The sequence below is a fragment of the Ramlibacter humi genome (genome assembly GCF_004681975.1).
GTDB lineage: Bacteria > Pseudomonadota > Gammaproteobacteria > Burkholderiales > Burkholderiaceae_C > Ramlibacter > Ramlibacter humi.
On the sequence record NZ_SMLK01000002.1, the window covers coordinates 56666 to 114336 of the forward strand.

24 protein-coding genes and 1 riboswitch (2 of these 25 running past the window's edge) are annotated in these 57671 nt (G+C 68.2%); of the genes, 9 read left to right on the plus strand and 15 right to left on the minus strand.

Annotation, left to right across the window (positions count from 1 at the left end; all coding sequences use genetic code 11):
- Nucleotides 1-1147, plus strand: partial view of an NHL repeat-containing protein gene (locus EZ216_RS07795; RefSeq protein ID WP_135249191.1) — the 3' portion only. It extends 512 nt beyond the left edge of the window; only the last 1147 of its 1659 coding nucleotides appear in the window; its start codon lies beyond the left edge, outside the window; its stop codon occupies nt 1145-1147.
- A 77-nt stretch (nt 1148-1224) separates the two neighbouring features.
- On the opposite strand, the gene ribB is transcribed toward EZ216_RS07795, so the two are convergent.
- The gene (gene ribB, locus EZ216_RS07800; RefSeq protein ID WP_135249192.1) at nt 1225-1887 is read right to left on the minus strand and encodes a 3,4-dihydroxy-2-butanone-4-phosphate synthase; all 663 of its coding nucleotides are present in this window, start codon (nt 1885-1887) and stop codon (nt 1225-1227) included.
- A 112-nt stretch (nt 1888-1999) separates the two neighbouring features.
- Nucleotides 2000-2156, minus strand: a riboswitch (FMN riboswitch).
- A 49-nt stretch (nt 2157-2205) separates the two neighbouring features.
- Between ribB and EZ216_RS07805 the strand changes: the two genes are divergently transcribed.
- On the plus strand, nt 2206-3153 hold the full coding sequence (locus tag EZ216_RS07805; RefSeq protein ID WP_239024313.1) for a DMT family transporter: 948 nt from the start codon (nt 2206-2208) through the stop codon (nt 3151-3153).
- Here the strand turns inward: EZ216_RS07805 and EZ216_RS07810 are convergent, their stop codons facing one another.
- The 3 genes from EZ216_RS07810 to gspF are packed head-to-tail and all read right to left on the minus strand — an operon-like array spanning nt 3154 to nt 7084.
- Nucleotides 3154-4917 (minus strand): ABC transporter ATP-binding protein/permease, encoded by a 1764-nt coding sequence (locus EZ216_RS07810; RefSeq protein ID WP_135249193.1) that lies wholly within the window; start codon nt 4915-4917, stop codon nt 3154-3156.
- A 48-nt stretch (nt 4918-4965) separates the two neighbouring features.
- Entirely contained in the window at nt 4966-5868 is a 903-nt protein-coding gene (locus EZ216_RS07815) for a 5'-nucleotidase (RefSeq protein WP_135249194.1), read from the minus strand.
- 1 nt (nt 5869) lies between these two features.
- On the minus strand, nt 5870-7084 hold the full coding sequence (gene gspF, locus EZ216_RS07820; RefSeq protein ID WP_135249195.1) for a type II secretion system inner membrane protein GspF: 1215 nt from the start codon (nt 7082-7084) through the stop codon (nt 5870-5872).
- Between the two features lie 234 nt (nt 7085-7318).
- Here gspF and EZ216_RS07825 point away from each other — a divergent pair, with 234 nt between their 5' ends.
- The 5 genes from EZ216_RS07825 (at nt 7319) to EZ216_RS07845 (ending at nt 44061) form a co-directional block, all read left to right on the plus strand.
- Nucleotides 7319-37624, plus strand: coding sequence for a tandem-95 repeat protein (locus tag EZ216_RS07825; protein WP_135249196.1), 30306 nt, complete (start codon nt 7319-7321; stop codon nt 37622-37624).
- A gap of 85 nt (nt 37625-37709) precedes the next feature.
- The gene (locus tag EZ216_RS07830) at nt 37710-39653 is read left to right on the plus strand and encodes a TolC family protein (protein WP_135249197.1); all 1944 of its coding nucleotides are present in this window, start codon (nt 37710-37712) and stop codon (nt 39651-39653) included.
- A gap of 5 nt (nt 39654-39658) precedes the next feature.
- A complete protein-coding gene (locus tag EZ216_RS07835) occupies nt 39659-40546 on the plus strand; it encodes an efflux RND transporter periplasmic adaptor subunit (RefSeq protein WP_135249198.1) in 888 nt (295 codons plus the stop codon).
- Nucleotides 40547-40552: 6 nt separating this feature from the next.
- Entirely contained in the window at nt 40553-41878 is a 1326-nt protein-coding gene (locus EZ216_RS07840; RefSeq protein ID WP_135249199.1) for an efflux RND transporter periplasmic adaptor subunit, read from the plus strand.
- Nucleotides 41878-44061: a site-2 protease family protein gene (locus tag EZ216_RS07845; protein ID WP_135249200.1), complete on the plus strand. Its 2184-nt coding sequence runs from the start codon at nt 41878-41880 to the stop codon at nt 44059-44061. The genes EZ216_RS07840 and EZ216_RS07845 overlap by 1 nt, the downstream gene beginning before the upstream one ends.
- Before the next feature lie 126 nt (nt 44062-44187).
- On the opposite strand, the gene EZ216_RS07850 is transcribed toward EZ216_RS07845, so the two are convergent.
- The gene (locus EZ216_RS07850) at nt 44188-45807 is read right to left on the minus strand and encodes an AMP-binding protein (RefSeq protein WP_135249201.1); all 1620 of its coding nucleotides are present in this window, start codon (nt 45805-45807) and stop codon (nt 44188-44190) included.
- Nucleotides 45808-45824: 17 nt separating this feature from the next.
- Entirely contained in the window at nt 45825-46304 is a 480-nt protein-coding gene (locus EZ216_RS07855) for a MarR family winged helix-turn-helix transcriptional regulator (protein WP_135249202.1), read from the minus strand.
- A 154-nt stretch (nt 46305-46458) separates the two neighbouring features.
- Between EZ216_RS07855 and EZ216_RS07860 the strand changes: the two genes are divergently transcribed.
- Nucleotides 46459-47724: a class I SAM-dependent methyltransferase gene (locus tag EZ216_RS07860; protein ID WP_135249203.1), complete on the plus strand. Its 1266-nt coding sequence runs from the start codon at nt 46459-46461 to the stop codon at nt 47722-47724.
- Nucleotides 47724-48047 (plus strand): DUF1840 domain-containing protein, encoded by a 324-nt coding sequence (locus EZ216_RS07865; protein WP_135249204.1) that lies wholly within the window; start codon nt 47724-47726, stop codon nt 48045-48047. Before EZ216_RS07860 ends, EZ216_RS07865 begins: the two co-directional genes overlap by 1 nt.
- Before the next feature lie 106 nt (nt 48048-48153).
- On the opposite strand, the gene EZ216_RS07870 is transcribed toward EZ216_RS07865, so the two are convergent.
- The 9 genes from EZ216_RS07870 to EZ216_RS07910 form a co-directional block, all read right to left on the minus strand.
- Nucleotides 48154-49146, minus strand: a complete 993-nt coding sequence (locus tag EZ216_RS07870) for a Bug family tripartite tricarboxylate transporter substrate binding protein (protein WP_135249205.1) — start codon at nt 49144-49146, stop codon at nt 48154-48156.
- A 98-nt stretch (nt 49147-49244) separates the two neighbouring features.
- Nucleotides 49245-50228, minus strand: a complete 984-nt coding sequence (locus EZ216_RS07875) for a tripartite tricarboxylate transporter substrate-binding protein (RefSeq protein ID WP_135249206.1) — start codon at nt 50226-50228, stop codon at nt 49245-49247.
- Nucleotides 50229-50333: 105 nt separating this feature from the next.
- On the minus strand, nt 50334-51581 hold the full coding sequence (locus EZ216_RS07880) for a phenylacetate--CoA ligase family protein (RefSeq protein ID WP_135249207.1): 1248 nt from the start codon (nt 51579-51581) through the stop codon (nt 50334-50336).
- Nucleotides 51582-51597: 16 nt separating this feature from the next.
- Complete coding sequence (locus EZ216_RS07885) at nt 51598-52431, minus strand: ABC transporter ATP-binding protein (RefSeq protein ID WP_135249208.1); 834 nt, start codon at nt 52429-52431, stop codon at nt 51598-51600.
- 96 nt (nt 52432-52527) lie between these two features.
- Complete coding sequence (locus tag EZ216_RS07890) at nt 52528-53847, minus strand: ABC transporter substrate-binding protein (protein WP_135249209.1); 1320 nt, start codon at nt 53845-53847, stop codon at nt 52528-52530.
- 94 nt (nt 53848-53941) lie between these two features.
- A complete protein-coding gene (locus EZ216_RS07895; protein ID WP_135249210.1) occupies nt 53942-55018 on the minus strand; it encodes a branched-chain amino acid ABC transporter permease in 1077 nt (358 codons plus the stop codon).
- Nucleotides 55019-55109: 91 nt separating this feature from the next.
- Nucleotides 55110-56039, minus strand: a complete 930-nt coding sequence (locus tag EZ216_RS07900) for a branched-chain amino acid ABC transporter permease (protein ID WP_135249211.1) — start codon at nt 56037-56039, stop codon at nt 55110-55112.
- Between the two features lie 120 nt (nt 56040-56159).
- Nucleotides 56160-56996, minus strand: coding sequence for an ABC transporter ATP-binding protein (locus EZ216_RS07905; protein WP_135249770.1), 837 nt, complete (start codon nt 56994-56996; stop codon nt 56160-56162).
- A gap of 5 nt (nt 56997-57001) precedes the next feature.
- Nucleotides 57002-57671 carry the end of an AMP-dependent synthetase/ligase gene (locus EZ216_RS07910; protein WP_135249212.1) on the minus strand. It continues 1277 nt past the right edge of the window, so the window shows 670 of its 1947 coding nt (coding positions 1278-1947); its start codon lies off the right edge, out of view — the gene reads right to left on this strand; its stop codon occupies nt 57002-57004.

The following is a 57671-nucleotide window of genomic DNA, read 5'->3' on the forward strand; positions in this document are numbered from 1 at the left end:
GCCGGCGGTCGCCGCGATCGGCCAGGCGAATCTCACGTCCCGAATTCCGAACAGCGGCACCATTGGCTCAGTGGTGGCGGGGGGGATGAACACCCCCTACGGCAACGTCGCTATCGCACCCGACGGCAAGGTGTTCATCTCCGACTACAACAACAACCGGGTGCTGGGATTCAATTCGCTTCCCACGGCCAGCGGCGCGAACGCGGACATCGTGCTGGGCCAGCCGGACTTCGTCACCGGCACCTACCCGGGCGCGCCGACGCGCTCCGTCATTGGAAGCCCGCAGGGTGCGGCCATCGGTGCCGGCAAGATGGCCGTCGTCGACTATGCATATAGCCGCGTCCTGATCTACAACGCGGTACCCACCGCTTCCGGCGCGCTTCCCGACGTCGTGGTGGGCGCTTCCGGCTTCACTACCTCGGCCCCCGGCTGCGGCGCCGCGAAGCTGAATCTGCCTTACGCCGTGTTCATCACGCAGGACGGGCGCCTGCTCGTGGCCGACAGCGGCAACAACCGGGTGCTGATCTGGAACAGCGTTCCCACGACGAATGGCGCATCCCCGGATCTGGTGCTCGGGCAAGGCAGCTTGACGACATGCGCGCGCAACGACGACGACCAGAACGCCGCGCCGGATGTGCAGCCTAGCGCGCGGACCTTCGACGACCCGCAGGGCATCTGGACGGATGGCACCCGCCTGGCGATCATCGACCGCCAGAACAACCGCGTGCTGATCTGGAAAACGTTCCCGACGTCCAACTTCCAGCCCGCCGACATCGTCCTGGGCCACTCGTCCTTCAACCTGAACCAGCCCAACGATGGCAACCCCCTGCCCAGCGCACAGACCCTGGACCACCCGAGTGCAGGCATCCACTCCAACGGCGTGCAGTTCGCCGTCGCGGACGACAGCAACAACCGCGTCCTGATCTGGAACACTTTCCCCACCAGGAACTTCCAGCCTGCCGATGTGGTCCTGGGGCAAGGTGCCTTCGACATGGCCACGAAGAACGACGACAACCAGGACAGGACCAACGACCTGGCCGCCACGGCGCGGACGATGTCCACGCCCATCGGCGTGCGGTTCTACAAGGACAAGCTGCTCGTCACGGATCTCGACAACAACCGCGTGCTGGTCATCCCGTCACGGTAAATGCGCATGTCCCGGCCCCTCCCTGCGAGGGCCGGGATCGAGATCGATCGCCTTGATGAAGGTGCGGCCCCGGTCTTTCAGAGTGGGACGCGCTGCAGGCGCCGGTACTCGGTGATCGCTTCGACGGTGGTGCACAGCAGGCCGTGCGCCTTCGCGAAAGCCGCCACCTGCTCGCCGCGCGCCATGCTGCCGTCCGGGTTCATCAACTCGCACAGCACACCGGCGGGCTGAAGGCCGGACAGCCGCGCGAGGTCCACGGTGGCTTCGGTGTGCCCCTGGCGCTCCAGCACGCCGCCGGATCTGGCGACGAGCGGAAACACGTGGCCGGGCGAGACGATCTCGCTGCGCTCCAGCGTCGAGCGCAGCGCGCACTGGATGGTCTGCACGCGGTCGGCGGCGGAGACGCCCGTGGTCACGCCGTGCGAAGCCTCGATCGACTGCGTGAACGCGGTCGCGTGCTTCGAGCGGTTGACTTCGACCATTGGCCGCAGCTTCAGCTCGCTGGCCTTGGCGGGCAGCATGCAAAGGCACACGATGCCGCTGCCTTCGCGGATCATCAGCGCCATCACTTCCGGCGTGATGAGCTCGGCGGCGCAGATGAGGTCCGCTTCGTTCTCGCGGTCCGCGTCGTCCAGCACCAGCACGGGACGGCCGGCGCGGAAGGCATCCAGCACCTGCGGGATGGATGCCAGTTCGATGGTGGCGTGCGGGGACGCCGTGGGGGAGGGGGTGTCGATCATGAAACGCTCCTGTCGGTGGACGAACAAAAACGCTCCAAGGCTGCTGCGGAATGCGGCCGCTTCACTTGCACGCGAAGCGGCACGCGCCGCACCCGCTGCTTGCGCAGCGCGCGCGGATCTTCTTCCATCCGGACTGTGACCGTCGGCCCCGGCATCTGACCGGGTCTGCTGACCCCGCTGCGATCTTTCGACCGCACCGGGCGCTCGCGGGCTCGCGGCTTGCGCCGCCTACCGCCGGTGGGGAATTTCGCCCCGCCCTGAAGACCCGCCGAATGTAGCAAGCCGCGCGATCTATAGTTGCCGCCATGGAGACACGCGATGCCGGTTGATTTCGGGACCGGCCCTTGGCGGCGGCACCGGTGGGTGCGGCACGCCGCCATCGCGCAGCGCCGCGCGGGCAGGTTGCCGCCGGGAATGCGCGCACTGATGTGGTCGCTGACGTCGGGCCTGCTGTTCGTGCTGCTCAACGGCCTGATGCGCGAGCTTTCCTTGCAGCTCGCGCCGTTCGAGACACAGTTCCTGCGCTACCTGGCCGGCATCTGCGTGATGGCGCCCCTCGTGCTTCGCGGCGGCTGGCGCGCCTTCATCCCCAAGACCATCGGCGGCCAGTTCACGCGCGGCGCGGTGCACACGGCGGGCCTGTGCCTCTGGTTCATCGCCATCCCGCACATCTCGCTGGCGGACACGACGGCCATCGGCTTCACCACGCCCATCTTCATCATGGTGGGCGCGGTGCTGGTGTTCAAGGAACCCATGCGCTGGGAACGCTGGACCGCCGCGCTGGTCGGCTTCGGCGGCGTGCTCATCGTGGTGGGGCCGCAGTTGACGGGTTCGAGCGGCTACTACGCGCTGGTGATGCTCGCGTCGTCGCCGGTGTTCGCGGCGTCGTTCCTCATCACCAAGGGCCTCACGCGCTACGAACGGGCCGAGGTCATCGTCGTGTGGCAGGCCATCACCGTCACCGCGTGCAGCCTGCCGTTCGCGCTGCTCGACTGGAAATGGCCGAGCGCGGGGCAGTGGCTGCTGTTCGTCTGCTGCGGCATCCTGGGCAGCTCGGGGCACTACTGCCTGACGCGTTCGTTCAGCATCGCCGACATCTCGGCCACGCAGTCGGTGAAGTTCCTCGACCTGGTGTGGGCCACATTGCTGGGCTGGCTGGCCTTCGGCGATCTGCCCGGCTTCTGGACGCTGGTGGGCGGCTCGGTGATCTGCGCTTCCACCGTGTGGATCGCCCGGCGCGAGGCGCGCGGCCGCGCGCCGGGCTGATCAGGCGGCGCGCACTTCGTACGCCGCGCCGCCGCCGGTGCGCGGTTCGCGCGGTTCGAACTCCCAGCGGCGGTCGTGGAAGGCTTCCAGCGACGGCCGGTGGGCGATGGACACGAGCCCGCCCTGCCGAGCGTCGATGCGCTCCTTCAACCGCCGGTAGAGCACTTCCTCGGCCTGCGGATCGAGCGCCGAAGTCGCTTCGTCCGCCAGCACCCAGCGCGGCTGCTTGAGGAACACGCGTGCCAGCGCCAGCCGCTGGCGTTCGCCGCCGGAGAGCTTCTGGCTCCACGCGTCTTCGTCATCCAGCCGCGACTTCAGTTGCGGCAACAGCGCGTCGTCCAGCGCCTGGCGCAATGCATCGTCGGAGTAGCGCGCGGCCGGTTCCGGGTAGGCCAGCGCGTTGCGCAGCGGCCCGTCCGGAAAGTAAGGCTGCTGCGGGATCGCCATCGCGTCCGCGGGCGCCGTGATGCGGCCCGATGCGAACGGCCAGATGCCACCGATGGCGCGCAGCAGAGTCGATTTGCCGCTGCCGGAAGGGCCTTTCACCAGCACGTGCTCACCCGGCGCGGCCCGCAGGTTCAGGCCCTCGGCGAGGATCGCACCGTTGGGCAGCCGGAGTCCCAGGCCCTCCGTCGCCAGCGCTTCGCCTTCCGCGGAGACCGTCTCGCCCGTGCCGCGCTCCTGCGCCGACAGGCTTTCCTCGAAGCTGGTCAGGCGATCCGCCGTCGCGCGCCAGGTGGCGAACGAGCTGTAGTTGTCCACCAGCCAGGCCAGCGAGTCCTGCACGCTGCCGAAAGCCGACGAAATCTGCATCAGCTCGCCCAGCTGGATGGCGCCGCTGAAGAAGCGCGGCGCCGCGACCAGGAACGGGAACACCACCGCCGCCTGCCCGAAGAACGTGGTGAACCACGTCAGGTTCTTTTGCGCACGGATCAGGCGCAGGTAGTTCGCCAGCACGTGCGAGAACCGCAGATCCAGGTGCGCGCGCTCCACGCCCTGGCCGCGGTCCAGCGCGATGGCTTCGCTGTATTCGCGCACCCGCACCATGTGGTGCCGGAAGTCGGCTTCCAGCCGCTGCTGCGCGAAGTTCAGGCCGATCTGCGGCCGGCCGATGAAGTGCGTGATGACGCTGCCGGCGATGCAGTACACCACCGCGGCCCACACCATGAAGCCGGGGATGTGGAAGCTGGTGCCGCCGACGCTGAAATCGAACGCGCCGCTCAGGCTCCACAGGATGCCCACGAAGCTGACCAGCGTGACCACCGAATTCAGCAGGCCCATGCTCAGCGACACGCTGTACGTGGTGAACAGGTTGAAGTCTTCCTGGATGCGCTGGTCGGGGTTGTCCGGCGTCGCGCCGGAAGCGGCGGCGAAGCGCGAGATCTCCAGCCGGTAGAACGCGTTGCCGTGCAGCCAGCGCTGCAGGTAGTGCCGCGTCATCCACGCGCGCCAGCGCATCTCCAGCAGCTGGGTCAGGTAGAAGCGGTAGACCGCGACGATGATGTACGCGAACGCCAGGTAGGTGAAGCGCCCCAGCTGTTCCCAGAACACCGGCTGGTTCTTCGCCTGCAGCGCGTCGTAGAACACGCGGTTCCACTCGTTCAGCTGCACCAGCAGGTACACCGCCGCGAGGTTCAGCACGATGATGGCGGCCAGCAGGCCGCGCGCCCGCCAGCGTTCGTCGGAATTGAAGTAGGGCTTGGCCAGCGCCCAGATGCGGCGCGTGGTGGCGGCGAACGCCGCGAATCGGGAGGTGGAGGCCATGGGCTTCGCTTGGAAAGGATGCGGGGCATCCTAGCGAAGCAGCCTGACTTATGCGCCCTGGTTGGTGATGCCGCCGGACACGTGGCCCGCGGGCACGTGCTGCGCGGCGTGCGCCACGTGCCGCGTCTGGTCGTCGAAGAAAAAGTCGGGTTCGAACTCGCGCAGGAACTCGCCCTTGGGCAGGCCGCCCAGGAACATCGCCTCGTCCACGTGGATGTTCCAGTGCATCAGCGTGCGGATGGCCCGCTCGTGCGCCGGCGCGCTGCGCGCCGTCACCAGCGCGGTGCGGATCTTCATCGCCGGCGTGCCGCTGGCCTGCAGGCGGTGCAGCGCCACCAGGAACGGCTTGAACGGGCCTTCGGGCAGCGGCTGCAGCACGTTGTCCGATTCGTGCTGCTGGAAGGCGTCGAGGCCGCGGTCCTGGAACACGCGCTCGGCCTGGTCGGAAAACAGCACGGCGTCGCCGTCGAAGGCGATGCGCACTTCGTTGGGGTAGTTGGCGCCGGCCTGCACCGACTCCGTCAGCACGCGCGCGGCGGGGAAGCCGGCGGCCAGCGCTTCCTTCACGTCTTCGGCATTGGCCGAAAGGAAGAGCTTGGCCTGCAGCGGCTTGAGGTAGCGGAACGGCGAACGGCCCTGCGTGAACACGCCGCGCTCCAGCTTGATCTCGTTGGCCTTGCCGGAGCGGAAGATGCGCATGCCCGACACCGGATCGTTGCGCGAGAGGATGACCACCTCCACGCGCTGCGCCTGGGCATCGTTGAAGGCCAGCAGCTTCTTCATGAGGGAGAACGCGATGCCCGGCCGGGCGGGCTGGTCCAGCCGCTGCAGCTGCAGCGCCATGTAGGCCTGCGCATCGCCGCTTTCGAAGATGCGGTTCTCTTCCTCGAAGTTGAAAAGGGCGCGCGACGAGATCGCGACCACCAGCTTGTCGTCGGCGAACACGCTCACCTCAGCGCACCCACTGGTTGAGCTGGATGATGGGCAGCAGCACCGCCAGCACGATGAGCATGACGACCATGCCCATGGTGACGATGAGCAGCGGCTCCAGCACGGTGGCCAGCTGGATGGCGCGGCGCTGGACTTCGCTGCCCAGCTGGTTGGCCGCGCGCTGCAGCATCACCGGCAGCTGGCCGGTCTGTTCGCCCAGCCGGGCGAACATGGACAGCAGGCCCGGGAAGCGCTTTTTCTGTGCCAGGGCGGACGCGAGCGGGGCGCCTTCGCGCACCAGCACCAGCGCATCCATGGCATCGGCGCGCATGGCCCGGTTGTTGAGGGTTTCGGCGGCGGCTTGCAGGGCCTTCAGGATGGGGACGCCCGCCCCGGTCAGCATGGCCAGCGTATTGCCGAACTGGGCACTGTTGTATCCGCGCGATAAGCGGCCCAAAACCGGTATGCCTAGCCAACTTGCGTCGAATTTCTCACGAAAGGCTTCATTCCTCAGGGCGCCGCGTAGGACAAGTCCCACGACCAGCAGGGTGCCCAGCATCATCCAGCCCCAAGAGCGGAAGAAGGCACTCAAAGCCAGCATGGCCGTGGTCAGGAAGGGGAGCGAACGCTTGGTGCCCGCGAAGACGTTCGCCACCTGAGGAACCACATAGGTCACCAGGAACACGACGATCGCCAAGGCGACCACCGTGACGATGGCCGGATACAGCGCCGCTCCAGTCAGCTTCGACTTCAACGCCTGGCGATTTTCAAGGTCGTCCGCCAAGCGTTCCAGCACCATGCCCAGGTGGCCACTCTGCTCTCCTGCGCTGACGACGGCGATGTAGATGTCCGAAAACTCGCGAGGAAAGTGCGCCAGCGCCGCAGCGAAGGTCGAGCCTGCGTTCACCTCCGCCCGCAAGGCCGCCACCAGGTTGCGCTCCGGCTCCGAGGGGGCCTCTTCCGCCAATGCAGTGAGCGCCCGCTCAAGCTGCAAACCCGATCCCACCAAGCCCGCGAGCTGTCTCGTCCACACCGTCAGCTGCGTGCTGTTGAACACGCGCCGGGTCCAGCGCCGAGGCCCTGCGCCTGCGCGGCTGTCCCCCAGCACCTGCACTTGCAGCGGCACCAGCTGCTGGCCGCGCAGCTGGCTGCGCGCCGACTTGGCCGAGTCGGCCTCGACGACGCCCTTGCGGGTGGCGCCGCCGGCGTCCAGGGCCTCAAACGAATACGCAGGCATCAGTTCATCCGATCGGTTTTGTCAGCCGTATTCAAGAAACTGCCGGGCTCGGCCGTATTCAAAGATGAGCAGGGCAAATCCCGGTAACCGTGCGCGGTGGCAGGCATTTGTATCGAAATGTTGCCACTGGTTGCAGTCGGTTGCAGAATCTGGGGCGGGGATCGGCCGGTCCCCTGAAGGAGTTTAAGCATGTCGAGGAAGGTGCCGAGGAGTCGTCGGAGCCGCCTATTGGCATTGGAGCCGCGTGTCCTGTTCGACGGGGCACTGGCTGCGGATGTCGCGTCCAAACCGCAGGACGCGTCCGCCATCGCCGATGCCGTTGCAGCCGCCGCCGCAGCGGCCCAAGCCGCCGAAGCCGCCCGCACGGCTGAAAAGACCGAAGCCGCCGCCGCGGCCGCGGCGCCCGCCGTCGCCCCGGCAGCCGAGAAGGCCGCCGAGAAGCCCGCCGACGTTTCGCAAGCCGCCGCGCCCGCGGCGCGCCACGAAGTCATCTTCGTCGACTCCACCGTGCCCGACTACCAGGTCATCCTGGAGTCCATCCGCAATCCGTCTGCCCGGGTCGTCGTGCTGAACCCCGCCCAGGACGGCCTGCAGCAGATCGCCGACGCGCTGAAGGGCGAGACCAACCTCGACGCGGTGCACATCATCAGCCACGGCCAGGCCGGCACGCTGATCCTGGGCGGTGTCTCGTACACCGCCGACACCATCGCCCAGTTGCAGCCCCAGCTGGAAGCCATCGGCCAGTCGCTGACGGCCGACGGCGACCTGCTGCTGTACGGCTGCGACATCGGCGCCGGCAGCGCCGGCGAACGCTTCGTGCAGGAAGTCGCCGCCCTGACCGGCGCCGACGTCGCGGCCAGCGACAACAGCACCGGCCACCAGGACTACAAGGCCGACTGGGTGCTGGAAAAGCACACGGGCTCCATCGAAGCCGACATCGCCATCACCGATGCCGGCCAGGCGGCGTTCCACAGCGTGCTGGCGCTGCGCACGCTGGACTTCGACGCGGTGGGCACGTGGCCCACGGGCTCGCTCTCCAACAGCTACACGGTCGACGGCTATCCCGTCACGATCAGCCTGAACGCGGCCGCCTTCGGCGATCCGACGCTGTCCAACAGCTACACGGGCGGCCTGAGCCCCGCGCAGAACGCCCTGCAGTTCACTGTCGGCTCCACGGGTTCGAACACGATCACGATCAACTTCTCGGGGCAGCCGGGCGGCGGGGTCAGCAACGTCGGCTTCTCGCTCTTCGACGTCGACAACTCGGAAACGGCCGTCTTCTCCGCCAAGCTGAAGGACGGCACGACGATCTCGCCGACGCAGGTGGCCACCAGCGCGTACAACCGGATCAGCGCGGGTACCCCCGGCACCGGCACCAGCGTCACCGTTTCCGGCCGCGGCGCGGGCAACGACGCCACCGCGACTTCGTCGAGCGGCAACCTGTACGTGTACTTCAACGTGAACGACATCCAGTCGATCTCGTTCACGTACACCGGCACGGCCAACACGACGCTGGTGACGCTGCATGACATCACGTTCATGGGCACGCAGCTGAACCCGCCCATCCTGGACCTGGACGCCAGCAGCGCCACGCCGGCCATCGTGGGCGACACGTTCACCACCCAGAGTTACACCAACGCCAGCACCGGCGCCATCCCGTGGGCCACGGGATGGGTCGAAACCGACACCGCCGCCGGCGGCGCGGGCGCGACCGCCGGCAACGTGCAGGTCGGCGACCGCGACCCGACCGCGGCGGTGAACTACGCGCTGCGCCTGAACAACTCGAGCACGCCGGATCACTACACCGGCGCCAGCCGCCAGGTCGATCTGTCGGCGTATTCGAACTCGGTCCTGACCTTCAACCTCATCAACACGGGTGTCGCCGCCACCGACTCCGTGGTGCTGGAGATTTCGCGCAATGGCGGCGCCAACTACACGCTGCTGAAGACGTACACCGGCAGCATCGCGACGCTCTCGGCGCAGACTGTCGACATCTCGGGCTACGAGTCGAGCAACACCGTCATCCGGTTCCGTGTGTCCGGCTCCACCAGCTACAACGGCGCAGCGGCGTACTTCTACGTCGACGACCTCCAGGTGAGCGCCCAGCCCACCGGCTCGTCCAACTCGTACACCGAAGGCGACAACACCGGCGTGCTGATCGCCGCGACCGCCAACTCGCTGATCACCGACCCCGACACCACCAACATGGGCAGCGGCCGCGTGGTGGTGCGCAACTTCGCCGCGGGCGACATGCTGACGTGGGACGCCGCCGTGGCGGCGGCCGGCGGCATCACCGCGGCCTACGACTCCGCCACCGGCGTGCTGACGCTGACGGGCGTGGCTTCCAAGCCGGCGTACCAGAACCTGATCAACACGATCCGGTACCACAACAACGGAGACGACCCCACCGTCGTTGGCTCCCGTGGCACCGTGACCGTCGGCGCGACGCTGGTCGACTCGGGCGGCACCGAAGGCAACGAGGCGCGCAGCCTGATCGCGCTGACGGCGTTCAACGACCCGCCGGTGAACACCGTGCCGGCCGCGCAGACGATCAACGAGGACACCCCGCTGGTGTTCTCCACCGCCAACGGCAACCGCATCGGCGTCAACGACCCGGACGCGGCCACGGTCCAGGTCCAGCTGACCGTGACCAACGGCACCCTCACCCTGTCGGGTACGACGGGGCTGACGTTCAACGCCGGCGCCAACGGCACGTCCACGATGACGATCACCGGCACGCAGGCGAGCATCAACGCGGCGCTTGCCGGCATGTCCTACTCGCCGACGCTGAACTACAACGGCGGCGCGACGCTCACCATCTTCACCAGCGACCTCGGCGCCAGCGGCAGCGGCGGCACGCTGACCGACACGGACACGGTCGCCATCACCGTTCTGCCGGTGGACGATGCGCCGACGGGCACCAACACCACGGTCGCTACCAACGAGGACACCAGCTACGTCTTCACCGTCGCGAACTTCGGCTATTCGGACGTCGAATCCGACCCGATGACGGGCGTGCTGATCAACACGCTGCCGGGCGGGGGCGCGCTGCTGCTCAACGGCGTGGCCGTGACGGCCGGGCAGGTCATCGCGATCGGCGACATCACCGCGGGCAACCTCCAGTTCACCCCCGCGGCGGACGCCAACGGCAACAACTACGGCAACTTCACCTTCAAGGTCCAGAACGCCAACGCCACCGACCTCACCGCCCGCACGATGACGGTGAACGTGGCGGCGGTGAACGACGCGCCGGTCAACGGCGTGCCGGGCGCGCAGTCGACCGTTGCCAACGCGCCGATCACGTTCTCGGCCGCCAACGGCAACCTGATCAGCATCAGCGACGTCGATGCGGGTACCAGCACCGTCCAGGTGGCGCTGTCGGTGGATGCGGGCGTGCTCACGCTCTCGGGCACCACCGGACTGACCATCACGGCCGGCGCGAACAACAGCGCCGCGGTGACCGTGCGGGGCACCATCACTGCGATCAACGCCGCGCTGGCCGGCCTGCAGTACACGCCGGCCACCACCGGCACGCGCACGATCACCATCGTCACCAGTGACCTGGGAAACACGGGCAGCGGCGGCACCCTGACGGACACCGACACCATTTCGGTTTCCGTCCTCTCGAACAACGTCCTGGACCTGAACTCGACGTACACGCCGGTCCCGGGTGCGCCGACCACCGCGACGACCAACCTGCTGACCGCCGCGAGCAGCACGATGAACGCCACCGCCGCAGGCGCGGCGCCCTCGGGCTGGACCGAGGCAGCCGGCGCGGCAGAGGGGGGCGCGCAGGCCACCGGCGACACGCGTTACGTGTGGGGCGCCAACAGCAGCGGCGTCGAAAGCTCGCGCCTGGAGCAGGCGATCACGGTCCCCGCAACCAGTACCAGCACCACGTACTCGTCCGACGGCAACCAGCTTACCCAGGTCACCACGGTGACGACGAACGCGATCACCTCGATCAGCTTCGACATCGCCTGGGACAACAACACCAACGGCCGCAACAATACGCTCACGGTCTACTACAACAACGTCCTGCTGGCGACGTTCACGACCGGAACCAGCAATACCACCGGAACGTGGACGCTGGCGGCCGGCGTCACTGCCGGCAACACGCTGCCGACCACGGGTGTGGGCAACGCCACCACCGGCACGTTGCAGAACGTCGTGCTCAACCTGGGCACGCCGACCAGTGCGAGCGGCACCCTGTCGTTCCGGCGCGGCCACGGCACCACCAACAACGCCAGCGCCGACCGCATCGCCATCGACAACGTGGTGGTGGGCAACACGGCCACCAGCGTCGCCACGACGACCGTCGTCGACCTGAAGGACAACGGCTGGAGCGCCACGTACACCGAGAACGGCACCCCGGTGCCGATCGCGGACACCGACAGCTCGGTCTACAGCGTCGCCTCGGCCAACCTGACCGGCGCGACCATCACGCTGACCAATGCCCAGACGGGCGACCGCCTGCTGGTCGGCGGCTCCGCCGGCGCCAGCGGAACGCTCAACGGCATCGGCTGGACCCGGTCCGGCAACACCATCACCTTGTCCGGCACCGCCAGCAAGCAGGTGTACGCGGACACCATCGAGCAGATCGCGTTCGAGAACACGACCGACGATCCGTCGACCACGCAGCGCGTCATCACGGTGCAGGTGACGGACGGCACCACGCCGTCGAACGTCGCCACCACCACCATCGACGTGACGGCGGTGAACGATGCGCCGACGCTGACGGCCACCGCCGCCAACCCGGCGTTCACGGAAGCCGCCGGCTCCGCGCAGGCGGCCGCCGTCAGCGTGTTCAGCGGGGTCTCGGCGGGCACGGTCGAAGCGGGCCAGAGCATCGACTCGTTCGTCTTCACTGTGTCGGGCCTGCAGAACGGCGTGGACGAGAAGGTGACGATCGACGGAACGCAGTTCTCGCTGACGGACCTGACGTCGGGCACGACCGGCACCAATGCCATGTCGTACTCCGTGTCGGTCAGCGGCGGCGTGGCGACGGTGACGATCGGCAAGGCGGGCGGGGTGGGCACGGCCGTCGTGAACGGGCTGATCAACGGGATCCGGTACCAGAACACGAACATCGATGCGCCCCTGGCGGGCAACAGGGTGTTCACGCTGACGTCGATCAAGGACACGGGCGGCACGGCCAACAGCGGGGTCGATACCAAGGCGGTGTCGATCGCCTCGACGGTGACGGTGGTGTCGGTGAACGATGCGCCGACGCTGACCGCAACGGGCGCCAATCCGGCGTTCCAGGAAGGCGCCGGTACGACGCAAGGCGCCGCGGTGACGGTATTCAGCGGCGCCTCGGTCTCGGCGATCGAAGCGGCGCAGTCCATCATCGGCCTGAAGTTCACGGTGTCCGGCCTGGCCGACGCGGCGAACGAGAAGGTGACGGTCGACGGCACGACGTTCTCGTTGACCAACGGCGCAACGGGCACGACCACGAACAATGGCATGACCTACACGGTCAGCGTGACGGGCTCGACGGCCACGGTGACGCTGACGAAGGCGGCCGGCGTGTCCACGACGAACGTGGCGGCGTTGGTCAACGGCATCCAATACCAGAACACGAGCGTGGATGACCCGACGTCGGGCACGCGCACGTTCACGCTGACGTCCATCCAGGATTCCGGCGGCATTGCCAACAGCGGTGCCGACACGACGGCGCTGTCGATCGCTTCCAACGTGACGGTGACGGCCGTCAACGATGCGCCGACGCTGACCGCGACGGGGGCGAATCCGGCGTTCCAGGAAGGCAGCGGCACGACGCAAGGAGCTGCCGTCAACGTGTTCAGCGGCGCCTCGGTCTCCGCGATCGAGTCTGCGCAGTCGATCATCGGCCTGACCTTCACGGTGTCGGGGTTGGCCGACGCGGCGAACGAGAAGGTGACGGTCGACGGCACGACGTTCGCGCTGACGAACTCGACCACCGGTACCACCGCTACGAACGGCCTGACCTACACCGTCACCGTGACGGGCTCCACCGCCACGGTGACGCTGACCAAGGCGGCTGGCGTTTCGACGGCCAACATGCAGACGCTGGTCAACGGGATCCAGTACCAGAACACGAGCGTGAATGACCCGACGGCGGGCACGCGCACGTTCACGCTGACGTCCGTCCAGGACTCCGGCGGCATCGCCAACAGCGGCGCCGACACGACGGCGCTGTCCATCGCGTCCAACGTGACGGTAACTGCCGTCAACGATGCGCCGACGCTGACCGCTACCGGCGCCAACCCGGCGTTCCAGGAAGGCAGCGGCACGACGCAAGGCGCCGCGGTCACGGTGTTCAACAGCGCCGTGATCAACACGATCGAGGCAAACCAGTCGATCATCGGATTGAAGTTCACGGTGTCCGGGCTGGTGGACGGGGCCAGCGAGACCGCGACGGTCGACGGCACGACGTTCTCGCTGATCAACGGCGCGAGCGGCACGACGGCCACGAACGGCATGACCTATACGGTCAGCGTGACGGGTTCCACCGCGACGGTGACGCTGACGAAGGCGGCCGGCGTTTCGACGGCCAACGTGCAGACGCTGGTCAACGGAATCCAGTACCAGAACACGAGCGTGAACGACCCGACAGCGGGCACGCGCACGTTCACGCTGACGTCCATTCAGGACTCGGGCGGCATCGCCAACAGCGGTGCCGACACGACGGCACTGTCGATCGCCTCCAACGTGACGGTGACCGCCGTCAACGATGCGCCGACGCTGACGGCGACGGGTGCGAACCCCGCGTTCCAGGAGGGGGCGGGCACGACCCAGGGCGCCGCGGTGACGGTGTTCAGCGGCGCCTCGGTTTCGGCGATCGAGTCTGCACAGTCGATCATCGGGCTGACGTTCACGGTGTCTGGCTTGGCCGACGCCGCGAATGAAAAGGTGACTGTCGATGGCACGACGTTCTCGCTGACGAATGGCGCGACCGGCACGACGGCCACGAATGGCATGACCTACACGGTCAGCGTGGCCGGTTCCACCGCGACGGTGACCCTGACGAAGGCGGCTGGCGTTTCGACGGCCAACGTGCAGACGCTGGTCAACGGCATCCAGTACCAGAACACGAGCGTGAATGACCCGACGGCGGGCACGCGCACGTTCACCCTCACACAGGTCAAGGACAGTGGCGGCGTCGCCAACAGCGGCGTCGATACGACGGCGCTGTCGATCGGCTCGAACGTCACCGTGACGCCGGTGAACGACGCGCCGACCCTCACGGCCACGGGCGCGAACCCCACGTTCCAGGAGGGAACCGGTACGACGCAAGGCGTCGCGGTGACGGTGTTCAGCGGCGCCTCGATTTCGGCGATCGAGTCCGCGCAGTCGATCATTGGCTTGACGTTCACGGTGTCCGGCCTCGCCGACGCGGCCAACGAGAAGGTCACTGTCGATGGAACGACGTTCTCGCTGACCAACGGCGCGACCGGCACGACGGCCACGAACGGCATGACCTACACGGTCAGTGTGACCGGTTCCACGGCCACGGTGACGCTGGCGAAAGCGGCGGGCGTGGCCACGGCCAACGTGCAAACGCTGGTCAACGGCATCCAGTACCAGAACACGAGCGTGAACGACCCGACCGCGGGTACGCGCACGTTCACGCTGACATCGATTCAGGACTCGGGCGGTATCGCGAACAGCGGTGCCGATACGACGGCGCTGTCGATCGGCTCGAACGTCACGGTCACGCCGGTGAACGATGCCCCGACGCTGACCGCGACGGGGGCGAATCCGGCGTTCCAGGAAGGGGCGGGCACGACCCAGGGCGCTGCGGTGACGGTGTTCAGCGGCGCCTTGATTTCGGCGATCGAAGCGGCGCAGTCCATCATGGGGCTGACGTTCACGGTGTCCGGCCTGGCCGACGCGGCGAACGAGAAGGTGACGGTCGACGGTACGACGTTCTCGCTGACCAACGGCGCAACGGGCACGACCACGACCAACGGCATGACCTACACGGTCAGCGTGACCGGTTCCACGGCCACGGTGACGCTGGCGAAAGCGGCGGGCGTGGCCACGGCCAACGTGCAAACGCTGGTCAACGGGATCCAATACCAGAACACGAGCGTGAACGACCCGACGTCGGGTATGCGCACGTTCACGCTGACGTCCATCCAGGATTCGGGCGGCATTGCCAACAGCGGTGCGGACACGACAGCGCTGGCCATCGCTTCCAACGTGACGGTGACTGCCGTCAACGATGCGCCAACGCTGACCGCGACGGGCGCGAACCCGGCGTTCCAGGAAGGCGCTGGTACGACGCAAGGAGCGGCCGTCAACGTGTTCAGTGGCGCCTCGGTCTCCGCGATCGAGTCTGCACAGTCGATCATCGGGCTGGCCTTCACGGTGTCCGGCTTGGCCGATGCCGCGAATGAGAAGGTGACGGTCGACGGCACGACGTTCTCGTTGACCAACGGCGCAACGGGCACGACTGCGGCGAACGGCATGACCTACACGGTCAGCGTGACGGGTTCCACTGCGACGGTGACGCTGACGAAGGCTGCCGGCGTTTCGACGGCCAACGTGCAGACGCTGGTCAACGGCATCCAGTACCAGAACACGAGCGTGAACGACCCGACAGCGGGCACGCGCACGTTCACGCTGACGTCCATTCAGGACTCGGGCGGCATCGCCAACAGCGGTGCCGATACGACGGCACTGTCGATCGCTTCCAACGTGACGGTGACTGCCGTCAACGATGCGCCAACGCTGACCGCGACGGGCGCGAACCCAACGTTCCAGGAAGGTGCTGGTACGACGCAAGGAGCGGCCGTCAATGTGTTCAGTGGCGCCTCGGTCTCCGCGATCGAGTCTGCGCAGTCGATCATTGGCCTGACCTTCACGGTGTCCGGCCTGGCCGACGCCGCGAACGAAAAGGTGACGGTTGACGGCACGACGTTCGCGCTGAGCAATGGCGCGAGCGGAACGACGGCCACGAATGGCATGAGCTACTCGGTCAGTGTCGCCAGTGGCGTGGCCACGGTGACGCTGACGAAGGCGGCCGGCGTTTCGACGGCCAACGTGCAAACGCTGGTCAACGGCATCCAGTACCAGAACACGAGCGTGAACGATCCGACGGCGGGCACGCGCACGTTCACGCTGACGTCCATCCAGGACTCCGGCGGCATCGCGAACAGCGGTGCCGACACGACGGCACTGTCGATCGCGTCCAACGTGACGGTGACTGCCGTCAACGATGCGCCAACGCTGACCGCGACGGGTGCGAACCCAACGTTCCAGGAAGGTGCTGGTACGACGCAAGGAGCGGCCGTCAACGTGTTCAGTGGTGCCTCGGTCTCCACGATCGAGTCTGCACAGTCGATCATTGGCCTGACCTTCACGGTGTCCGGCCTGGCCGACGCCGCAAACGAAAAGGTGACGGTTGACGGCACGACGTTCGCGCTGACCAATGGCGCGAGCGGAACGACGGCCACGAATGGCATGAGCTACTCGGTCAGTGTCGTCAGTGGCGTGGCCACGGTGACGCTGACGAAGGCTGCCGGCGTGTCCACGACGAACGTGGCGGCGCTGGTCAACGGGATCCAATACCAGAACACGAGCGTGAATGACCCGACGGCGGGCACGCGCACGTTCACGCTGACGTCCGTCCAGGACTCGGGCGGCATTGCGAACAGTGGTGCGGACACGACGGCGCTGTCCATCGCCTCCAACGTGACGGTGACCGCCGTCAACGATGCCCCGACGCTGACCGCGACGGGGGCGAACCCGGCGTTCCAGGAGGGAGCGGGCACGACCCAGGGCGTTGCGGTGACGGTGTTCAGCGGCGCCTCGGTCTCGGCGATCGAGTCTGCACAGTCGATCATCGGGCTGACTTTCACGGTATCCGGTCTGGCCGATGCCGCGAATGAAAAGGTGACGGTCGACGGCACGACGTTCTCGCTGACCAACGGCGCAACGGGCACGACTGCGGCGAACGGCATGACCTACACGGTCAGCGTGACAGGCTCCACCGCGACGGTGACCCTGATCAAGGCGGCCGGAGTCTCGACAGCCAACATCGCGGGGCTGGTCAACGCGATCCAGTACCAGAACACGAGTGTGAACGACCCGACCGCGGGCACGCGCACGTTCACGCTGACGTCCATTCAGGACTCGGGCGGCATCGCGAACAGCGGTGCAGACACGACGGCGTTGTCCATCGCCTCCAACGTGACGGTGATCGCCGTCAACGATGCCCCGACGCTGACCGCGACGGGGGCGAACCCGGCGTTCCAGGAAGGGGCGGGCACGACCCAGGGCGCTGCGGTGACGGTATTCAGCGGCGCCTCGGTCTCGGCGATCGAAGCGGCGCAGTCCATCATCGGGCTGACTTTCACGGTATCCGGCCTGGCCGACGCGGCCAACGAGAAGGTGACCGTCGACGGCACCACGTTCTCGCTGACCAACTCGACGACCGGCACGACGGCGACGAACGGCATGACCTACACGGTCAGCGTGACGGGTTCTACCGCGACGGTGACGCTGACGAAGGCGGCCGGCGTTTCGATGGCCAACGTGCAGACGCTGGTCAACGGCATCCAATACCAGAACACGAGCGTGAACGACCCGACGGCGGGCACGCGCACGTTCACCCTCACACAGGTCAAGGACAGTGGTGGCGTCGCCAACGGCGGCGCCGATACGACGGCACTGTCGATCGGCTCGAACGTCACGGTGACGCCGGTGAACGACGCGCCGACGCTGACCGCGACGGGGGTGGATCCGACGTTCACCGAAGGCGCCGGCCCGGCGCAGGGCGCGGCGGTGACGGTGTTCAGCGGCGCCTCGGTCTCCGCGATCGAGGCAGCGCAGTCGATCATCGGCCTGAAGTTCACGGTGTCCGGCCTCGCCGATGCGGCCAACGAGAGGGTGACCGTCGACGGTACGGCTTTCTCGCTGACCAATGGCGCGACCGGCACCACTGCCACGAACGGCATGACCTACACGGTCACCGTGACCGGTTCCACGGCCACGGTGACGCTGACGAAGGCGGCTGGCGTTTCGACGGCCAACGTGCAAACGCTGGTCAACGGCATCCAGTACCAGAACACCAACGTCGACAACCCGACTGCGGGCAGCCGCGTGTTCACGCTGGCATCGATCCAGGACAGCGGCGGCATCGCCAACAGCGGCGCGGACACCCAGGCGCTGTCCATCGCCTCCACCGTCACCGTCATCCCCGTCAACGACGCGCCCACCATCGCCGGCGTCGATGGCGGCACCTACATCGACACGGCGGCCGACGACATGTTCACGGCCCACTCCGGCACGCTGGTGGGCGCCGACGTGGACAGCAGCTCGCTGACCTACGGCATCCAGGGCGGCACGGACAACGGCACCACGGTCACCTACGCGGGCGCCTACGGCACGCTGGTGGTCACCAAGGCCTCAGGCGCCTGGACCTACACGCCGAACGATGCCGCCATCGAAGCGCGCAAGACCAATGCGTCCGACGTGTTCACGGTGACCGTGAGCGACGGCGCGCTCACCGGCACCTCGTCGCTGACGGTCAACATCACCGGCACCAACGACACGCCTGGCATCAGCGTCAGCGTGCCCACGGCCACGCTGACCGACACCGCGGCGAACGACCTCTTCACCGACATCACGGGCACCGTGAGCGGCGCGGACCGCGACAACCCGGAGACGCTGACCTACTCGCTGGTCGGCGCCACGGCCGACGCGCAAGTCGTCAACAGCGTGGCTTACACGCACAAGGTGGTCGACACCTACGGAACGCTGTGGTTCAACAGCTCCACGCTGGCCTACCGCTTCGTGGCCGACGCCGCGGCGATCAACGCGCTGGGCAGCAACCCGCCCGCCTCGCAGTTCACGTTCCGGGTCACCGACGGCTCGCTCGCCACGGCCGATGCCACCTTCACGGTGAACATCACTGCCGCCGACGACACGCCCACGGTGGCTGCGGTCGCGGCGGGCACCTATGTCGACACGGCGGCCGACGACACGTTCGCCGTGCGCGGCGGCGTACTGGCCGGCACCGACGCCGAAAGCGGCACGCTGGAGTACGGCGTCGCCGGCGGCACGGACGACGGCACCACGGTCACGCTGGTGGGCGCCTACGGCACCCTGGTGGTGACCAAGGCCAGCGGGGTCTGGGTCTACACGCCCAACGACACCGCGATCGAAGCCGTCAAGGGCCCGGCCACGGACGTCTTCACGGTCACGGTCAGCGACGGCAACAGCAGCTCGAGCAATTCGCTGACGGTGAACATCGCGGGCGCGAACGACACGCCCACGGTCAGCGCCAGCACGACCACGGCCACGCTGAACGACACGGCCGCGGACGACTCCTTCAGCGCGGTGACGGGCACGCTGAGCGGCTCCGACCGCGACAGCCCCGAGACGCTGACCTACTCGGTGGACGGCGCGGTGGCCGATGCGCAGAGCATCGGCGGCGTGCCTTACACGCACCGGGTGGACAACCCGTACGGCACGCTCTGGTTCAACGACACCACGCTGGACTACGTGTTCGTCCCGGACTCGGCGGCCATCAACGCGCTGGCGGCCAACGCGCCCAACCAGGTGTTCACGTTCCGCGTGACCGACGGCACGGTGGATGCCACCGACACGCTGACGATCAGCATCACCGGCACCAACGACACGCCGCTGGCCGCCAACGACACCGTCGGCACCGTGGCGGACACCCCCGTGGTGGTCAACGTGCTGGCCAACGACTCGGATGCCGAGACCAGCCTGGCGATCACGCAGGTCAATGGGCAGAACCTCGCGGTCGGCGGCACGATCAACGTGTCGCACGGCACGGTCACCCGCAATGCCGACGGCACGCTGACCTTCGCGCCGACCTTCGGCTACAGCGGCACCACGACGTTCAGCTACAGCGTCACGGACGGCACCGGCGGCAACGCCACGGCCACGGTGACGGTGGTGGTGGCGGACGACATTACCGCGCCGGTGGTGGGCGCCAGTCAGGACTACAGCTACGCCGAGAACCAGTCGGCCGGCGCCACGCTGGCCACCGTCACGGCCACCGACAACCGCGCGGTCACCGGCTTCCGCTTCTCCAACGGCGGCCCGGTCAGCGACGACGGCTACTTCCGCATCGACGCCGCCGGCCACATCTCGCTGACGACGGCGGGCGCCGCGGTGTTCTCCGCGGCCAACGACTTCGAGACGCTGCCCAACGCCTTCAGCCTGCAGGTGCAGGCGGGCGACGCGGCCGGCAACTGGTCCGCTTCGGCCACGGTGGTGCTGCACGTCACCGACGTGGACGACACAGCCCCGGTGGTCGACCCCGGCCAGAGCTTCAGCTACGCCGAGAATCGCAGCGCCGGCCAGGTGGTGGGCACCGCCGCCGCCACCGACGCGGTGGGCGTCACCGGCTGGCGCTTCGCGGCCAACAACAGCACGACCAGCGCGGACGGCTACTACCAGATCGCCGCCAACGGCCAGATCACGCTCACGGCACTGGGCGCCGCCGCCGGTGCGGCGACGAACGACTACGAGATCGCGCCCAACAGCTTCAGCTACGCGCTGCAGGCGCGCGACGCGGCGGGCAACTGGTCGGACAGCGTGAACGTGACGCTGAACGTCACGAACCTGAACGACAACGCGCCGGCCGGTTCCGGCACGGCCATCACGACTGCCGAGGACACGCCCAGGACCGGCACGCTGCCGGCGGCGACCGACGCCGACGGCGACCCGCTGACCTACGGCCTGGGCACTCCCGCCGCGCACGGCACGGTGACGGTCAACCCGGACGGCACGTACACGTACACGCCGAACGCCGACTACAACGGCCCGGACACCTTCACCTACACGGTGAGCGACGGCACGTTCACCAGCACCTACACGGTGACGGTGGGCGTGACGTCGGTGAACGACGCGCCGGTGGGCAGCGACATCAGCATCACGACGGACGAGGACACACCTTTCAGCGGCAACCTGCCCGCGGCCACCGACGTGGACGGCGATATCCTGACGTACGGCGTGGGCACAAACCCCTCGCACGGCGTGGTGACGCTCGATCCCACGACGCGCGCGTACACCTACACGCCCGACGCCAACTTCCACGGCAGCGACAGCTTCACCTACACGGTGAGCGACGGCACCGTCACCCGCAGCTACACGGTCACGGTCGGCGTGACGTCGGTGAACGACCTGCCTGTGGTGTCGAGCGGCACGATCACGGTCGACGAGGAAAGCACGGGCACCAGCCTGGGCCTGTCCGCGCCGACGGATGCCGATGGCGACACGCTGGTGATCACGGTCACCGGCCTGCCCACGGCCGGCACCGTCAAGCGACCCGACGGGACGGTGGTCACCAACGGCATGACGCTGACGGCCGGCCAGCTGCAGGGCCTGGTGTACGACGCCCCGGCCGAGCAATCGGGCACGGGCAGCTTCGGCTTCACCTACACGGTCTTCGACGGCACGGCGACGGTCGCCGGCTCGGTGGCGATCACGGTCAACCCGGTGAACGACGCGCCGGTGGGCGCGGACGGCACGGGCGCGACCGACGAAGACACGCCGCTGAACGGCACGCTGCCGGTGGCCATGGACGTGGACAGCCCGACGCTGACGTACGCGCTGGGCACCGGCGCCGGCCACGGCACCGTCACGGTCAACCCGGACGGCACGTACACCTACACGCCCGCGGCGGACTACCACGGCTCCGACAGCTTCACCTACACGGTGACCGACGGTTCCATCGTCCGGACCTACACGGTGACGCTCACGATCGCTTCGGTGAACGACGCGCCGGTGGTGTCCAGCGGTTCCATCACGGTCGCCGAAGAAAGCGCGGGCACCCTGTTCAACCTGGCGGCGCCGACCGACGCGGACAACGACGCGCTGGTCATCACGGTCACGGGCGTGCCCGCGGCCGGCACCGTGAAGCGCTCCGACGGCACCTTGGTCACCAACGGCACGGTCCTGACGATCGCGCAGCTGCAAGGCCTGCAGTACGACGCCCCTGCCGACCAGACGGGCACGGGCCACTACGCCTTCACCTACAGCGTCTTCGACGGCACGGCCACGGTCAGCGGCTCGGTGGCCATCACGGTGACGCCGGTGAACGACGCACCGGTGGCCTCGGATGCCAGCGCCACCACGGCCGAAGACACGCCGCTGAGCGGTAGCCTGCCGGCCGCCACGGACCCGGACGGCCCGTCGCTGACGTACAGCCTGGGCGCGAACGCCGCGCACGGCAACGTGGTGGTGAACGCCGACGGCACCTACGTCTACACGCCTGCGGCCGACTACAACGGCACCGACAGCTTCACGTACACGGTGAGCGACGGCGCGCTGTCGAACACCTACACGGTCAGCCTTACGGTGCTGCCGGTGAACGATGCCCCGGTGGCATCCAACACCACGGCCACGACGGCCGAGGACACGCCGCTGAGCAGCACGCTGCCGGCCGCCACCGACGTGGACGGCGATACCGTGACGTACGGCCTGGGCACCGGCGCCAACCACGGCACGGTGGTGGTGAACGCCGACGGCACGTACACGTACACGCCCGCGGCCAACTACAACGGGCCCGACAGCTTCACCTACACCGTGACCGACGGCACGGTGACGATGGCCTATACGGTCTCGCTGACCGTCACACCGGTGAACGACGCGCCGGTGGGTTCGGGCACGAGCATCACGACTGACGAGGACACGCCGTTCGCCGGCACGCTGCCGGTGGCGACCGATGCCGACGGCGACGCGCTGACCTACAACCTGGGCTCCGCCGCCTCGCACGGCAGTGTGGTGGTGAACGCGGACGGCACGTACACGTACTCGCCGGCCGCGGACTACCACGGCAGCGACAGCTTCACGTACACGGTGAGCGACGGCACGCTGTCGAACACGTACACGGTGTCGGTGAACGTCACGTCGGTGAACGACGCGCCGGTGGTGGACAGCAAGTCCATCGCGGTCGATGAGGAAAGCACCGGCACGCAGTTCAGCCTGTCAGCTCCCACGGACGTGGACGGCGACACGCTGGTCATCACGGTGACGGGCATTCCCGCGGTTGGCCAGGTCAAGCGCGCCGACGGCACGGTGATCACCAACGGCACGGTGCTGACGATCGCGCAACTGCAAGGCCTGGTCTATGACGCACCGACCGAACTGGCGAGCGCGACCAACTACACCTTCACCTACGACGTCTACGACGGCACGACGACCACCACCGGCACGGTGACGATCGCGGTGAATCCGGTGAACGATGCGCCGACGGGTGCCGACGCGAACGTCACGGTGGCCGAAGATGGGACGCTGAACGGAGCGCTCACGACTGCGGCCGACGTGGACACGCTCACGGCCAGCCTGAGCTACGTGCTGGGCACGGGCCCCATGCACGGTTCGCTGGCTTTCAACGCGGACGGCACGTACACGTACAAGCCGACCGCCGACTACAACGGCGCCGACAGCTTCACGTACACCGTCTCCGACGGTTCGCTGACGAGCGCGACGTACACGGTGTCGATCACCGTCAACCCGGTGAACGACGCGCCGACGGCCTCGAACGACACGGTCTCGACGAACGAAGACACGGTCTACAGCGGAACGCTGCCGACCGCTACGGACATTGATTCTCCTGCGGCGAGCTTGACGTACAGCCTGGGCACCAACGCCAACCACGGCGCAGTGGTGGTGAATGCCGACGGCACATACACGTACACGCCTGCGGCCAACTACAACGGGGCCGACAGTTTCACGTACACCGTCAGCGACGGTTCGCTGAGCAACACGTACACGGTGTCGATCACCATCAACGCGGTGAACGACGCCCCGACGGGCGCGAACGTCAGCATCAGCACGAACGAAGACACGGCGTACAGCGGTGCATTGACGACTGCGGCTGATATCGACAGCCCGGCCGCCAGCCTGAGCTACGTCCAGGGGACCGGGCCGGCACACGGGTCGCTCGCGTTCAACGCTGACGGCACGTACACCTACACGCCTGCGGTCGACTACAACGGCGCCGACAGCTTCACCTACACGGTGAGCGATGGCACGGACAGCAGCGCCGTCTACACCGTGTCGATCAACGTCACGCCGGTGAACGACGCGCCGGTGGTGGACAGCAAGTCCATCACCGTGGCCGAGGAAAGCACCGGCACGCTGTTCAATCTGGCCGCTCCTACGGACGTGGAGAACGACACGCTGGTCATCACGGTGACGGGCGTTCCGCTGGCCGGCACGGTCAAGCGTGCGGACGGCACGGTGATCACCAACGGCACGGTGCTGACGATCTCCCAGCTGCAGGGCCTGGTTTACGACGCGCCCGCCGACCAGCTGGGCACGGGCAGCTACAGCTTCACCTACGACGTCTTCGACGGCCACGCCACCACCAGCGGTTCGGTGGCCATCACCGTCACGCCGGTGAACGACGCGCCGGTGGGCGCCAACGTCACGACGTCCACCGCCGAGGACACGCCGCTGGCCGGTCAGTTCACCGCGACCGACGTCGACGGCCCTTCGCTGACCTTCGGCCTGGGCTCGGCCGCGTCGCACGGCACGGCCGTGGTGAACGCCGACGGCACGTACACGTACACGCCGAACGCCGACTACAACGGCAGCGACAGCTTCACCTACACGGTCACGGACGGCATCGCCACGCGCACCTACACGGTCGTGGTCGCGGTGACGCCGGTGAACGACGCGCCGGTGGGCGCGAACAGCAGCGTGTCGACCAACGAGGACACACCGGTGGGCGGCACGCTGACGGCGATGGACGTCGATGGCGACACGCTGACGTACAGCCTGGCGAGCGGTCCTTCGCACGGCACGGTGGTCGTGAACGCCGCCGGCACGTACACGTACACGCCGGCGGCCGACTACAACGGCAGCGACAGCTTCACGTACACGGTGACGGACGGTGTGGCGCCGCAGACATACACGGTGTCGATCAACGTGGTGCCGGTGAATGACGCGCCGGTGGCCAGCAACACGAGCATCACGACGGCGGAAGACACCGCGTTCAGCGGCAGCCTGCCGGTGGCGACGGACCCGGACGGCCCGTCGCTGACGTACAGCCTGGGGTCGAACGCCACACATGGCAGCGTGGTGGTGAATGCGGACGGCACGTACACGTACTCGCCGGCCGCCGATTACCACGGCAGCGACAGCTTCACGTACACGGTGAGCGACGGCACGCTGTCGAACACGTACACGGTGTCGGTGAACATCACGTCGGTGAACGATGCGCCTGTCGCGGACTCCAAGACGGTTTCGGTCAACGAAGAAAGCACCGGCAACGCATTCAGCCTGTCAGCTCCCACGGACATCGACGGCGACACGCTGGTGATCACGGTGACCGGGCTTCCGGCTGCAGGTACGGTCAAGCGGGCTGACGGTGCGGTGGTCGCGAACGGCACGGTGCTGACGATCGCGCAACTGCAGGGGTTGGTGTACGACGCGCCGGCGGAGATCGCCAGCGGGGGTAACTATCTGTTCACGTACGACGTGTACGACGGCACGACGACCACGACGGGCACGGTGACGATCGCCGTGAACCCGGTGAACGATGCCCCGACGGGTGCCGACGTGAACGTCACGGTGGCTGAGGACGGCACGCTGAACGGAGCGCTCACGACCGCGGCCGACGTGGACACGCCCACGGCCAGCCTGAGCTACGTGCTGGGCACGGGCCCGACGCATGGTTCGCTGGCGTTCAACGCGGACGGCACGTACACGTACAAGCCGGCAGCAGACTACAACGGCGCCGACAGCTTCACGTACACAGTGAGCGACGGGGCCGCCAGCAGCGTGACGTACACGGTGTCGATCAACGTGACGCCGGTGAACGACGCGCCGGTGGCCGCGAACGACACGGTCACGACCGACGAAGACACGGCCTACATCGGCACGCTGCCCGCGGTTACGGACATCGACAGCCCTGCAGCCAGCTTGACGTACAGCCTGGGCACTAACGCCAGCCACGGCACGGTGGTGGTGAACGCCGACGGCAGCTACGTCTACACGCCTGCGGCCAACTACAACGGTGCCGACAGTTTCACGTACACGGTGAGCGACGGCTCGGCATCCAACACCTACACCGTGTCGATCACGGTGGACCCGGTGAACGATGCCCCGACGGGTGCGAACGTGAGCGTCTCGGTCAACGAAGACGCGACGCTGTCGGGCACGCTGCCCGGCACCGACGTGGACAACGCGCCGGCCAGCCTGACGTACGGCATGGTCACGAACACCTCGCACGGCACGGTGGTGGTGAACGCCAACGGCACGTACACCTACACGCCGAACGCCGACTACAACGGAGGCGACAGCTTCACGTACACGGTCTCGGATGGTTCTCTGACGAGCGCGACGTACACGGTGTTGATCACGGTCGACCCGGTGAACGACGCCCCGGTGGGCGGCAACAGCAGCACCACGACGGACGAAGACACGCCGGTGAGCGGCACGCTGACGGCGACCGACGTCGACGGCGAAACCCTGAGCTTCAGCCTGGCCACCGGCGCCTCGCATGGCGCGGTGGTCGTGAACGCCGACGGCACATACACCTACACGCCGGCCGCCAACTACAACGGCACCGACAGCTTCACGTACATCGTCACCGACGGCACCGCGCCGCAGACCTACACGGTCTCCATCGTCGTGAACCCGGTGAACGATGCGCCCACAGGCGCGAACGTCAGCGTCAGCACCAACGAGGACACGGTGCTGAACGGCGCGCTGACGACTGCGGCGGACATCGACAGCCCGGCGGCCAGCCTGAGCTACACGCTGGCCAGCGGCACGTCCCATGGCACGCTGGTGTTCAACGCCGACGGGACGTACACCTACACCCCGGGGGCGGACTACCACGGTGGCGACAGCTTCACCTACCGCGTGACCGACGGCTCGGCCACCAGCGGGTTGTACACCGTGTCGATCACGGTCGCATCGGTGAACGATGCGCCTGTCGCGGACTCCAAGACGGTTTCGGTCAACGAAGAAAGCACCGGCAACGCATTCAGCCTGTCAGCTCCCACGGACGTGGATGGCGACACGCTGGTCATCACGGTGACGGGCATTCCCGCGGTTGGCCAGGTCAAGCGTTCGGACGGCACGGTGATCACCAACGGCACGGTGCTGACGATCGCGCAGCTGCAGGGGTTGGTGTACGACGCGCCGGCGGAGATCGCCAGCGCGGGTAACTATCTGTTCACCTACGACGTCTACGACGGCACGACAACGACCACCGGCACGGTGACGATCGCGGTGAACCCGGTGAACGACGCGCCGACGGGTGCTGACGTGAATGTGTCTGTGGCTGAAGACGGCACGCTGAACGGAGCGCTCACGACCGCGGCCGACGTGGACACGCCGGCGGCCAGCCTGAGCTACGTGCTGGGCACGGGTCCCACGCACGGTTCGCTGGCGCTCAACGCGGACGGCACATACACGTACAGGCCGGCAGCAGACTACAACGGTGCCGACAGCTTCACATACACCGTCTTTGACGGCAGCGCCAGCAGCGTGACGTACACGGTGTCGATCAACGTGACGCCGGTGAACGACGCGCCGGTGGCTTCGAACGACGCGGTCACGACCGACGAAGACACGGCCTACACCGGCACGCTGCCTGCGGTCACGGACATCGACAGCCCGGCAGCCAGCCTGACGTACAGCCTGGGCGCCAACGCCAGCCACGGCACGGTGGTGGTGAACGCCGACGGCACGTACACATACACGCCTTCTGCCAACTACAACGGCGCCGACAGCTTCACGTACACCGTCAGCGACGGTTCGCTGAGCAACACCTACACGATCTCGATCACCATCAACGCGGTGAACGACGCCCCGACGGGCGCGAACGTGAACGTGTCCGTGAACGAAGACGCGACGCTGGCCGGTACGCTTCCGGGCACCGACGTGGAAACGCCCGCGTCCGGCCTGACGTACAGCCTGGGCACCGGCACGACGCACGGCACGCTGACGTTCAATGCCGACGGCACGTACAGCTATGCTCCGGCCGCCGACTACAACGGCAGCGACAGCTTTACGTACACCGTCTCCGACGGTTCGCTGACGAGCGCGACGTACACGGTGTCGATCACCGTCAATCCGGTGAACGACGCGCCGACGGCTTCGAACGACACGGTCTCGACGAACGAAGACACGGCCTACAGCGGAACGCTGCCGACCGCTACGGACATTGACTCGCCTGCGGCGAGCTTGACGTACAGCCTGAGCACCAACGCCAGCCACGGCGCAGTGGTGGTGAACGCCGACGGCACGTACACGTACACGCCTGCGGCCAACTACAACGGCGCCGACAGCTTCACGTATACCGTCAGCGACGGTTCGCTGAGCAACACGTACACGGTGTCGATCACCGTCAACGCGGTGAACGACGCCCCGACGGGCGCGAACGTCAGCGTCAGCACGAACGAAGACACGGCGTACAGCGGCGCTTTGACGACCGCGGCGGACATCGACAGTCCGGCGGCCAGCCTGAGCTACGTGCTGGGCACCGGCCCGGCGCACGGCACCCTGACGTTCAACGCTGACGGCACGTACATCTACACGCCGGGGGCCGACTACAACGGCGCCGACAGCTTCACCTACACGGTGAGCGATGGCACGGACAGCAGCGCCGCTGTCTACACCGTGTCGATCAACGTCACGCCGGTGAACGACGCGCCGGTGGCGGACACCAAGACGGTTTCGATCAACGAAGAGAGCACCGGCAATGCATTCGGCTTGAATGCACCGACGGACGTGGACGGCGACACGCTCGTGATCACGGTGACGGGCATTCCCTCGGCGGGCACGGTCAAGCGCGCCGACGGCACGGTGATCACCAACGGCACGGTGCTGACGATCGCGCAACTGCAAGGCCTGGTCTACGATGCGCCGACCGAACTGGCGAGCGCGACCAACTACACCTTCACCTACGACGTCTACGACGGCACGACGACCACGACCGGCACGGTGACGATTGCCGTGAACCCGGTGAACGATGCCCCGACGGGCGCCGACGTGAATGTGTCGGTGGCCGAGGACGGAACGCTGAACGGAGCGCTCACGACCGCCGCTGACGTGGATACGCCGGTGGCCAGCCTGAGCTACGTGCTGGGCACGGGTCCCACGCACGGTTCGCTGGCGTTCAACACGGACGGCACGTACACGTACAAGCCGGCCGCCGACTACAACGGCGCCGACAGCTTCACGTACACCGTCTTCGATGGCAGCGCGAGCAGCGTGACGTACACGGTGTCGATCAATGTGACGCCGGTGAACGACGCGCCGGTGGCTTCGAACGACGCGGTCACGACCGACGAAGACACGGCTTACACCGGCACGCTGCCGGCGGTCACGGACGTTGACAGCCCGGCAGCCAGCCTGACGTACAGCCTGGCGACGAATGCCGGCCATGGCACGGTGGTGGTGAACGCCGACGGCACGTACACATACACGCCTGCGGCCAACTACAACGGCGCGGACAGCTTCACGTACACCGTCTCCGACGGCTCGGCGTCGAACACCTACACCGTGTCGATCACGGTGGATCCGGTGAACGATGCCCCGACGGGCGCGAACGTGAACGTTTCGGTCAACGAGGACACGACGCTGACCGGCTCGCTGCCCGGCACGGACATCGATACGCCAACGGCGAACCTGACGTACAGCCTGGGCACCGGGCCCGCGCACGGCACGCTGACGCTCAATGCCGACGGCACGTACAGCTACGCTCCGGCGGCCGACTACAACGGCAGCGACAGCTTCACCTACACAGTGAGCGACGGCACGCTGTCCAGCGCGACCTATACCGTCAACATCACGGTGGACCCGGTGAACGACGCGCCGGTGGTGGTGCCCAAGGCCGTCACGGTGGCCGAGGAAAGCACCGGCAACCTGTTCGGCCTGGCGGCGCCGGTCGATGTGGACGGCGACACCCTGGTCATCACGGTGACGGGCGTTCCGCTGGCCGGCACGGTCAAGCGTTCGGACGGCACGGTGATCACCAATGGCACGGTGCTGACGATCTCCCAGCTGCAGGGCCTGGTTTACGACGCGCCCGCGGACCAGCTGGGCACGGGCAGCTACAGCTTCACCTACGACGTCTTCGACGGCCACGCCACCACCAGCGGTTCGGTGGCCATCACCGTCACGCCGGTGAACGATGCGCCGGTGGCGGCGGACGGCTCCGCCACCACCGCGGAAGACACCCCGCTGACGGGTACGCTGCCGACCGCCACGGACGTGGACGGCGATACGGTGACCTATGCGCTGGGCGGCAACGCAAGCCACGGCACGGTCACGGTCACCTCCACGGGCGGCTACACCTATACGCCGAACGCCAACTACAACGGTGCGGACAGCTTCACCTACACGGTGAGCGACGGCTTGATCACCCGCACGTACACCATCTCGCTGACGGTGACGCCGGTGAACGACGCCCCGGTGGGCGCGAACAGCAGCGTGTCGACGAACGAGGACACGCCGGTGGGCGGCACGCTGACGGCGACGGACGTCGACGGCGACACGCTGACGTACAGCCTGGCGAGCGGTCCTTCGCACGGCACGGTGGTGGTCAACGCCGACGGCACGTATACATACACGCCGGCGGCTGACTACAACGGCAGCGACAGCTTCACGTACACGGTGACGGACGGTGTGGCGCCGCAGACGTACACGGTGTCGATCAACGTGGCGCCGGTGAACGACGCGCCGGTGGCCAGCAACACCAGCATCACGACGGCGGAAGACACCACGTTCAGCGGCAACCTGCCGGTGGCGACCGACCCGGATGGCCCTTCGCTGACGTACAGCCTGGGCTCCGCCGCTTCGCACGGCAGCGTAGTGGTGAACGCGGACGGCACGTACACGTACTCGCCGGCTGCCGACTACCACGGCAGCGACAGCTTCACGTACACGGTGAGCGACGGCACGCTGTCGAACACGTACACGGTGTCGGTGAACGTCACGTCGGTGAACGACGCGCCGGTGGTGGACAGCAAGTCCATCGCGGTCGATGAGGAGAGCACCGGCACGCAGTTCAGCCTGTCAGCTCCCACGGACGTGGACGGCGACACGCTGGTCATCACGGTGACGGGCATTCCCGCGGTTGGCCAGGTCAAGCGGGCCGACGGCACGGTGATCACCAACGGCACGGTGCTGACGATCGCGCAGCTGCAGGGCTTGGTGTACGACGCACCGGCGGAGATCGCCAGCGCGGGTAACTATCTGTTCACGTACGACGTCTACGACGGCACGACGACCACAACCGGCACGGTCGCGATCGCGGTGAACCCGGTGAACGATGCGCCGACGGGTGCCGACGTGAACGTCACGGTGGCCGAAGATGGGACGCTGAACGGAGCGCTCACGACCGCGGCCGACGTGGACACGCCGGTGGCCAGCCTGAGCTACGTGCTGGGCACGGGTCCCACGCACGGTTCGCTGGCGTTCAACGCGGACGGCACGTACACGTACAAGCCGGCAGCAGACTACAACGGCGCCGACAGCTTCACGTACACCGTCTTCGATGGCAGCGCGAGCAGCGCGACGTACACGGTGTCGATCAACGTGACGCCGGTGAACGACGCGCCGGTGGCCGCGAACGACACGGTCACGACGAACGAAGACACGGCCTACACCGGCACGCTCCCGGCGGTCACGGACATCGACTCGCCGGCAGCCAGCCTGACGTACGGCCTGGCGACGAATGCCGGCCACGGCACCGTGGTGGTCCACACCGACGGCACGTACACGTACACGCCTGCGGCCAACTACAACGGCGCAGACAGCTTCACCTACACGGTGAGCGACGGCTCGGCCTCCAACACGTACATCGTCTCGATCACGGTGAACGCGGTGAACGACGCCCCGACGGGCGCGAACGTGAACGTCACCGTGGCCGAGGACGGCACTCTGAATGGCGCTTTGACGACCGCGGCGGACATCGACAGCCCGGCCGCCAGCCTGAGCTACGTACTGGGCACCGGCCCGGCGCACGGCACCTTGACGTTCAACACCGACGGCACGTACACGTACTCGCCCGCGGCCGACTACAACGGTGCCGACAGCTTCACCTACACGGTGAGCGACGGCACGGACAGCAGCGCCACGTACACGGTGTCGATCAACGTCACGCCGGTGAACGATGCGCCGGTGGTGGCCGGCGGCTCGCTCAACGTGAACGAGCACACGACCACGCCGCTGGGCTTGGCAGCGCCGACCGACGTGGACGGCAACCTGCTCACGATCACCGTCACCGGCGTGCCGGCCGGCGGCCTGGTCAAGCGCGCCGACGGCACGGTGGTGACCAGCGGCACGCTGCTGAGCATCAGCCAGCTGACCAACCTGGTCTACGAGGCGCCCGCCAACCAGACCGGCACCGGCAACTACGCCTTCACCTACGACGTCACCGACGGCACGGCGACGGTGGGCGGCACGGTGGCGATCACCGTCAACCCGGTCAACGACGCGCCGGTGGGCGCCAACGCCAGCGTCAGCACGGCGGAAGACACGCCGATCAACGGCACGCTGCCCGTGGCCACGGATGGCGACGGCGATCCGCTGACCTACGCGCTGGACGCCGGCGCCGGCCACGGCACCGTCACGGTCAACGCCAACGGCACGTACACCTACACGCCGGCGGCCGATTTCCACGGCACCGACAGCTTCACCTACTCGGTCACCGACGGCACGGCGACCGTGGTCTACACGGTGTCGATCACCGTGGCGTCGGTGAACGACGCGCCGGTCGCCGCCAACGACACGGTCTCCACCGCCGAAGACACGGTGCTGAACGGCACGCTGCCGGCGGCGACCGACGCCGACGGCGACACGGTCACCTATGCGCTGGGCAGCAATGCCGGCCATGGGACGGTCACGGTCAACGGCAACGGCACGTACACCTACACGCCCGCCGCCAACTACAACGGCCCGGACAGCTTCACCTACACCGTGACCGACGGCACCGACACGCAGACGTACACCGTGTCGGTCAACGTCACGCCGGTGAACGACGCACCGGTGGGCGCGAACGGCAGCGGCACCGTCGCCGAGGACGGCACGCTCAACGGCACGCTGCCCGCCGCGACCGACGTGGACGGCGACACGCTGACCTACGCCCTGGGCGCTGGTCCGGCGCACGGCACGGCCACGGTCAACGCGAACGGCACCTATTCGTACACGCCGGCGGGCGACTACTTCGGCGCCGACAGCTTCACCTACACCGTCTTCGACGGCACCGCGACCGTCACCTACTCGGTGTCGCTGAACGTCACGCCGGTGAACGACGCGCCCGTGCTGGATGTTTCGCAGAGCCCCTCGCTCGGCGGCATCCAGGAGAACCCGGCCGTCAACAACGGCACGACGGTGGCCGCGATGGTGGCCGACGGCTCCATCACCGATGCCGACCTGGTGGGCGCCGCGCCCGAGGCCATCTACGTCAGCGACGTGGACAACAGCAACGGCGCCTGGCAATACCGCATCGGCGCGGGCGCCTGGACCAACGTGGCGCTGGGCGCCGGCCAGATCCTGCTGCTGGACGGCGCGGATTCGCTGCGCTTCGTGCCCAACGCGGGCTGGAACGGCACGGCCGGCATCACCTTCGGCGCGTGGGACCAGACCGCGGGCACCGCCGGCGACGTGATCACCGCCACCGTGCGCGGCGGCACCACGCCGTTCTCCATCGCCACCGACACGGCCACCATCACCGTGGCTTCGGTCAACGACCCGATCACGCTGTCCGACAGCGACCCGGCCACCAACCAGGTCAACGAAAACGCGGCCAACGGCACGGTGGTCGGCATCGTCGCCCTCGGCGTGGACGGCGACGGCACCCCGGTGAGCTACGAACTGGCCGACGACGCGGGCGGGCGCTTCACCATCGACGCCGCCACCGGCGTCGTGACGGTCGCCAACGGCACGCTGCTGGACTACGAGACGTTGACCAGCCACACCATCACCGTGCGCGCGTTCAGCACGGACGGCAGCGAAGCGTTCCTGAACTTCACGATCAACGTGCTGGACGTGGACGACGCCGCGCCGCAGGTCGGAGCGGGCCAGACGATTTCCTACGCCGAGAACCGCACGGGCGGCACGGTCGTCGGCACAGTCAGCGCCACCGACAACGTGGGCGTCACCGGCTGGCGTTTCGCCGGCGGTGGCACGACCAGCGCGGACGGCTTCTTCACGATCGCCGCCGACGGCAAGGTCACGATCACGGCAGCAGGCGCCGCCGCGGCCAGCCGCAACGACTACGAGACCGCGCCGGCCAGCTTCACTTACAGCGTGGAAGCGGGCGATGCCGCGGGCAACTGGAGCGGCGCCACCACCGTCACCTTCAGCCTGACGGACCTGGATGACCACGCTCCCGTCGTCACGCCCGGCCAGACCTACAGCTACGCCGAGAACCAGACCGCGGGCGCCGTGCTGGCGACGGTGGCCGCCACCGACACGGCCGAAGCCGGCAGCGGCGTCACCGGCTTCCGCTTCGCCAACGGCGGGCAGGTCAGCGACGACGGCTATTTCGCGATCAACGCCACCACCGGCGAGATCACGCTGACTGTCGCGGGCCTGTCGTCCACGGCGGCCTCGAACGACTACGAGACCGGCCCCAACACCTTCACGCTGAGCGTGCAGGCGCGCGACGCCGCGGGCCACTGGTCGGTGGCTGCCGACGTGGTGCTGAACGTCACCGACGTTCCCGAAGGCGACGTCACGCCGCCGACTGTTGGCGGCGGCCAGACGATCACCTACGCCGAGAACCGCGCGGGCGGCACGGTCGTGGGCACCGTCAACGCCACCGACAACGTGGGCGTCACGGGCTGGCGCTTCACCGGCGGCGGCTCGATCAGCGCCGACGGCTACTTCTCGATCGCGGCCGACGGCAAGGTCACGCTGACCGCCGCCGGTGCGCTGGCGGCGAGCCGCAACGACTACGAAACCGCGCCCGCCAGCTTCACGTACAGCGTGCAGGCCGGCGATGCGGCCGGCAACTGGAGCGCGGGCCAGACCGTCACCTTCAGCCTGACCGACATCGACGAGAACACCTCGATCGGCGGCACCACCTCCGGCACCGGCGCCGAGGACAACGGCGCCATCACCGGCACGCTGACGGCCACCGACACCGACGGACTGGCCGCGTCGCCCTTCGCGGTGACCACGGCCGCCGCGCACGGCACTGCGACCATCAACGCCAACACGGGCGCGTGGAGCTACACGCCGGCCGCCGACTGGTTCGGCGCCGACAGCTTCACCGTGACGGTGACCGACGCGCTGGGCAATGCCACCACGCAGGTGGTCAGCCTGACGGTGTCGCCGGTGGCCGACGCGGTGGACAACACCGCGAGCACGCAGCCCAACACGGCGGTCACCACCAACGTGCTGGCCAACGACAGCTTCGAGAACCCGGGCCGCGCCGTCACCGGCGTGACCAACGGCGCCAACGGCACCGTCACCATCCTCGACGGCAGCCTGGGCACGGTGACCTACACGCCGAACGCCGGCTTCACCGGCACGGACTCGTTCACCTACACGGTCACGTCCAACGGCGTGACCGAAACCGCGACGGTCACCGTCAGCGTCGCCGACACGATCGTGCCTTCCGCGCCGGCCGTGAGCCTGGCCGCGGCCAGCGACACCGGCACCAGCAACAGCGACCTGCGCACGGCCGACGACACGCCGACCGTGGTGGTCACGCTGGGCGGCGCGGGCGCTGCCGCGCCGGTGGCGGGCGACACGCTGAAGCTGTACGTGGACGGCAGCGTGGTGTCCACCATCACGCTGGCGGCCGGCGACATCGCGGCCGGCAAGGTGAGCATCACCACCGGCACGTTGCCCAACGGCACGCGCAGCTTCAGCGCGCAAGTGGTCGATGCGGCCGGCAACGCCTCCGCGCTGTCTCCGGCGCTGGACGTCGCGATCGACACCGCCGCGCCGGTGCTCACGGGCGCCGCCGTCAACGGCAACCAGCTGGTGCTGACCTACGCCGAAGCCGGCGTCGGCATGGACGCCGCCGGCCCGGCGTGGAGCAACTACGTGGTGACCGTCAACGGCACCACCGCCACGGTCACGGCCTGCAGCACCGACCCGGCCGGCCGCACCATCACGCTGACGCTGGGTTCCGCGGTCGCGTCCGGCGACAGCGTCCGGGTGAGCTACACGCCGGCCGCCGCGCAGCGCGTGGCCGACGTGGCCGGCAACCTGTCGCTTGCGTTCACCAATGCGGTCGTGCGCAACGACACCGGCATCCCGACGCCGCCCGAGCAGGTGCGCGAAGTGACGCAGACGCCGGTGGCGCCGCCGGCCCCGGCCGCCGCGCCGCTGCCGCCCGCCCAGGCGCCGGCTGCCGCCGCGCCGCAGGCAGACGGCAACACGGCCGCGAACCCGCCGTCGCCGCCGCTGGGCTCGCAGCCGTTCATCATGCCGTCGCTGGAGCCGTTCAACGGCCTGGGCCAAGGCCCCGGCGGGGCCATCCTGGGCAGCACGCCGGTGACGTCACCGGCGACGGTGTCCGGCGCCGACGTGCTCGAGTCCCTCGAGCGCGGCTTCCCGGCGGTGCGCGGCAGCGATGCCGCGGGCGCCACGGGCATGACCGGCGACGGCGCGGTGCTGTCGGTGCTGAACGGCATCCCGAACGTGATGGCACTCGGCGGCCTGAACTACACGGTGCCGCGCGACGCGTTCATCCACACCGACGGGCGCGCCGTGATCAAGCTCGACGCGCATCAGCTGGATGGCCAGCCGCTGCCCTCGTGGCTGGGCTTCGACGGCATCTCGGGCCTGTTCAACGGCCGTCCACTGGACGCCTCTTCGTTCTCCAGCCTGCTGGTGGAAGTGGTGGCCCGCGACGATGCCGGCCGCGAGGCGCGCACGACGTTCACCATCACGAGCGACGGCCGCGCGCTGGACTCCATCGACCGCGGCTTCCCGGCGGTGCGGGTGTCGCCGTCCGACATCGGCGGCGCGCGCGGCGGCAACGCCGACCTGCTGGTGCGCTTCCAGCCGCTGCCGCAGCTGCGCATCGACGTGCAGCGCGGCGTGCGCTTCAACGTCCCGAGCGATGCCTTCGCGCACACCAACCCGCGCGCGGTGGTGCGGCTGGAGGCCCGCCTGGCCAACGGCGAACCGCTGCCGGGCTGGTTGTCGTTCGACGGCCTCACCGGCCGCCTGAGCGGCGAGCCGCCGGCGGATTTCGAGGGCGTGCTGGACATCCGTATCATCGCCCGCGACAACCAGGGCCTGGAAGCGAGCACCGACCTGGTCATGACCGTCGGCGAAGGCCGCGTCACCAGGCAGCAGGGCGACCCGGCGGGTGCCCAGCGCGGCAGCCGCGACGGCGACGACGCGGACGGCAAGCCCGGCGAGAAGGGCGAGCAGGGCGAGGCACTGCCCGATGGCGACCAGCCCGTGCCGGCCAAGCAGGCCGCCAAGGGCGAGAAGGGCAAGGCCAAGCGCGGCGCACCGAGTTTCGCCGAGCAACTCAAGAGCGTGCGCACCCAGGGCACCGACCGCGACGCGGGCGGCCTGGTGGCGCGCGCAATGGCAACCAAGGCAGGGGAGAAAGCCGCCGGCAAGCGCCTTTGACGCGCGCGGCGACTGAACAAGAGGGGGAGTGGTTTTGGGCATTCACGGAGACACGGCCGCCACGAGCGGCCGCGAGAAACGCTTCGTGCGCACCCTGATGGCCTCCGCCGCGATCGCGGTGCTGGCAGGGTGCGCGGTCACGCCGATGGCGCTGACGAAGGAAGAACAGTCGACGAAGGCGCAAGAAGACCTGGCCGCGGTCATCCAGGCCGGCGAAGCGGTGACCGCGCCGCTGGCGCTGTCCGATGCGATGGCGCGCGCGGTGCGGCACAACCTGGAGCTGCGCGTGCGCCAGATGGAGACCGCGCTGTCGGCCAGCCAGCTGGACCTGTCGAACTACGACATGCTGCCGCGCCTGGCGCTGTCGGCGGGCTACACGTCGCGCAACAACGACGCGTTCGGCCTGGGCTACCAGCCCAACGGCACGATCAGCAGCGTGCCCAGCGCCGCCGTGGAGCGCAGCCATGCGACGTACAACGCGGCGCTGTCCTGGAACATCCTGGACTTCGGCGCCAGCTACTACCGCGCCAAGCAGAACGCCGACCAGGTGCTGGTGATGGAGGAGCGCCGCCGCCGCGCCCTGCAGAACCTGGTGCTGGACGTGCAGCTGGCCTGGTGGCGCGCCGAAGCGGCCCAGCGCCTGCTGCCGCAGATCGACGCGATGATGGTCGACATCGAGCGCGGCTCGGAACGCTCGCGCATGATCGAAGCGCGCCGGCTGCTGCCGCCGCTGCAGATCATCGCGTACCGCCGCTCGCTGCTGGACCTGCAGCAGCAGCTGAGCACGCGCCGCCAGGAGCTGGTGCAGTGGCGCGGCGAATTCGCCGACCTGGTGGGGCTGCGTCCGGGCGAAGCCTACCGCGTCGCCACGCCGGAGCAGCCACAGGTGGCGCTGCCCGACCTGATCGCCCGCATCGACGACCTGGAGGCGATGGCCATCGAGCGCCGCCCCGAGCTGGGCGAGGAGCGCTACCGCGAGCGCATCACGGCGCTGGAAGGCCGCAAGCAGATCCTGCAGCTGCTGCCGGGCCTGACGCTGAACGCCGGCGCCAACTACGACAGCAACCGCTTCCTCATCAACAACCAGTGGAACGAGGCCGGCGCGCTGGTGTCGTTCAACCTGCTCAAGCTGCTGTCGCTGCCTTCGGTGAAGCGCACGACGGAAGCGTCGAAACAGCTGGACCAGGCGCGGCGCCTGGCCATCACCGCCGCCGTGATGACGCAGACGCGCATCGCGGTGAACCGCTACCAGCTGCTCAAGCACGAGCTGGGCGTGTGGGACGAGGCGCTGGCCGACGACCGTTCGCTGGTGCGCGCGATGCGCGCCACGCAGCAGTCGGGCCTGGAAACGGAGCTGGAACTGATCCGCGCCGCCGCCCGCCTGGCCATCACGCAGATCAACCGCGACGTGGTGCACGCCAACCTCGAGCACGCCATGGGCCGCGTGATGAACTCCGTCGGCTACGACGTGGTGGTGGCCGATGCCAACGTGGACGAGACGCCCACGCTGGCCAGGCAGCTGAACACCTCGCTGCAGCAGTTCTTCGGCGAGAACTTCGGCACCAAGGCGCCGCCGCCGATGCAGTCGGTGTCCATCGGCGAGATCCACGGCCTGCCGCCGATGGTGAAGCGCGAGTTCACGGACTCGATGCTCACGGTGCTGCGCGTGGCCCGCATCCCGGTGGCCGAGCAGGGCGGCGCGGTGCGGACCGACGTCGACGTGGTCTTCGGCGCGAAACAGGACTCGGGCCGGCCGGTCACGCTGAAGGTCACGCTGCTGGGCGGCAACGGCCAGCAGGTGCTGCAGACCGCCGAGATGAAGTCCATGCTGGTCGAGCCGGTGACGTCCGACCAGTGGAAAGTCCTGGGTGAGGCGGCCGTGTTCAAGGTCGCGGAAAATCTGCGCATGTTGCTTGGCGGTGGCCTGAAGGCCGCGGCCGAAGCGGACACGCTGTCCCTCACCGAAGGCAACACGCTCAAGCTGGACCGGCGCTGGACCGGTCCGGCCCCCGCTTCCCAGCAGCCGTGATGCGCATGAAGACGCGCCACGCCAAGACGGAAAACATGATGTCGAAACCACGATCCCCGATCCTGCTTTGCATCGCCTGCGCGGCGCTGGTGGCGCACGCGGCCTGGGCCGCGGGGCCCACTGCGGTTGCCTCGGCGCCCCAGCCGGCCGCACCCGGCGCGGCCGCGCCGGCTTCGCTGCCGGCCGCCACGCCTGCGCCCAATGCTCCCGCGCCGGCCACGGCCGCCGACAACGGCACCGTGCGCGCGCTGATCGTCGCGGACATGGAAGCGGTGATCTCCTCGCAGATCGCCGGCCGCATCACCAGCATGCCCAGGCAGGTGGGCGACACCTTCTCCACCGGCGACCTGCTGGTGGGCTTCGACTGCCAGGACCGCGCCGCCAACGTGAAGGCCGCGCAGGCCGAGCTGCTGGGCGCGCGCGAAAGCCACCTGGCCAAGATGAAGCTGCAAAGCCTGGGCGCGGTCAGCGACCTGGACGTGACGCTGGCCGCCGCCGCCGCCGAGAAGGCCAAGTCGCAACTGGCGCTGGCGCAGGTGCAGGAGAAGTACTGCGTGGTGGCCGCGCCGTACCCGGGCAAGGTGGTGCGCGTGCGCGCCAAAGCTTTCGAGTCGGTGCAGGTCAGCCAGCCGCTGCTGGAGATCGTGAACCTGGCCAGCCTGCGCGCGCAGATGTTCGTGCCCTCTTCGTGGGTGCGCTGGATGAAGCCGGGCAAGGCGTTCACCGTCGCGGTGGACGAGACCGGCCAGAGCTACACCGCGCGCGTCTACAGGGTCAGCGGCCGCATCGACGGCGCCAGCCAGACCGTCGAGGTCATCGCCAAGTTCGACAAGGTGCCGGCCAACCTGCTGCCCGGCATGATCGGCAAGGCCACCTTCCCGGAGGCGAAGTAGCGTCCGATGGAAGCCCTTGATCCGGCCCAGGCCCTGCTTCGCTACGAAGCGGAGCTGGTGGCGGCCGGCTCCGCCGCGGAAGCCTCGTTCGTCGCCGTCAACCGGCTCGGCAGCATCCTGCCGTTCCGGCTGGCGGTGCTGCTGCAGCCCGACCCGGTGCGTCACGCGCGCGTGACGTCGGTTTCGCACCTGTACGAGATCGACGAGAACGCTCCCTTCGCGCAGTGGCTCGGCCGCCTGGCCAGGCATTTCGGCGCGCAGGAGACGGCCATCCTGCATGCCGCCGACCTGCCGCCCGAGCTGGCGGCGGATTGGAGCGAGTGGCTGCCCGAGCATGCGGCGATGTGCCGGCTGGCCACGCCGGCCGGCCAGCTGATCGGCTGGTTGCTGGTGGGGTTCGACGAAGCGCCCGACGAGGGCGGCCAGGCGCTGCTGCAGCTGGGCGCGCGCCAGGTCGCGCTGGTGCTGGGCGCGTGGCAAGGGCGGCGCTGGTTCAGCTTCGGGCAGATCCGGCGCGTGTTCACGCGCAAGGTCGTGTTCGCCATCGTGGCGGCGGTGGCGCTGGTGATGGTGATCCCGGTGCGGCTGTCGGCGCTGGCGCCGGCGGAAGTCACGCCGCTCGCGCCCGCTTCCATCGCGGCGCCCACCGAGGGCGTGGTGGCGAAATTCCAGGTGTCGCCCAACACGCTGGTGAAGGCCGGCGATGTCGTCGCGTTGCTCGACGACACCGTGCTGCGCAACCGCTACGCCGTCGCGCTGAAGGGCCTGGAGATCGCGCGCGCCGAGCTGGCCCGCGCCGGCTCCAAGGCATTCGGCGACGACCAGAGCCGCGCCGACCTGCTGACGCTGAAGGCCCGCGCCGACGAGAAGCAGGCCGAAGTCGCGTACACCGAAGACCTGCTCTCGCGCGTGCAGCTGCGCGCGCCGCAGGCCGGGCTGGTCGTCTACTCCAGCCCCGACGAATGGGTGGGCCGCACGGTGGTCACCGGCGAGCGCATCGCCACCGTGTCCGATCCCACGCGCGCCGGCCTCACGGTGCACGTGGCCGCCGACGATGCCATCACGCTGGTGCCCGGCGCCGAGGTGCGCTTCTTCCAGAACATCGCGCCGCTGTCCGCGCTGGACGCGAAGCTCACCGAAGTGGGCTACGAGGCGGAGCAGACGGTGGACGCGGGCCTCGCGTTCACGCTGCGGGCGGAATTCCTTCCCGGCACCGAAGTGCCGCGGCTGGGCCTGCGCGGCACGGCCAAGGTGTACGGCGACAAGGTGCCGCTGGGCTACTACCTGCTGCGCCGGCCGCTGGCTTCGCTGCGCCGCCTGCTGGGGCTCTGATGGCCACCGCCGGCGTGCCGACCATCGGGCAGCTGCCCAAGGGCGCGGTGCCCTCGGGCGTTCCCGGCCCGGTCGACCCCGCCACCGTGCCGCTGCCGCCGCTGCGCGGCGACCTGCACATCCTGCGGGTGGGCACGTTCCGCGACGGCTCGCCGCGCTTTCGCATCCACGACCCGTTGCGCAACAAGTACTTCGAGCTGGGTTTGGTGGACGTGGACATCCTCAGCCACTGGCAGGAGGGCGAGACGCCCGCCGACCTGGCCGGGCGCATGCTGGAAGAGGGCGCCACGCCGGTCGACCCGGAAGAGATCGTCGCGCTTCGCATGCTGCTGGTGCGCTACCAGCTGGTGGCGGCGCACGACGGCGGCGGCTTCATGGCGCTGCGCGAGATGTACAAGCGCACCGAGCAGCACTGGCTGGCCTGGCTGCTGCACCACTACCTGTTCTTCCGCATCCCGCTGCTGCGGCCCGATGCGTGGCTGGTGCGCATGCTGCCGTGGGCGCGCATGCTGGTTTCGAAGCCCGTGCTGTTCGTGCTGGCGGTGCTGGCGCTGGTGACGCCGGTGATGCTGGCGCACGAGTGGCACGCGTACATGGAATCGCTGCAGGGCCTGCTGTCCTTCGAAGGCATCATGGCTTCGGCGGTGGCGGCCTTCTTCGCCAAGATCCTGCACGAATGCGGCCACGCGTTCGTCGCCCGCGCCCAGGGGGTGCGCGTGCCCGTGATGGGCGTGGCCTTCCTCGTCATGTGGCCGGTGCTCTACACCGACACCAGCGACAGCTGGAAGCTCCAGGACCACAAGTCGCGCTTCCGCATCGCGGCCGCCGGCATCGCCACCGAGATGGCGATCGCGCTGGTGTGCCTGTTCCTGTGGACCATCACGCCGCCGGGCGGCCTGCGCTCCGCGTTCTTCTTCCTGTCCACGACGTCGGTGCTGATCACGCTGTCGCTCAACGGCAGTCCGTTCATGCGGTTCGACGGCTACTTCCTGCTGTCCGACGCCATGGACTTCCCGAACCTGCACGAGCGCGCCGGCGCGATGGCCAAGTGGTGGATGCGCAAATGGCTGTGGGGCCGGGACATCCCGGCGCCGGAGCACCACCCGCAAAAGACCGCGCGCTTCCTGATCACGTTCGCGCTCATCACCTGGGCCTACCGCGGCATCGTGTTCTTCGGCATCGCGATGGTCGTGTACTACGCGTTCTTCAAGCTGCTGGGCATCGTGCTGATGCTGGTGGAGCTGGGCGTGTTCATCGTGCGGCCGGTGATCGCCGAGGGCGTGGCGCTGTACAGGATCCGCGAGGAGCTGAAGCCGCGCTGGTGGCGCGTCACCGCGCTGGCGGTGCTGGTGTTCGGCGGGCTGACGCTGTGGGCCTGGTCGGGCGAATCGCGCTCGTCGGGCCTGCTGCTGGCTTCGGACGAAACGCGCCTGTACCCGCCGGCGCCCGCGCGCGTGCTGAAGGTCGGCGTGCGGCACGGCCAGGCCGTCAAGGCGGGCGACGTGCTGCTGGAGCTGGAGTCGCCGGAACTCGCGTACCGCGCGCAGGGCAACCGCGCGCGCATCGAAGGCCTGCAGGGCGAGCTGGCGCGCATCCCGGCCAACGAGAAGCAGCGCGAGCGCAGCCTGGTGATGCAGGAAGAGCTGGCGCAAGCCATGTCGGAGCAGCAGGCCACGCAGGAAGAAGCGGCGCTGTTGACGATGAAGGCGCAGACCGCGGGCCGCGTGGTGGACCTGCAGCCCGATCTGGTGCCGGGCCGCTGGCTGAATCCGCGCAAGCTGATCGGCCGCGTGGTCGCCACCGGGCACGGCCAGGTGCGCGCCTGGGTCACCGAGTCGCAGGTGCGCCGGCTGCAGGTGGGCGAGGAAGTGCGCTTCGTGCCGCGCCAGCCGGAGCTGCCGCGCATCACCGGCAAGGTCGTGCGCGTGGACCACACCGGCACGCGCATCCTGCCGCACCAGCTGCTGGGCGGACAGCACGGCGGCGACCTGGTCGCCAGCCAGAACTCGCGCGGCGAATGGGAGATGCGGCAGACGCTGTACCAGGTGGACGTGGAAACCGACGTGCCCGCGCCGGCTTCGGTCACGCCCGGGCGGCTGCACGTGCCGACGGGACCGGTCGACGCGCTGGTCGCCTCGCTGCGCCAGTTCCTGACGGTGCTGGTGCGGGAATCGGGGTTCTAGGAGAGAGAACTCCCGTACGCGAAAGGCGCGAAAGCCGCGCGAAGGACGCGAAGAAGATTCGGGAATTCCTTTCGCGCCTTTCGCGCCACCTTCGCGTCCTTCGCGTACGGGAGTTGTTCCCGAAGTTCAAGCCGGCGAGGGCTGCCGCAGCCGGAACCGCTGCAGCTTGCCCGTCTCCGTGCGCGGCAGCGAGCTGACGAACTCGATCTCGCGCGGGTACTTGTACGGCGCGATGGTGGACTTCACGTGCTCCTGCAGCGCCTTCACCAGCGCATCGCCGGGTTCGTGGCCGGGCTTGAGCACGCAGAACGCCTTCACGATCATCCCGCGCTCGTCGTCGGGCTTGCCGATGACGCCGCATTCGGCCACCGCGGGATGGCGCAGCAGCGCATCCTCGACCTCGGGTCCGCCGACGTTGTAGCCGGCGGTGATGATCATGTCGTCGGCACGCGCCTGGTAGATGAAGTAGCCGTCCTCGTCCTGCACGAAGGCATCGCCGGGGTAGTTCCAGCCGTCCTTCACGTAGTTGCCCTGGCGTGGGTCGTCCAGGTAGCGGCAGCCCGTGGGGCCGATGACCGCCAGCTTGCCGATGGTGCCGCGCGGCACCTCGCGGCCCTCGTCGTCCACCACCTTGGCCTGGTAGCCGGGCACGGCCTTGCCGATGGCGCCGCGCTTCACGTCGGCCCCCGCGGATGAAATGAAGATGTGGAACATCTCGGTGGCGCCGATGCCGTCGCACATCTCGATGCCGCTGGCTTCCTTCCACAGCTGCCGCGTGGCGTCGGGCAGGCCTTCGCCGGCGCTGACGCAGATGCGCAGCTTGCCCACGCCCCGCTTGCGCGCGAAGGGCGCCATCTGCCGGTAGAACGTGGGCGCGGTGTAGCAGATGGTCGCGCCCACTTCGTTGATGGTGTTGACCAGCGACTCGGGCGTGTACGGGCCTTCGGCGAAGTAGATGGACGAACCCGACCACATCGGGAACACCAGCAGGCCGCCCAGGCCGAAGGTGAAAGCCAGCGGCGGCGAGCCCACCACCACGTCGTCGGGCGTGGCCTTCAGCACGTGGCGCGGCCAGGCCTCGCACGCGGCCAGCACGTCGCGGTGCGTGTGCACGGCGGCCTTGGGCTTGCCGGTGGTGCCGGAGGTGAACGCCATCAGCGCGATGTCGTCGCCGTCGGTGGCGCAGGGCGCGAAGTCGCCGTCCTTCTGCGCCGAGCGAACAGCCAGCGAGCCGGGCTCGTTGGGCGCGCCGAACACGACGACGTCGCGCAGCACGGGCCGGCCTTCGCGCGCTTTCTCCAGCTCATCCACGAGCTTCGCGTCGCACAAGGCGACCACCGGCTGCGACTTGTCGATGATGTCGCCGAGCTCGCGCGCGCGCAGCAGCGGCATGGTGGCCACCGCGACCAGGCCGGCCTTCGCCACGGCCAGCCACGCGAGCGCCAGGCCGATGGAGTTGCCGCCGCGCAGCAGCACGCGGTTGCCGGGCACCAGGCCCAGGTCTTCCATCAGCACGCGCGCGATGCGGTCCACGCGGTCGCGCACGTCGGCATACGTCAGCGTGATGCGCGGCGAACGCAGCATGGGGCGATCGGCCCAGCCCTTGGCCGCGGCCTTGTCGAGCAGTTCCTCGACGGCGTTCAGCTTCTGCGGCAGCTTCAGCTCCGGCAGGTCGTAGCGCAGTTGCGGCCACTGCCCGCGCGGGGGCAGGCGGTCATGCACGAAGCGGTCGATTTGGGCGGACATCGCGGGCTCCTTCGAAGTCATGCCGCGGGCTCCTGCGAGCGGGCCACCATGGTCTCCTTCACGCGCCCCAGCAGCCGGTGCAGCGTGGAGACGTCCTTCTCCGAAAGGCCGCCGAAGGCTTCGACGACCCACTGCTCGTGCTGCTGCGCCATGTCGTGGAACTGCTTGCGGCCGCGCGCGGTGAGGCGCACGCGGTAGGCGCGCCGGTCGCCTTCGACGTCCACGCGATCCACCAGGCCTTCCTGCACCAGCTGGTCGGTGATGCCGGTGACGTTGCCGCCGGTCACCATCATGCGGCGCGACAGCTCGTTCATCTTCAGCCCTTCGGGCGCCCGCTCGAGCTGCGCCATCAGGTCGAATCGCGGCAGCGTGGTGTCGAAGCGCTCGCGCAGGCGGCTGCGCAGCTGCTTCTCGACGAGCTGCGTGCACGTCAGCAACCGCAGCCAGAGCCGGAGCGCTTCCGGGTGTTCGCTGTGCGCGCGCGCTTCCATGTCCATGGGAATCCCGGCGGGAGTGAAGACCTGAATAGTTTAAGCCTGAAGTAATCGGCGTCAATGCCCGCCAGACCTGGCCTGGGCCAATGACCATGAAGCGAATGCGTCCTACAAGCTCGGCCATTGCGGCAGCCGCTCAGGCTGCAAGAATTTGCGGATGGACCTGCTCGAACGAAGGATCGCCGCCCAGCTGGATGCGCTGCCTGTTCCGGTCGCGCTGAAGTTGCCCGGTGAAAGGCGGCTGGGCGCCGCCAACCCGGCGGTCACGCTGACCTTCCACGACTGGTCCAGCCTCGCCGTGATGGCGGCCGGCCAGATCGGCCGCATGGCCGAGGACATCGTGGAAGGCCGCGTCGACGTCGACGGGCGCATGCGCGACCTGATGGCCGCCGCTTCGCACCTGCTGCCCGGCAGCCCGGTGGGCAGCGACACCGGTTGGTGGACGCAGGTGAGGCGCCGCGCCAAGTCGCTGGCCGCGCACGCGTCGCCGAACAAGGACGCGCAGCAGATCCAGTTCCACTACGACGTCTCGGACGATTTCTACGAGCTGTGGCTGGATCCGCGCCGCGTGTACTCGTGCGCCTACTACCGCGACGTGGACATGTCGCTGGCGCAGGCGCAGGAAGCCAAGCTGGACCACATCTGCCGCAAGCTGATGCTGCGCCCGGGCGAGCGCTTCCTGGACATCGGCGCCGGCTGGGGCGGCCTGCTGCTGTGGGCGGCCGAGCACTACGGCGTGGATGCCACCGGCATCACGCTGTCGAAGAACCAGCACGCGCACGTCACGCGCCTGATCGACGAGAAGGGCCTGAAGGGCCGCGTGCGCATGGAGCTGCGCGACTACCGCGAGCTGCGCGAAGACGTGCAGTACGACAAGATCGCGTCGGTCGGCATGTTCGAGCACGTGGGCCAGGCCAACATGCACACGTACTTCGCCAAGATCCACCGGCTGCTGAAGCCGGGCGGGCTGGTGATGAACCACGGCATCACCGCGGGCGGCGTGGCCGTCAGCGAACTCGGCGCCGGCATGGGCGAGTTCATCGAGAAGTACATCTTCCCCGGCGGCGAGCTGCTGCACGTGAGCCACGTGCTGCGCGAGATGGCGCTGTCGGGCCTGGAGATGGTGGACACCGAGAACCTGCGGCCGCACTACGCGCGCACGCTGTGGGCCTGGTCCGATGCGCTGGAGGAGCAGCTGCCGCAGGCGCGGCGCGTGCTGGACGCCAGCGCGCCGCGCAACGCGGAGAAGGTGCTGCGCGCCTACCGCCTGTACCTGGCCGGCTGCGCCATGAGTTTCGAGCAGGGCTGGATCTCGCTGCACCAGGTGCTGGCTTCGCGGCCCGACGGCCGCATGGAGACCGGCGCCATCAAGGGCGCACAATCGGCCTTCCCGTTCAACCGCGAGTACATCTATACCCGCTGATGCTGTACAAGTTCAAGAGCAAGGCCACCGGCGACCTGATCATGCTGGAGTCCAATGGGCGCCGGGTGCTGGAGATCATCGGCAAGGACGCCGGCCCCAAGGGCATCATCGAAGCGGGCCAGATGCCCGCCGCCGTCTCGGCGCTCGAGGCGGCCATCGCGAAGGAGGAAGCCGACCACCAGGCCGCCGCCGACGAAGCCAAGGCCGCCGGCAAGGGCGCGCCGAAGGCACCCGACGTGTCACTCCGTCAGCGCGCGGTGCCCTTCATCGACATGCTCAAGCGCGCCGAGAAGGCGGGCGCGGACGTGGTCTGGGGCGTCTGAAAGCGGACTCCCTTACGCAGAGTGCGCAGAGGTTTCGCAGAGCACGCGGAGAAGGAAAAACATTGGAGTCGCTTCTCTGCGTGCTCCGCGTAAGGGTGTTCTGGCTTTAGTCCACCTTCGCGCCGCTCGCCTTCACCACCGGCTGCCACTTCTTCAGTTCGGCGTCGATGTGCGCCGCGAATTGCTGCGGCGTGCTGCCGCTGGGGATCGCGCCCTGCGCCAGCAGCTTTTCCTTCATCTCCGGCGTCGCCAGCGCCTTCGCCACTTCCTGCTGGATGCGGTTGGCGATCTCGGGTGACAGGCCGGCGGGGCCCAGCAGGCCGAACCAGGAACTGGCTTCGTAGCCTTTCAGGTTGGCCGCCTGTTCCACCGTGGGCACGCCGGGCAGCGCCGCCGAAGGTTGCGAGCTGGTGACGGCCAGCGCCTTCAGGCGGCCCGACTTGATGAGCTGCATCGAAGACGGCAGGTTGTCGAACATCACGTCCATGTCGCCGCTCACCAGGCTGAGCAGGGCGGGGCCCGAGCCGGTGTACGGGAAGTGCGTCATGTAGGTGCCGGTCATCGACTTGAACAGCTCGCCGGCCAGGTGGATGGACGTGCCGTTGCCGCTGGAAGCCATGTTCAGCTTGCCGGGGTTGGCCTTGGCGTAGCGGATGAAGTCGGCGACGTTGTTGATGTGGTTGGCCGCGGCCTTCTGCGCGGGCACCACCATCACGTTGGGCACCGCGGCCACCATGGTGATGGGCGTGAAGTCCTTCTGCGGGTCGAAGGGCATCTTCGCGTACAGCCACTTGTTGATGCTCTGCGTGCCCACGGTGCCCATCAGCAGCGTGTAGCCATCGGGCTGCGCCTTCGCCACGATGTCGGCGCCGATGTTGCCGCCGGCGCCGGGCTTGTTGTCGACGATGAACTGCTGGCCGAACGCTTTCGACAGCTCCTGCGCGGTGGCGCGCGCCAGGATGTCGGTGGTGCCGCCGGGCGCGAACGGCACGACCACGCGCACGGGCTTGGTGGGGTAGCCGGACTGCGCCAGCACGGGCAGGGCGGCGGCCGCGGCCAGCGCGACGAGCACGCGGCGGCCGATGAGGGTGCGGGTCATTCGAAGTCTCCTGGTTCGTTGGGATCGGCGGCCAGCCCGCCGCCATCAAGCAAATGGCCGCCCGAAGGCGGCCACGGCGCGTGCGCGCGGAACGGGCATCAGTCGGCGTAGACGCCGGCCGCCTTGATGATGGGGCTCCACTTGGCGATCTCGGCCGCGACGAACTTCTTGTGCTCGGCGGGTTCGACGCGCTTGTCGGCCACGACCACGGCGCCCAGGCCTTCCTGCTTCTTGATGAACTCGGGGTCCTTCAGGGCGGCCTTCAGGGCTTCGTTCAGCTTGTGCAGCACCGGTGCAGGCGTGCCCTTCGGCGCGTACAGGCCGTGCCAGATCGTCACTTCGAAGTTCTTCAGGCCGGCTTCCTGCAGCGTGGGCAGGTCCTTCAGCGCGGGCGTGGTCAGGCGCTTGTTGGTGGTGACGGCGAACGCCTTGACCTTCTTGCCCTCGATCTGCGAGGTGGTGTTGGTCGTCTGGTCGCACATCAGGTCGATCTGGCCGCCGATCAGGTCGGTCATGGCGGGGCCGGTGCCCTTGTACGGCACGGGCGTCATGTCGGTCTTGATCGCGGTCTGGAACAGCAGGCCGCACAGGTGCGAGGCCGAACCCACGCCGGCGTTGCCCAGGTTGATCTTGCCCTTGTTCTGGGCGATCCAGCCGGTGAGGTCCTTGTAGCTGGTGGCCGGCAGCGCGGGCTTGCCGATCAGCGTCATGGGCACGTCGTTGATCATGCCCAGGTACTCGAAGTCGCTCTCGACCTTGAACGGGATGTTGCGCACCAGCGTGGGCATGGTGGCCATGCCGATGTGGTGGACCATCAGCGTGTAGCCGTCCGGCGCCGAATGGGCGACCTTGTTGGCGCCGATGGAGCCGCCCGCGCCCGCGGCGTTGTCCACCACGATGGTGGCGTTGGCGCCCAGGGGCTTGCGCATGGCTTCGGCCAGGTCGCGCGCCACGCGGTCGGTGGGGCCGCCGGCCGCGAACGGCACGACGATGGTGATCGGCTTGTCGGGGAAGTTCTGCGCCTGGGCCGCGGTGGCGGCGAGGACGGCCAGCGGCAGCAGGGACTTGAGCAGCTTGTTCATGGTTGGTTCTCTCCTGGGGACGGAAACCGGCGGATCATGGCAGTGGCTTGGCGCCGCCACATCGCGGGAAGTACGTAGACCAGACTCATGCGTGGCGTACCCCTGTCATTTGTACGAACGGGCGTCCTCGATCACCTTGCCGTCGTTGGGCAGGCTGCCCGGGGCCAGCACTTCCACCTCGCCGCGCAGCTTGGTCACGTCGCGGATCGCCTCGCCGATGCGGTCGGCCAGGCCCTGGGGGGCCGAGGCGGCTTCCACTTTCAGCGTCATGTGGTCGTTGGCCATCTCGCCGGTGACCACCAGGCGGGCCTTCAGCACCTCCGGGAAGCGGCGGGTGACCTCGGCCACCTGGCCCGGGTGCACGAACATGCCGCGGATCTTGGTGGTCTGGTCGGCCCGGCCCATCCAGCCCTTGATGCGCTGGTTGGTGCGGCCGGTGGGGCAGGCGCCGGGCAGAAGGGCCGACAGGTCGCCGGTGCCGAAGCGCACCAGCGGGTAGTCGGCGTTCAGCGTGGTGACCACGACTTCGCCGACTTCGCCTTCGGCCACCGGGTCGCCGGTGCCGGGGCGAACGATCTCCACGATGACGCCCTCGTCGATCACCAGCCCCTGGCGGGCGGACGTCTCGTACGCGATCAGGCCCAGGTCGGCGGTGGCGTAGCTCTGGTAGGCATCGACGCCGCGGGCCGAGAACCAGTCGCGCAGGCTGGGCGGCAACGCTTCGCCGCCGGTCAACGCCTTGCGCAGGCTGCGCACTTCGGCGCCGGCCTCTTCGGCCTTCTCCAGCAGGATGCGCAGGAAGCTGGGCGTGCCGGTGTACGCGGTGGGCCGCAGTTCGGCCATGGCCTGCAGCTGCTGCTCGGTCTGGCCCACGCCCGCCGGGAAGACGGTGCAGCCGATGGCATGCGCGCCCGCTTCCATGATGAAGGCGCCCGGCGTCATGTGGTAGCTGAAGGCGTTGTGCACCAGGTCGCCGGGACGGAAGCCCGCGGCATACAGGCTGCGGGCGCTGCGCCAGTAGTCGCGCGACTGGCCTTCGGGTTCGTAGATCGGGCCGGGCGAAGAGAACACGCGGCCCATGCCGGGGCCGCGCACCAGCGCGGAGAAGCCGCCGAACGGATCGGATGGCACCGACGCGCGCTGGCGCTCATGCAATTCGTGCTTGCGCACTACCGGCAGCTTCGCCAGCGCGGCGCGCGACGTGACCTGGCCTGCGTCCACGCCTTCCAGCACCTGTGCGTACGCCGGCGCGGCCTTCTGCGCGTGCGCCACGTGGCGCGGCAGGGCCGCCATCAGCTGCGCCTCGCGTTGCGCGGGCTCGCGCGTTTCCAGCGCGTCGAAGAATTCGCTCATCGTCCCTCCTCGCGCCTCAGGCCAGCCAGCGCTTGCGGCGCTTGTAGCTCTTGACGTCGCGGAAGCTCTTGCGCTCGGCACCGCCCATGCCGAGGTAGAACTCCTTGACGTCCTCGTTGTTGGCCAGTTCGGCCGCCGGACCGTCCATCACGATGCGGCCGCTTTCCATGATGTAGCCGTAGTTGGCGTACTTCAGCGCCATGTTGGTGTTCTGCTCCGCGAGCAGGAACGTCACGCGTTCCTTGGCGTTGAGGTCCTTCACGATCTCGAACACCTCTTCCACGATCTGCGGCGCCAGGCCCATCGAAGGCTCGTCCAGCAGCACCATGCTGGGGTTGGCCATCAGCGCGCGGCCGATGGCGCACATCTGCTGTTCGCCGCCCGAGGTGTAGGCCGCCTGTGAACCGCGCCGCGTCTTCAGGCGCGGGAAGTAGGCGTAGACCTTCTCCAGGCCGGCCGCGACCTCGGACTTGCTGGCGCGCGTGTACGCGCCGGTGAGCAGGTTCTCCTCGATGGTCAGGTGCGCGAAGCAGTGCCGGCCTTCCATCACCTGCACGACGCCGCGGCGCACCAGCTCCGCGGGCGAGAGGTTCTCGATGCGCTCGCCGCGCAGTTCGATGGAGCCCTTGGTGACTTCGCCGCGCTCGCCCTTGAGCAGGTTGGACACCGCGCGCAGCGTGGTGGTCTTGCCCGCGCCGTTGCCGCCCAGCAGCGCCACGATGCCGCCTTCGGGCACCTGCAGCGACACGCCCTTGAGCACCAGGATCACGTGGTTGTAGATGACCTCGATGCCGTTGACGTTCAAGACGATCGGCGGGCTTCCGGGGGCGTTCGAGTTGGAAGTGTTCATCGGTGATGGGCGGCAGGAAGGCTGGGGTGGAGGCACGCGCGGGGAGTGCCCCCACCCCAACCCTCCCCCAGTGGGGAGGGAGGAAGGCCGGTCAGGTCAGGACTGGCATTGGGCGGCGGTACGAGCCGTCAGCTTCTTTTCGGCCAGGTACTTCTCGGCGCCGGCCTTGACCATCGGCTTGATGATCTGCTCGTCGGCCTGGTACCAGTCGCTGCTGAAGTTCCACTTGCTGCCGTCCCAGGTCTGCACGCGCACCCAGGTGGACCCCATGTGGTCGCTGCAGCTGGTGGACAGCGGGCGCATCACGCCGGCCAGGCCCAGCTGGTCCAGGCGCTTCTGGTCCAGGTTCAGGTTCTCCAGGCCCCAGCGCACCTGCTCGGGCGTCATGACCTTGCCCTTGCCGAAGCGCTCCTGCGCGCGGCGCACGGCTTCGATGCTCAGCGCCTGGATGATCACGCCGCGGGTGTAGAGCACCTGGCCCACTTCGTCCTTCGGTCCCGTGCCCTGGCCCTTGTCGTGCACGTACTTCAGGATGTCCTGGATCACCTTGGGCTGCGTGCCCGAGCTGTTCAGGTTCAGCGCGTTGTAGCCCTTGGCGCCTTCGCCGACGTCCTTGACGTCCGGCTCCGCGCCGGCCCACCACACGCCGTACATCTTGTCGCGCGGGTAGCCGGTGGCCTGCGCTTCCTTCAGCGCGGTGGAGTTCATCACGCCCCAGCCCCACAGCAGCACGTAGTCGGGACGCTGCTGGCGCACCTGCAGCCAGGCGGCCTTCTGCTCCACGCCGGGCGCCGTCACGGGGATCAGCGACAGCTCGAAGCCGTTCATGCGGGCGCGTTCCTGCAGCAGTGGGATCGGTTCCTTGCCGAACGGCGAGTCGTGGTAGACGAGGGCGATCTTCTTGCCCTTGAGGTTGCCGTTCTCCTTCTTCATGATGTGCTGGATCAGCACGTCGGCGCCGGTCCAGTAGCTGCCCATCAGCGGGAAGTTCCAGGGGAAGGCCAGGCCGTCCTGCGCCACCGACAGGCCATAGCCCAGGGTCAGCAGCGGGATCTTGTCGTTGACCACCTTGTCGGTCAGCGCGAAGGTGATGCCGGTGGCCTGCGGGTCGAACAGCGTGACGCCCGGGCGACCCTTCAGGCGCTCGTAGCACTCCACGCCGCGGTCGGTGGCGTAGCCGGTTTCGCATTCCTCCCAGGTCAGCTTGACGCCGTTGATGCCGCCGTCGCGGGCGTTGATCATCTTCAGGTAGTCCTGCTTGCCGTTGGCCCACGGCGTGCCGTTGGGCGCGTACGGTCCCGTGCGGTACGACAGCAGCGGGAAGAACTGTTCCTTGGCCTGGGCGAAAGCCGTGCCGGTGGCGCCGAGCGCGGTCCCGGCCACCAGGCAGGCCAGGGCGAGGGAACGAAACTTCATGGATGTCTCCTTGTGTGTAGTGAAACGTGCGGGAACCACATGACAGCGGATCGGGAATCAGGACGCATCGGGACTTGCCGCTAGGGGTTCGCCCTCAATGGGGGAAGGGCCACAGGCGCAGCTTCTGCTTGCCGGTGGACCACAGGCGCGCCAGCCCGTGCGGCTCGACGATCAGGAACCAGACGATCAGCGCGCCGAAGATCATCAGCTCGGCGTGCGACAGGCCCGCGGTGTTGATGGATGCGCCGAACATGGCGACGAGCCCGGGCAGGAACTGGTTCAGGAAGATGGGCAGCAGCACGATGAACGCGGCGCCGAAGAACGCGCCCATCACCGAACCCAGGCCACCGATGATCACCATGAAGAGCAGGCGGAACGACAGGTCCACCGAGAACGCCGCCGGCTCCCAGGTGCCCAGGTAGACGAAGCCCCACAGCGCGCCGGCCACGCCGACGATGAACGAGCTGACCGCGAAGGCGCTGAGCTTGGCGTACATCGGGCGGATGCCGATGACCGCCGCGGCCACGTCCATGTCGCGGATGGCCATCCACTCGCGGCCGATGGCGCTGCGCACCAGGTTCTTGGCCAGCAAGCCGATGACGGTGAGGAAGGCCAGGCAGAACCAGTACTTGCTCTGCGCGCTTTCGATCGGCAGGCCGAACACCTGCAGCTGCGCCACGCCGACGGAGCCGGACGACGAATCGTTGGTGAACCACTTCACCCGCAGGAACATCCAGTCGGCGAAGAACTGCGCGGCCAGCGTGGCGACGGCCAGGTACAGGCCCTTGACGCGCAGGCTGGGCAGGCCGAAGAGGATGCCGAACACCGTGGCGCACAGCCCGCCCAGCAGGATGGCGGGCACCACCGGCATGTCGGCGATGCGCACGAAGAAGTTGTAGGCGCCGTACGCGCCGACGGCCATGAACGCGCCCGAGCCCAGCGAGATCTGCCCGCAGTAGCCCACCAGGATGTTCACGCCCAGCGCGGCCAGCGCCATGATCAGGAACGGGATCAGGATGGCGCGGAACCAGTAGTCGCTGGCGACCATGGGCACGACGACGAAGGCCGCAAGCAGCAGCGCCACCATGAACCAGCGGTCCTGCAGGATCGGGAAGATCTGCTGGTCGGCGCGGTAGGAGGTCTTGAACTGGCCGTTTTCTCTATACAGCATGACGAATGACCTCGCGGCTGCGCCGCGTCATGACAAATGACAAATGGTTGGGGTCATCGAAGCCGAAGGCGAAGTCGTTCGTCATTCGTCATCAAACCCGGTCGATGATCTTCTCGCCGAACAGCCCCTGCGGCCGCACGAGAAGGAAGAGGAGGGCGAGGACGTAGGCGAACCAGATCTCGATGCCGCCGCCCACGTGCGGGCCGATGTACACCTCGGAGAGCTTCTCGCCCACGCCGATGATCAGGCCGCCGATGATGGCGCCCGGCACCGACGTCAGGCCGCCCAGGATCACCACCGGCAGCGCGCGCAGGGCCACGGTGGACAGCGAGAACTGCACGCCCAGCTTGCTGCCCCAGATCATCCCGGCCACCAGCGCGACGACGCCGGCGACGCACCACACGATGACCCAGATGCGCCCCAGCGGGATGCCGATGGATTGCGCGGCCTGGTGGTCGTCTGCCACGGCACGCAGCGCGCGGCCGGTGGAGGTCTTCTGGAAGAACAGGCTGAGCAGCGCGACCAGCGCCGCGGCGATCAGCGCAGCGATCAGGTCTTCCTGGTTGATCAGGATGCCGCCCTGGAAGGTGGACTCGAAAGCCATCACCGGGTCCTTGGGCATGCCGACGTCGATCTTGTAGATGCTGTTGCCGAACAGCGTCTGCCCCATGCCTTCCAGGAAGTAGGCGATGCCCAGCGTGGCCATCAGCAGCGTGGCGCCTTCCTGGTTGACCAGGTGGCGCAGCACCAGCCTTTCCACCACCCAGGCGACCACGAACATGATGGCGCCCGCGATGAGGAAGGCCGCGACGTTGGCCACCAGCTTGCTCTGCACGCCGGTCCACGCTGGGATCCATTCGGAGAAGCGCGCCATCGCCAGCGCGGCGAACAGCACCATCGCGCCCTGCGCGAAGTTGAAGACGCCGGAGGCCTTGAAGATGAGCACGAAGCCCAGCGCCACCAGCGAATACAGCATGCCCACCATCAGGCCGCCGAACAGTGTCTCGAGGAAGAATCCCATGGCGAATGACCTTGCCGCTGCGCGGTTCAATGACAAATGACGAATGAATGGCGCGCGGCGTCATCGAGGCGCAGCGAGGTCATGCGAACGGAGTGGGCGTCATTCGTCATTTGTCATTCCTCAATGCGCGGTGCCCAGGTAGGCCTTGATCACTTCCGGGTTGCCGCGCACTTCGTCGGGCGTGCCGTCGCCGATCTTGCGGCCGTAGTCCAGCACCACCACGCGGTCGCTGATGTCCATCACCACGCCCATGTCGTGCTCGATCAGGACCACGGTGGTGCCGAACTCGTCGTTCACGTCCAGGATGAAGCGGCACATGTCCTGCTTCTCTTCCACGTTCATGCCGGCCATGGGCTCGTCCAGCAGCAGCACCTGGGGTTCCATCGCGAGGGCCCGGCCCAGGTCCACGCGCTTCTGCAGGCCGTAGGGCAGCTGGCCTACCGGCGTCTTGCGGAACGGCTGGATCTCCAGGAAGTCGATGATCCGCTCCACGTATTCGCGATGGCGGATCTCTTCCTTCTCGGCCGGTCCGATGCGCAGCGCCTGCAGCAGCAGGTTGCTTTTGATGCGCAGGTTGCGGCCGGTCATGATGTTGTCCAGCACGCTCATGCCCTTGAACAGGGCCAGGTTCTGGAAGGTGCGGGCGATGCCCATCTCCGCCACCTGGCGGCTCTTCATGTGGCGGAAGGTCTTGCCGCGCAAGGCGATGGAGCCCTGCTGCGGCTGGTACACGCCGTTGATGCAATTGAGCATCGAGCTCTTGCCGGCGCCGTTGGGGCCGATGATGGCGCGGATCTCGTGCTCGCGGACGTCGAACGAGATGTCGGTCAGCGCCTTCACGCCGCCGAACGACAGCGAGATGTTCTTCACGTCGAGGATCACGTCGCCGAAGCGGCGCGCCGTGGCGCGCGGGGCCGCGGCCTGCTCTTGCTGTTCGAGGAGGGCGGCGTCGGTCATCGTGTTCATGCGGCCGCCTTCACCGGCGGGAACGTCTTCGCGTCCACGATCTTCAGCGTGGCCGCCACCTTGCCGGTGCGGCCGTCCTCGAATTTCACCTGCGTCTCCACGTACTGCTCGGTCCTGCCGCCGTACAGCGCGTCCACCAGCACCTGGTACTTCTCCGCGATGTAGCCGCGGCGGACCTTGTTGGTGCGCGTGAGCTCGCCGTCGTCGGCGTCCAGTTCCTTGTGCAGCACCAGGAACCGGCTGATCTGCGAGCCGGCCAGCTTGTCGTCGGCCGCGAGGTCGGCGTTGACCTTCTCCACGCAGTCGCGAACGAGTTCGTACACCTCGGGCTTCTGCGCCAGGTCGGTGTAGCCGGCGTAGGGCAGGTTGCGCCGCTCGGCCCAGTTGCCCACGGCGTCGAAGTCGATGTTGACCATCACGCACACGCGGTCGCGGCCGTCGCCGTAGGCCACCGCCTCCTTGATGTGCGGGAAGAACTTCAGCTTGTTCTCCACGTACTTGGGCGCGAACATCGCGCCGTCGTTGGCGCCGCCCTTGATGCGGCCCACGTCCTTCACGCGGTCGATGATCTTCAGGTGCCCCTGCGCGTCGATGAAGCCGGCGTCGCTGGTGCGGTACCAGCCGTCCTGCGTCAGCACTTCGGCCGTGGCCTGCGGGTTCTTGTAG

Bases quoted from the DNA above. Each gene is read 5' to 3' on its own strand.
- EZ216_RS07840 (WP_135249199.1), top strand. From the start codon at position 40,553: ATGGAAGCCCTTGATCCGGCCCAGGCCCTGCTTCGCTACGAAGCGGAG.
- EZ216_RS07895 (WP_135249210.1), bottom strand. From the start codon at position 55,018: ATGCTGTATAGAGAAAACGGCCAGTTCAAGACCTCCTACCGCGCCGAC.
- EZ216_RS07905 (WP_135249770.1), bottom strand. From the start codon at position 56,996: ATGACCGACGCCGCCCTCCTCGAACAGCAAGAGCAGGCCGCGGCCCCG.
- EZ216_RS07805 (WP_239024313.1), top strand. From the start codon at position 2,206: ATGCCGGTTGATTTCGGGACCGGCCCTTGGCGGCGGCACCGGTGGGTG.
- EZ216_RS07885 (WP_135249208.1), bottom strand. From the start codon at position 52,431: ATGAACACTTCCAACTCGAACGCCCCCGGAAGCCCGCCGATCGTCTTG.
- ribB (WP_135249192.1), bottom strand. From the start codon at position 1,887: ATGATCGACACCCCCTCCCCCACGGCGTCCCCGCACGCCACCATCGAA.
- EZ216_RS07850 (WP_135249201.1), bottom strand. From the start codon at position 45,807: ATGTCCGCCCAAATCGACCGCTTCGTGCATGACCGCCTGCCCCCGCGC.
- EZ216_RS07865 (WP_135249204.1), top strand. From the start codon at position 47,724: ATGCTGTACAAGTTCAAGAGCAAGGCCACCGGCGACCTGATCATGCTG.
- gspF (WP_135249195.1), bottom strand. From the start codon at position 7,084: ATGCCTGCGTATTCGTTTGAGGCCCTGGACGCCGGCGGCGCCACCCGC.
- EZ216_RS07860 (WP_135249203.1), top strand. From the start codon at position 46,459: ATGGACCTGCTCGAACGAAGGATCGCCGCCCAGCTGGATGCGCTGCCT.
- EZ216_RS07890 (WP_135249209.1), bottom strand. From the start codon at position 53,847: ATGAAGTTTCGTTCCCTCGCCCTGGCCTGCCTGGTGGCCGGGACCGCG.
- EZ216_RS07855 (WP_135249202.1), bottom strand. From the start codon at position 46,304: ATGGACATGGAAGCGCGCGCGCACAGCGAACACCCGGAAGCGCTCCGG.
- EZ216_RS07870 (WP_135249205.1), bottom strand. From the start codon at position 49,146: ATGACCCGCACCCTCATCGGCCGCCGCGTGCTCGTCGCGCTGGCCGCG.
- EZ216_RS07810 (WP_135249193.1), bottom strand. From the start codon at position 4,917: ATGGCCTCCACCTCCCGATTCGCGGCGTTCGCCGCCACCACGCGCCGC.
- EZ216_RS07845 (WP_135249200.1), top strand. From the start codon at position 41,878: ATGGCCACCGCCGGCGTGCCGACCATCGGGCAGCTGCCCAAGGGCGCG.
- EZ216_RS07875 (WP_135249206.1), bottom strand. From the start codon at position 50,228: ATGAACAAGCTGCTCAAGTCCCTGCTGCCGCTGGCCGTCCTCGCCGCC.
- EZ216_RS07835 (WP_135249198.1), top strand. From the start codon at position 39,659: ATGAAGACGCGCCACGCCAAGACGGAAAACATGATGTCGAAACCACGA.
- EZ216_RS07880 (WP_135249207.1), bottom strand. From the start codon at position 51,581: ATGAGCGAATTCTTCGACGCGCTGGAAACGCGCGAGCCCGCGCAACGC.
- EZ216_RS07900 (WP_135249211.1), bottom strand. From the start codon at position 56,039: ATGGGATTCTTCCTCGAGACACTGTTCGGCGGCCTGATGGTGGGCATG.